Origin of the sequence: Rhizobium sp. TRM96647 (assembly GCF_025780115.1) — a bacterium.
In the GTDB taxonomy this organism is placed as follows: domain Bacteria; phylum Pseudomonadota; class Alphaproteobacteria; order Rhizobiales; family Rhizobiaceae; genus Mycoplana.
In genome coordinates, this window is sequence record NZ_JAOXHF010000015.1 from 55,212 (window position 1) to 111,430 (window position 56,219).

A 56,219-nucleotide genomic window follows, 5' to 3' on the forward strand; every position below is an offset into this window, starting at 1 on the left:
AGGATCAGGCAGGAAATTCGCGGTAATCGGTATTCGCCATCGTACAGCCGGCGGGTAGCTTCACGGCGCATTGCCTCGGGAGCAGTGGGCTCGGTTCGACATCGCGCTTTCTCGACGAGGTGAACGGCGGATCACTCCGCAGGCATGAAGTTTCGGGCGGCGCGAAATCTTTCGCGCCTATCCCACACGCGCCAACCCATCAGAAAGGAAATGCAGGATGCTCAAATCGGTAAGAGGGCCTTTGCTGGCCGCCACGCTCGCCACGGGAATGACAGGTCTCCCGGTTGGAGAGGCTTTCGCACAGGCATCTTCGCCGGATCAGATTGTCGGCGTCTGGGAGTCCGAGGACGGCAATCTTAAGCTTGAGATGTTCGACGCCGGCGAAACCTATGCCGCCCGGGTCCTCTACGGAAAGCTTCTGATGGAGGCCGACGGCAAGACCTTCAAGAAGGACACACTCAATCCGGACCCGAACCTCAGAAGCCGCTCCCTGGAGCGAGCCGTTCTCGTGACCAACCTCAAATGGGATGCCGCTGACGGTCGCTGGGAAGGCGGTAATTTCTACAGCGGCGCAACTGGTCAGACCCACTCTGCTCGAGCAACGCTGGTGAGCGGAAAACTGGAACTTCGCGCATATATGGGCACCGCCATACTCGGTCGGACCATGGTGCTTCGCCGCGCACAATGAGTGCAGGATTTAAGACGATCCCCATGGCGGATAGTTCATCGATCGTTGATCGTGAACCGGCCGAGCCAAATGGCGGCTCTCATGGTGCAGCCCTGCGCTGGAGCGCTCGGCTACTCGTGGCCGCGAGTTGGATCAGCGGTGCCATCTTCGCCACCTACATCCTCGCTTTCTTCGGCGGCGTCGCGTTAGGCGGAGCTGCCGATCGATGGAATGAGTCTCTTCCCGATTTATACGAAGGGAGCGCGCTGCTTTCTACGGCAGCCATCGGCGCGCACTTCATGGCCGGGGGCGTGCTCCTGTTGCTCGGACCTGTTCAGTTGATCGGGAGCGTGCGCGATAATGTGCCCGGCCTCCATCGTTGGCTGGGCCGAATCTACGTCATTTCGGCCGGCTTGGCTGGTCTGGGTGGGCTTGGCTTCATATTGGGAAGAGGCACGATCGGTGGCCCGCTGATGGATACGGGCTTCGGCATCTACGGCGCGTTGATGGTGCTCTGCGCCGCCATGGCCTACGCCCGCGCCCGGGCTGGCAGTTACGACGAGCATCGTGCCTGGGCGATCAGGCTGTTTGCTCTGACGGTCGGCTCCTGGCTGTACCGGATGGAATATGGCGCCTGGTTCCTGGCATCCGGTGGCATTGGAACGGCGAGCGGCTTTACCGGCTGGTTCGACGCGATCATGATGTTCTTCTTCTACGTACCCAATCTCATCGTCGCTGAACTCTTCATTCGGGCGCGCTGGCGGGATCGAGGAGCGGTTGCCAGCTTTGCGGCAGCATCGGTGCTCTTGGCTGCAACCGCCTTCATAATCTTCGCGACCTGGAGCTTCACCGCTCGCAGTTGGGGGCCGAGAATGATCAGCGGCCTCACGGACGCAGCACTGTAGGCCATCCGCCAAGCTGTACTGCCATGCCAGATGATCCTGTTACCGTGCGCACCTGAGCACCATCAGGACATCTGCCGTTACTTGCCCTCCCCGGGCGCGGTGCAAGCTGCACAAACGTAGGATCAGGCATGCCTTTTACTGGTTCCGGCATGGAGGGTTGCCGCGCTTCGGGCAACCTGCCGAACAGGACAAAAAGGCGGGTGCGTAGAAACCATCAACGCTCGAAATCTCCGCCGAGCAGTCGAAAAGGCAAGGATGATTGATGACCAACTGGACGACAAGTAACATTCCACCACAACACGGCCGTTCGGCAGTCGTCACCGGCACCGGAGGGCTGGGTTTCGAGACGGCGCTGGCCCTGGCGCGCGTCGGCACTAACGTTGTGATCGCCGGACGCAATCCCCAGAAGGGTGCTGATGCCGTCGCGGCGATCAGAAATGTCGTCTCTGGCGCGCAGGTTCGGTTCGGCAAGCTGGACCTTGCGAACCTTACTTCGATCGCTGAATTCGCCGCGCAGCTCGCACAGGAGCAAGATGGCCTCGAGCTCTTGATCAACAACGCCGGCGTCATGAGAACGCCGAAGCGTCGCGAGACCAGCGATGGCTTCGAGCTACAATTGGGCACGAACTATCTCGGCCATTTCGCTCTTACCGCGCATCTGCTGCCGCTCATGAAGAGGGGGCAAAAGCCGCGCGTCGTGACTGTGGGCAGCGTGGCGGCGCGGTGGGGAGCGATTAACTTCGACGACCTTCAGGCCGAGGGCGGTTACAAGCCGATGCAGGTTTACAGCCAGTCGAAGCTGGCCTGCATCATGTTTGCCTTTGAACTGAACCGACGGAGCGAGGCGGCCGGATGGGGCGTGCAGAGCCTGGCGGCGCATCCCGGCATCTCGCGCACCGACCTGATACCGAACGGGCCGGGCTGGTCGAGTGTACCGGGGTTCGCGCGGCGCTACTTGTGGTTTCTCTATCAGCCCGCATGGCAGGGCGCCTTGCCCACGCTCTTTGCGGCGACAGAACCGGCGGCGCGGAGCGGCGCTTACTACGGGCCTGACCGGCTTGGCGGGACGCGAGGCCATCCGATCCAGGAGAAACCTCCTCGCCAAGCGCTGGACACAGCCGTCGCGGCTCGCCTCTGGGAGATTTCGCTGGAACTGACCAACGTGGACATACTTGTAGGACGCCCGCAGGCCTTGACCGCGCCAACTTGATGGCCTCGGCCAGTCGGCATCTACTTTCTTTCGATATTCCTCGACAGCCAAATGGATGTAGGAATAGGCATGTTTTTTGCCAATTCAGGCATGGAGGTTTAATGCCGTAGCCGTTCTATTGAGGGAGGTAAAAAGCGGGCGCGTTGAGACAATCCTCACCCGAAGTCTCGCTGAACTTTTGAGAAGGCGTGGACTTCATAATGACCAAATGGACGACAAGCAACATTCCACCGCAACACGGCCGTACAGCGGTCGTCACTGGCACTGGAGGATTGGGCTTCGAGGAAGCGTTGGCCTTGGCGCGAGCCGGTTCAAGTGTCGTGATCGCCGGGCGCAACGCGCGGAAGGGCGCTGAGGCCGTGGCCGCGATCAAGAAAGCTATCCCTGGCGGACAAGTGCGGTTTGGGGAGGTGGATCTTGCCAACCTCGCCTCGATCGCGGCGTTCACCGAGCAACTCGCACAGGAGCAGGACAGCCTCGATCTCCTGATCAACAATGCCGGCGTTATGACGCCACCGACCCGTCGCGAGACCTCCGACGGCTTCGAGCTGCAGTTCGGCACCAACTATCTCGGCCATTTTGCGCTTACGGCGCATCTGATGCCGCTCCTGAAGAAAGGGCAGAACCCACGCGTCGTGACCCTCGGCAGCGTCGCGGCACGCCAAGGAGCGATCAACTTCGACGACTTGCAAGCTGAGCGCGACTACAAGCCGATGCCGGTTTACAGCCAATCGAAGCTCGCCTGCATCATGTTCGCATTCGAATTGAGCCGGCGCAGCAAGGCGGCCGGATGGGGCGTCGAGAGCCTGGCGGCCCACCCCGGTATCTCGCGCACCGATCTGCTCCCGAACGGAGCCGGACAGACGAGCGCGCCCGGAATGGCGCGCCGCTTCCTGCCGTTCCTGTTCCAGCCCGCGTGGCAGGGCGCATTACCCACGCTGTATGCGGCGACCGATCCGGCAGCGCGCGACGGCGCCTACTACGGACCTGACAGGTTGGGCGGGACGCGTGGCTATCCGACCGAAGAAAAGCCTCCCATGCAGGCGCACGATGCCTCAGTGGCGGCGCGCCTCTGGGATGCGTCTCAGGAGCTGACGAGCGTGACGTTCGTGTGAAACGTCCAGGTGGTGGTCACCGTTTTACGTCGGGAGAGCAGTGACACCTTGACCTTAACCCGGCGACGATCAACCGGATGCTCCCGGTCATGCTGATCGCAAACGAGTGCATCGTCGCTGACCCTTCGCAACACTGACATCGCCCAACCATCCAAAATTCCATTACTCGGAAGGATTCCTGAAATGACAGACACGCGCGGAGGGAATGGGCCTGGCAAAGCCAAAGCTTCGGGGTTGTCGCGCCGTTCATTTGTTCGATACGGCGCGGCCGGCCTTGCTGTTGCGGCTGTGGGCGGCGGCGTCGCCGTATGGGCGAACAGGCCACCCGTTTCCCCGCGTCAGCAGGGACTGCCGAGGATCCCCGATTGGACGGCGGCCGACATCCCCTCGCTGCGAGGGCGCTCGGCGCTGGTCACCGGTGGCAATGGCTATCCCGTGGGCGATCGAAGCGGCCTGGGCTTTCATGACGCCCTTGAACTCGCTCGCGCCGGGGCGGACGTAACCATCGCGTCCCGGAAGCAAGAACGGGGCGAGGAAGCGGTCAGACACATCAGGAGCATCGTTCCCGGCGCTTCGATCCGCTTCGAGACGCTCGATCTTTCAGACCTCGCTTCGGTCGCCGGATTTGCGGAGCGTATGCGCGCGTCCCGAGGAAGTCTGGATATTCTCGTCAACAATGCCGGCGTCATGGGGCGGAAAAGCCGCGAAGTGAGCGCCAACGGATTCGAGCGGGTTTTTGCCACGAACACGCTTGGTCATTTTGTGTTGACCGCCCTACTGTTGCCGCTGCTTCGCGAAGGCCAATCCCCGCGCGTCGTCTGGGTTTCCAGCAGCCGCTCGTTCATGGGTGCTATCAACTTTGCCGACCTGCAACTGGTTCAGGACTACGACTATGGGGCGGCCTATGACAACTCCAAGCTCGCCCTCCTCATGGTTGCCTTCGAGATGCAGAGGCGCAGTGCGGTGGAAGGCTGGGGTATCTCGGCTATAGCCGCCCATCCGGGCATCGCCCGCACGAACCTCGTCCCGGACGGCCCAGGCCCCGACAGCCTGGAGGGGCGCAATCATCGATACATGCCGTTCATGTTCCAGACGGCAGCCCAGGGCGCCTTGCCGACCCTGTATGCGGCAACGTCGCCGCAAGCGGCGGCTGGCGGATATTACGGCCCCAACGGGGTGATGGGGCTGGGCGGCTTACCCGGCTGGGCCGGGATTCCTGAAAAAGCCGACGACCAGCAAGTTGCGGCGAGGCTGTGGACCACACTTGAGCAACTTGGCGACGTGACATTCGGGCGAATGGGCTGATGCACAAAGTTCTCGCTCGATGCGCGATCCACTGTGCGCGTTGATGCTTGCGCACAACCTCGACGAACTGCTGATCGCGCTTGGCGGCCCAGACGGCAGCGAAATGGCCGACAGCCCAAAGGCCCAGGCCGACGAGCCAGAGGCGGAGACCCAGCCCGAGCGCGGCGGCGAGCGTGCCGTTGAGAATGGCGATCGACCGCGGAGCGCCGCCGAGCAAGATGTGCTCGGTCAGCGCCTGATGGACCGGGACAGAGAAACCCGGCAGCTCGCCGCCATGATGATCGGCGCCGTCGGCCATCAGAGCGCTCCGCCGCCGAACGAGAAGAACGACAGGAAGAAGCTCGACGCGGCGAAGGCGATCGATAGGCCGAACACGATCTGGATCAGGCGGCGCGCGCCGCCGGATGTGTCGCCGAAGGCGAGCGTCAGGCCGGTGATAATGATGATCATCACGGCGATGATCTTGGCCACCGGCCCTTCGATCGATTCGAGGATGGATTGCAGCGGTGCTTCCCACGGCATCGACGAGCCGGAGGCGTGGGCGGCGGGCGCGAGCGTCAACGTGATGAAGGTGACGGACACCGCCGTGGCGATGTGGCGGCGGATGCGCAAAGCATGCTGGATCATGACGGGTCTCCTGTGAGGGGCTGGGTTGCGGGGGTGACGCGGTAGTCGCCGTCGGGGCCGAGGCCCTCGATGCGGGCGAGTTCGGCGAGGCGGCGCTGTGAGCCGCGACCGGACAGGACGGCGACCAGATCGATCGTTTCGGCGATGAGCGCGCGCGGAACGGTGACGACGGCTTCCTGGATCAGTTGCTCCATCCGGCGCAGGGCGCCGATGGCGGTGCCGGCGTGGATGGTGCCGACGCCGCCGGGGTGGCCGGTGCGCCAGGCCTTCAAGAGATCGAGGGCCTCGGCGCCGCGCACCTCGCCGATCGGGATGCGGTCGGGGCGAAGGCGGAGCGAGGAGCGGACAAGGTCGGAGAGCGAGGCGACGCCGTCCTTGGTCCGCATGGCGACGAGGTTGGGCGCGGCGCATTGGAGCTCGCGGGTGTCCTCGATCAGAACGACGCGGTCCGAAGTCTTCGAGACCTCGGCCAGAAGCGCCGCTCGGCGACAGCGCGGCGCAGCGCCTCGGCCTGGCTCGCCGCCATGATTCCGGCGGCCACGTAATCTTCCAGCGTGAAGACCGCGACAGCGGGCTTGCGGATCGCGAAGGTTGGCGCCTGAACGACGGGCGGCAGCAGGCCCTCGAACCGCTCCCCCGTCTCGGGCAGTTCGGCCGACACGCGCGGCGCGCCGGGATGAACCTCGGCGCCGACATGGTGGGCGACCAGGCGGATGATCCGCTCGCCGTCAGACGGCGACAGCAGCTCTCCCGTGTTGGACAGTCCCTCGGAAAGCCGGTCGACCCAGAGCCGCCCATCGGGGTTGAGCATCACCTCGACGATCGCGGGGTCTTCCAGAAACCGGGTGATCGCCGGCCCGAGGGCGGTGCGCAACATGCGCGCGCCGCGAAGGATTGCCTCCGATTTCTGGTGAGTCGCCGCCACGTCGTCCCCGTTCTCTTGCGGGTCCGCGACATGCGGCCCTGGATCGGGGACGAGTAGAAGAGGCAGAAATCAGGGGATTACAACAACCGAAAAGTGGTCGTCGTACTGTGGCGTATAAAGACAGGGAAACGGCGGAATGAAGCTGCACATGCATCGAGCTTAGTGATGCGAAGTTGATCGCGACGCCACCGCCGGCTGGCTTAACCAGTGTGGTCGACAGGGGAGTATAAACAGCACCGACCTTGATCAGCTGGCACCTTTCATCACGTCGATAAAGGCACGGAGGGAAGCGGGCACATGACGATGGCTTGAATAGTAAAGCCGCAGTCCCCCAACCGGGGGCGACCAGTCTTCCAAGAGTGCGATCAATCGCCCGGCTTCCAGCCATGGTCGCGCCGCCGTCTCGGGCACATAAGCAATACCAAGCCCGTCGGCTGCCGCCTCGATCATGAGCATCGTATGATTGAGCGTCATAGCGCCTGAAACATCGATTGCAATCTCCTGCCCATGCCTCTCAAACTCCCACCGGTATAGCTTGCCGATCGGGAGACGCTGTCGAATGCATTGGTGCTGTCGCAGATCTTCTGGTGTGAGCGGCTGGCCGGCTTTCGCCAGGTAGGTGGGCGCGGCAACAGCCAGAAAGCGAAAATCCTCGCTCAGCGGAACCGCTATCATGTCCTGTGGCACCGCTTCGGCAAGCCGGAGGCCAGCATCGAACCCTTGCTCCACGATGTCGATTAGGCGCCCGTCAGTGACCAGGTCGAGCGAGACTTGCGGATAACGCCTTAAAAAGACAGGCACGACCAGCCTCAGTAGCTGGCGCATGGCTTCCTCGCCGCCATTGATGCGCAGCGTGCTGCTCGGATGCGCCCCATCCTCGGCAACTGCGTCGAGGGCCTGATCAAGATCCTGGAGCACCGGCGTCAGCCGTCGAAGAAGATGCTCTCCCGCTTCCGTTGGCGCGACGCTGCGGGTCGTCCGATGAAGGAGCCAGGCCCCAAGGTTGCGCTCAAGCGCTGCGATCGCGTGGCTGAGCGAAGAGCGCGAGACGCCCAGCATGTCGGCCGCTTTTCGGAAGCTCCGGTGCTCTGCGACCGCCACAAGGGCGGCCAGATCCGTCAGTGTCGGCCTCGCCATTGGTCATCCTTGCTCACCAGCTCATGCAGATTAGAGCGCATTATCGCAACAAAGTGGAGTGGCTACATTGTCCTCAATCAATCGAGGATCATGCCATGACGAAAACTTGGTTTATCACGGGGGCTTCCTCCGGACTTGGGCGCATCATGACGGAGAAGCTGCTCGGCCGCGGCGACCGCGTCATTGGAACCGTACGGCGCACAGACGCGCTGTCACACCTCGCGAGCGCCCATGCCGATCAGTTCCACGTAGTCTTGTTGGACCTGATCGATACCGGGGCGGTCCGCGCAGCTATTGACCAGGCGTTCGAACGTGTCGGTCGGATCGACGTGGTGGTCAGCAACGCTGGCTATGGCTTATTCGGCGCGGGGGAGGAACTCAGCGACGAGCAGATTGATCGTCAGCTCGCGACGAACCTCACCGGTTCGATCCAACTTATTCGTGCCAGCCTACCGCACCTGCGATCTCAGGGCGGCGGACGTGTCGTCCAGGTTTCCTCCGAGGGCGGGCAGATCACATATCCGGGCTTCAGCCTTTATCATGCCAGCAAGTGGGGTATCGAAGGGTTCGTCGAGACCGTTGCCCAGGAGGTTGCACCATTCGGGATCGATTTCATCATTGCCGAGCCAGGCCCCACCGATACGAATTTCGGCGCAGCTCTCGATCCGGCGGAGCCCTTCGGGATTTACGAGGAAACGCCCGCAGGCGAGGTTCGCCGGCTCGTCGCTGGTGGTGAGTTCGTGATCCACGGCGATGCCGGCAACACCGTTGACGCAATAATCGAGGCGGCCGACTCGGATCATCCGCCATTGCGGCTCGCGCTGGGCAGCACTGCCTTTGAAAATATCCGCGCCGCGCTCACGAAGCGACTAGAAGCGCTCGAAGCCCAGCGCGATGTCGCCTTTTCCGCCGATCGAAAGGAAGATTGACATGATCAAGCGCAGAGGAATGCTTGTTGCCGGCGCGGCCGCGATGGTCCTTTCCATCGCCACCCCTGTGGCGGCCCAAACCCCGAACAAGGTCATCGGGACTTGGCAGATGACCGCCGCGACAGTCGAGGTGAATGGGACGACGTCGCTTCCCTATGGCCCCGAGCCACAGGGAAAACTGGTGTTTACTAGCGATATGCATTTCGCGGAGTTCCTGCACGATCCGCGCATTCCCCGCTTCAAGTCGAACGAGCGGGGAGGCGGGTCAAACGAGGAGAATAGGGCGGTCAGCGCCGCCTGCGACATCCCATGTAGCGCAGACTAAAGTGATCTTCTGAGTTGAGCATTACTCGACGATTGGAACCCGTCTGTAATCGCGGACGTAGTCGAGAAAAGCCCGCACGGCCGCGCTCGTATGCCGCCGGCTCGGATAATACAGATACCAGCTCGGCAGCTTTTGCTTCCAGTCTCTGAGCAATTCGATAAGCCTGCCTTGTTCGACATCATCACGGACATAGTCCTCGAACAGGTGGGCGATTCCCGATCCCGCAAGTGTGGCTTGGAGCTCTTGATGCGCTGAGCTCAGCGTCAATCGACCTTTCGGGGTGATTTCCACTTCGTCGCCGTCCCTCTCAAATTTCCACGTCACCATGGTTCCGCCGGGGAAACGACGACGAATACAGTCGTGCTGTAAGAGATCGCGCGGTGTCTCGGGCCGACCGCGCTTGCGAAGATAATCAGGCGAGGCCACGATCGCATATTGCAAGGCGGGGCCCAGGGGCATGGCGATCATGTCTTGAGCGAGCTGGTTCCCGAAGCGCACGCCAGCGTCGAAACCTTGCTCCACGATATCGATGATCGCGGCATCACTGACGATCTCGACGTTGATGTCGGGATAGATTTTCATGAATTCAAAGGCCAGAGGGCAGAGAACGTGGTCGGCGGCCGGACCCGGTGCATTGATCCGCACGGTGCCGGATGGGCGCTCGCGAAGCTGATTGAGATCGTCGATCGCTGTTCTGATGTCGTGCAGGGCGGGCCCCAGTCGCTGGAGAAGCTGCTCGCCCGCTTCAGTCGGCGCGACGCTCCGTGTCGTTCGGTTCAGCAGTCGGATGCCCAGCGCTTCCTCGAGCACGCTGATCGATTGACTGATGGCCGACGACGAAACGCCCCGTCCAAGCGCGGCGGCTCTAAAGCCACCGCAGCGGACGACCTCCTCAAATATCTCTAGGCGGTCCAGGCGTAGTGGTCGCATTGCAAAGTCCTACTTAATAAGCTGATCCATTTTGATTAGCTTATCCGCGCGCCGGCTCTGTGTCATCCTTAGAAAACAGTCGCAAGGCGGCGCCACGGATAGTCGCGCCCCCCACCGCCGATGCTGAAATCAAACGGAACCTGCGATCAGGTATTTGGATGGGATCAAAACTATGGGTGAAATCAGACTGAATCGTCGGAAGATCATGCTGACAGCCGCATCGGCCGTCACGGGGCTGATCCTGCCGACCGGCATGGCCTTTGCGCAAACCGCTTCCGCCACGGCCCAGGCTGGAAATGCCGGCCATTACCGCTTTCGCGTCGGCAACATCACAGCGACCGTGTTGAGCGACGGGCTGATCGGCGGTCCCCCGCGGGTCTACGCCAGCGATGCGCCGGAGGTAGAACTGCAGGAGGTTCTGAGGCACGCCTTCCTGCCGACCGACCGACTGACGCTCAATCTCAACACGCTTCTTATCGAAACGAATGGCAGACGGATCCTCCTCGAAGCCGGAGCCGGGCAGACCATGGGTCCTCAAGGCGGTCGCGTTTTCGAGAACCTGGCCGCCATCGGCTTGCTGCCCGAGGACATCGACGTTGTGGTTGTCTCGCACACGCACCCGGACCATGTCGGCAACCTTCGGACCGCCGACGGCGGTAAGGCATTTCCGCGGGCGACCGTCTTTGCGCCTCGTGCCGATTGGGACTTCTTCGTCCGCAACGATCCGGACCTTTCCTATATGCCAGTGCCCGAGGAATTCCGCCGCAATTTCGCTGCGGCCATCAAGCGGAGTGTTGAGCCCGTCGCGAACGGGATCGAGTTGTATGAGGCCGGCACGGAGATCGTCCCCGGTCTGACCACGCTTCCGGCGCTCGGCCACACCCCCGGCATGGCAAACTTCCTCGTTCAATCCGGGAACGATCAATTGCTGTTGACGGCGGATCTCGCCTACCATCCGATCGTCAATGTCGACCGGCCATGGCTGCCCGGGCCAGACCGCGACAAGGATACCGCTCTCGCCTCCCGACGCCGCATCTTCGACATGGCGGCGACAGACCGGCTCCTCGTACTCGGCTTCCACTATCCGTTCCCGGGCCTTGGTCGGATGCTCAAGACGGACGCAGGCTATTCCTGGGTGCCGGCCAACTGGCAGTTCTAATCCGGTGTGTGATGGAGGCTCCGCAATGACGACATCGAGGCGCACGCTCCTTTCGAGTTTTCTTGCCATGCCGCTCGTGCCGCTGACTGGCGCGATCGCTTTCGGGCAGCAGGCGCCGTCGCTGCCGCTGACGCGCGCCTGCGCCGACGAAGATGAACCCACGCTTGCCCGTGAGGCCGGTCCGTTCTTCAAGCCGAACTCACCATCGAAGCGGGATCTTTATCTTGAGGCGCCGCGCGGCGAGCGCATCACCATCGCCGGCTACGTCCTGGATGATCGCTGCCGCCCTGTGCCGCGTAGCCTCGTTGAAATCTGGCAAGCCGACGAAAACGGCGAGTATGATCGTCAAGGCTTCCGCTTGCGGGGACATCAGTTCGCCGACCAGCAGGGACGCTGGTGGTTCAACACCGTCGTGCCGGCGCTGTATCCGGGGCGCACGCGACACTTCCATTTCAGGGTTCAACGTCCGGGCGGAGATCTTCTCACGACGCAGCTCTTCTTTCCAGGCGAGCCAAGCAATGCGCGCGATCGAATATTTGATGAAACGCTGCTCGTGACGATCAGCCCTGCGGGTGACGGTCAGTTCGCACGCTTCGACTTCGTGGTCTGAGCCTGGGTATTTCAGCCTACCAGATCGCACTCGTCACCGGCTCCTGACAGCGGCGGCTTCGAGAACTGCCGATCCGCATCGAGCATCTTTTCCAGGAGGTTCGATCGCCCAGCCAGAGGCACGCCGAGGTACGCGTATGGGGCAAGCTTTTAATAGAGGAGACTATCGAATGAGCGAACAGCAGGATTCTGGTTTCAGCCGACGTGCCTTTATCGGTGCTCTAGGCACGGGAGCCACCATAGCGGCTACAACGCCTTTCTTTTCTGCTGAAGCCCAAGCCCAAGCAGGAGGGCCAGCGACGGCCTCCATGACACATGCACGAACGCGAACGATTCCGAGAACGGAGCAGACGCTCACCACACTCGGTCTCGGCACGTTCCTAACCTTTGACACCCGCCCGGGCGACGATCGCAGGAATCTCGGCGAGGTCTTTCGGCGCTATGTCGCGGGCGGTGGCCGAGTCATCGACACGTCGCCCCTCTACGGATCGGCGGAAGTCTCCGTTGGCGCGTTCCTTGCGGGCACGCCGGAGGCATCCGAGATTTTCGTCGCCAACAAAATCTGGTCGACCGGCAAATATCTCGGCGATGAAAGCCATGCAGTGGCAAGCTTCGAGCAGTCGAGGCTGCGCATCTGGCGCGACACCATCGACCTCATGCAGTGCCATAGCATCGTCAACGCGCCGGTCGTCATCCCGTTGATGCAGGCCTGGAAGAAGGAAGGTCGCATTCGCCATGTCGGCGTGACCCACCATGAAGCAGGCGCGCAAGATCAGCTCGCCGAACTCGTCGAGCGTGGCGGTGTCGATTTCATCCAGACGAACTACTCAATATTCGACCGCAGCGCCGAGCGGCGCCTGCTTCCGGCGGCGGCAGCCCGCGGGATTGGAGTCCTCATCAACCTTCCGCTCGAAAAGGCGCGCCTAATGAAGGTGGTGGAAGGTCGCTCGCTGCCGGACTTCGCCCGGGAATTCGAAGCGGCGACCTGGGCGCAGTTCTTCCTCAAATGGGTCATGGCGCATCCGGCAGTCACAACGGTGCTGTGTGGCACCTCGAATCCGGAGCATGCCGAGGACAATGTCCAGGCCATGTACGGGCCCTTGCCGGACGAGGCGATGCGCCGGCGCATGGTGCAGCATATGGAGACGATCCCGGGCTTCGCCGATATCGGACGGATGCCATGGTATCCTGGCAAAGACGCCCAATATCAGGGACTGATCCGAGCGGCACAGGCGACAGCTCGTGCTCGTATAGGCCATTGAGCTTTCGAATTCGCGAAGCAGTTGCTCTCGCGAGCTTTCCTTACAATGCGATCTTCGCGGACGGTATCCGTCGCGCAGGAGCTCAGGGGTGCCCAACCGGTCGCTGCTCGACTAGGGAGCGAGCATCCACGGCTTTGGAATAGCGGCGCGGCGACAACCCCATGACACGGGTAAAAGCGGTGTTGAATGCGTTCTCTGATTCGTAGCCAACAGCGCGCGCGATATGCGCCAGCGTCTCACTTCCGCTAGCAAGCCGCTCGGCGGCCAGCATCATCCGCCAGCGTGTGAGATAAGCGACCGGCGTCTCTCCCGTTTTCTCGCGGAAACGTCGCGCAAAGACGGTTCGTGACATGCCGACATGCACGGCAAGTTCTTCGAGCGTCCAGCCGCGGCTCGGATCGGCGTGAATCGCGCCGATGGCGGAGCCGACGTTCGGGTCGGCCAAGCCGGCGAATAATCCGATTTCCGTGCCGGACTGCTGCGTCAGATAAAGGCGGAGCGTCTGCGTCAGCATTATATGTGCAAGATGCTGCGCTACGAGAGACGCGCCCGGCTGCGCTTCCCGCAGTTCCTGCATCATCAACTCGATCGACCAACGGAGCGTCGCCTGGTCCGCGGCAGCCTTCAGGTGCACGACGGGCGGCAGCGTTCGGAGCAGCACGTCGGCATGCCGACCGCTAACTTCGAACCGGCTTCCGGTCAGCAGCACGTCTCCGCCGCCGTTGTAGATGACAGTCTCTCCGTCTCGGTCCGGCGCAAGGGCTTCGCTTGCGAGCGTCGGCGCCAGCGCTGGGTCGCTGGAAATCCGCACCGGGCATCCGCTCGGAAGCACGAAACAGTCGCCGGTGACGATCTGGACCGGCTCTCCCGCGTCCTCAAGCGCCAGCCAGCAACTGCCGCGCATCACCGCGTAGCATTTGATGCGGCCGGCAAGATCGTCCAGCCGCAGCGACCAGTCGCCGCCGGCGTCGAACCCGGCGGTGATGTAGCTGCGCGGCTTCAGGAGCGAGAGAATTTCGGAAAGTGGATCCATGGAACGGTACGATCGCGAAGAAAAATGATATCACCAGCTAGAGAACGTACCGCGGATCCGGGCTATTTGCATCTCCGAACCGACCGGTCATCGGCCGATAAGGAGAAAAAAGATGAAAGCAGCAGTCGTCACAGATTTCGGAAAGGCGCCAGCCTATGGCGATTTCCGGGACCCCGTCGCGGGGGAAGGAGAAACGATCGTGCGGGTTCACGCTGCGCCTTTGAGCCCAATCGTCAAGGCCCTGGCTTCAGGCAGGCATTACACAAGCGGCGCCCAAGCGGGTTTCGTACCAGGCGTGGACGGTGTTGGCACCGACCCGGAGGGCCGACGAGTATATTTCCTGTTCCCCAAAGCCCCCTTCGGCTCGATGGGCGAACTGGCTGGTATCGGATGAAATGATCGTTGCCATACCCGATAAAATATCGGACGTGCGCGCTGCCGCGGTTGCGACCGGTGGCTTGGCGTCCTGGGTCGCCCTGACGCGGAGGGCGCCGCTTCAGCCGGGCGCCACCGTTCTCGTCAATGGCGCGACGGGTGCTGCTGGGGGGATGGCCGTGCAGATCGCGCGGCACTTCGGCGGGCACAGGGTTATCGCAGTTGGTCGCAACAAGACGACGCTGGACCGGCTCGATGTCGAGTCGCGCATCGCTCTCGACGGCGGCGCCGACGAGGCCTTGCGCGCGGAATTCGACCGCGGGGTCGATCTCGTGCTTGATTTCCTATGGGGCGAGCCCGCCGCAAGGGTCATTGGCGCCGCAACGAAAAACCGGGGGGCACGAAACGGCGAGCCGCGTGTGCGCTACGTGCAACTCGGCACAGTGGCGGGCGATGAGATTTCGCTCCGTGGCGATGCTTTGCGCAGTTCGGGGATCGAATTGATGGGCAGCGGCATCGGCAGCGTCGCCATCCGGGAATTGTTGGCCGGCGCGCGCGAGCTTCTGATGGAGACGAACAAGGCCGGATTCGACGCGCCGGTCACTACGCTGCCGCTAACCGCCGTAGGCGAAGCTTGGGCGGGCTCATCTGATGTTCGCTATGTGCTCTGCCCAGCGCTGGCATCAAAGTAGCTTGCATCAATGATGTCGGCCAAAAGTCCGGGGCCTGTGGGGTTCCAGTTGAGGCGGGCTCGTGTCCAATCGCTTGAGGCTGGCTGGCCAATGGAGGCGAAGCCGAAGAACCAGCCGAAATGCTCCTGGGCTTCCTCCACGGATAGCGACACGCACGGAATACCGAGACCTCCGGCAATCGCTTCCGCGATCTCCCGGAACGGAATGCCCTGTTCGGCCACGGCATGATATGTCTCGGCGCTCGCGCCGCCTTCGACAGCAAGCCGAAAGGCGCGGGCGGCATCGTCCACATGCACCGCCGGCCAGGCGTTGTGTCCATCTCCGATATAGGCCGATCGGCCCGTCCGTCGTGCGATATCGATCAGCATTGGGACAAAGCCATGATCACCCTTGCCATGCACGGATGGAGGCAGGCGCATGATGCTCGTCGGGATGCCGCGATCGGAAAGCGCCTTGGCCGCCGCCTCAGACGCCCGGGGATAAGTGCCCGACGGCGGGAAGGCCGGATCGGCCTCGACGGTGAGAGGCCCCGCTGCATCCAGGAAGGCGACGCCCGCCGTGACGATAAATGGCTTTTGCGTGCTCTCGATAGCTGCCCCGAGCGTCTCGATCGCCGTTCGGTCGATCGCGCACGCTTCGGCGAAACGCGAGAAGTCGTGCACGAAGCCTGTATGAATAATCCCATCTGACGTCCGGGCACCCTGCCGAAGCGTTTCAGGCATTTCGAGATCACCGCGGAGGACCTCCGCGCCCATCTTTGCGAGTGCATCCGCACTGCGGTCGGAACGGGCAAGCCCCAGAACCTGGTACCCCTGCGCGAGGAGTTCCCTCACTACGGCAGAGCCGACAAATCCTGTTGCGCCGGTAATAAACATTTTCATGGCCAAATTCCTTCTTGTTCATGAGAAGAATATCGGGCAAAGTTATCCTGTTAAATACGTGACGTTATAGTGGTATAATGACTGACAGGCTGGATGCCATCGATAACGGAAATCGCCTCGGTGCGTTCTTGAAGGACCGCCGACAGCGGCTCGATCCCGTAGCGCTTGGTTTTGGAGGTCGCCGCCGGACGCCGGGCCTGCGGCGCGAGGAAGTTGCTCTACGGGCTCATATCAGTACGACATGGTATACTTGGCTGGAACAAGGGCGCGGTGGCGCGCCATCGCCGCGTGTGCTGGATAGCCTCGCCGACGCGCTCATGATGACCGAAGCGGAGCGGGAACATTTGTTCCTTGTCAGCATTGGCCGTCCACCGAAAGCCCCTGCCTTTGCGCGTGATGGCATATCTTGGCGACTACAGCGGTTCCTCGACGCCATGCCTTTGATCCCCGCAACGGTCGCGACCTCGACTTGGGACATCGTTGGCTGGAATCGCGCGGCGAAACTCGCTCTTACAGACTACGAAGTGCTACCGCCGGGCGAGCGGAACATCTTGCGGCGGATGTTTCTCGACCCGGCAGCGCGTGCCGCGCAGAGCGACTGGGAGTCCGTGGCCCGGTTTCTAGTCGCAACTTTTCGGGCGGAAACCGCTCGCGCTGGCGAGGACAGCCGTGCTGCAGAAATCGTGGCCGAGATATCTGAGAAGAGCAGCGATTTCGCGCGCATGTGGACAGAAAATGACGTGCAGACGACCGGCGAAGGGGCGAAGACGATCCGCCACGCGATTGTTGGCGAGATAACCTTCGAGTTCTCGTCTTTTGCGATCGATGGCCGACCGGACCTCAAGTTGATGATCTATAATCCGGCAGGCGAAGCCGATCTGGAAAAGATGGGCAAGCTCTGCGGCTGAGGTCGAGTTGCTTGCGGCTGGAGTGTATCGGAAGGCCGGCTCAGCCGAGTACGGCGACCTTGAGCGTGTCCTCGCACCACTGGCGAAAGGTTGTCGGCGTTGAGTTTTCCGGCGTCCTCGACACTGCCAGGTCGAGACCCTGACCCTTCGCCCGGGCCATGTCCGTCATGCCCTGTGCCATGGCCTCTGACATGCCGAACTGCACGAAGCGAGCCTTATAGGCCTCGAAGCTGATCTGCTGGTAGGTCACCACCTTGCCGAGCACATCGGATATGATCCCGGCCATGTCGTTGAACGAAATGTCCTCAGGCCCGAGGACCGGCACCTCGCTCTGGCCCGTCCAACTGTCATCAAGCAGCCAGCGGGCCGCGACCGTTGCGATGTCGCGTGTCGCAACGCTGGGAAGCTTGAGATCGCCGGCGATCGGCAGGAAGAACTTACCCTGATTTCTGATCGCAATTGCCTGGCGGACGAGATTGTCCATGAAGGATGGCATGGCCAGGGCACGGAATGGGACCCCCGTACTGGCGATCAAGTCGTCCATCGCCAGCGAGCCGGTGACAAAGCCCGCCTTGTCGGCGACGGGTGAACCGCGCCCGAGCGCCGTGATCGAAACCACGCGCTTGATATCTTGCTCCTTCAGAATCGCTGCCGCGGGACGGGTGAAATCGACGTAGGCCGCCTTGACCGAAACGGCCTTCGGGTCGGGAGGCACGAGCCAGAATACCGCGTCGGCGCCGCTGAACGCTTGATTGACGACGCCAGGATCCCCGTGAGAGCCTTTGAGGACCTCGACGCTATTTCGCACATCTTCGGCCAAGTGTGATGGATCGCGCACAATCACTCGGATTGGCGCGCTCGACATGAGAAGATGTTGAACGACTTGACGGCCAATATCGCCAGTGGGGGCAGTTATAACGATCATGTTTTACTCCAGTGTTTGAAGGTGCAAGTTCGGCCGGCGCGTCCCGCACCGGGCTGACCAAGCAAATGTGCCGTCGCTAGCATTTATGTTCGGCCTCGAAATTATGCCGTTGCCTTAGGACGGTCTATGCTTCATAAGCCTCATTATCTTTGCAATCGTCCGAGACGGCTCATGGATCCACTTTCAGACGTCCTTTCTCTGCTCAAGCCACATGCCTACGTCTCATCCGGCTTCGACGCCGGCGGCGACTGGGCTGTCCAGTTCGGCGACCAGCACAAGCTCATCAAATGTTATGCGGTCGTGTCGGGTGACTGCTGGCTCACCGTGGACGGTATTGCCGACCCGGTGCGCCTTGTGGCGGGGGATTCTTTCGTGCTGCCGACCGGTTGCCCATTCCGGCTTGGCAGCAGCATCGATGGGCCCGCCGTTGGGGCAGGGGAGATATTCCCGGCCGCGCGAAGGGGCGGCGTCGTCACGCTTAACGGCGGCGGGGGATTGTTTCTTGTCGGCAGCCGCTTCGGCGTGAAGGGTAATCACGCCGATATGCTGCTGGGCCTGCTTCCGCCGATCGTGCACATTCACGAGCAACCGGAGCAGGCAGCCCTGCGTTGGTCTGTCGAACAAATGATGAAGGAACTGCGTGAAGAGCAGCCTGGCAATGCCCTTGTCGCGCAGCATTTGGCCCATATGATGCTCGTGCAGGCACTACGTGTGCACCTGGATACGGGCGGCGGCGACCGCGTCGGCTGGTTCTTCTCTCTGGGGGATAAGCAGCTTGGCGCCGCGATCAAGGCAATTCATGCCGAGCCCGCTTATCAATGGACCCTTCAAGAGCTTGGTGAGATTGCCGGCATGTCGCGCTCGACTTTCGCGCTCAGGTTCAAGGAGCGTGTCGGCGAGCCGCCGATGCAGTACGTGGCGCGATGGCGGATGCTGCTTGCCTGCGACAGGCTGGAGAATTCAAGCGATCCCGTCGCGACGGTCGCCGCTTCGCTCGGCTATGAATCGGAAAGTGCATTCAGCACGGCCTTCAAACGCGTCATGGGCTGCTCGCCTCGCCAATACGGGCGCTTTCGGAAGGCGGGGCCGGAGGCGAGTTACGTTGCCGCAAGCTCGCGGTCCCATGAGCGGCGCCCGGATTCAGAGAATGGTAGCCGTCGCGTTCAGCACATTATTGCTGTGGCGGCAGCGGACGGGCGACGTGCGTCGGATCAAAGGCCTGCCCCGGCCAGCCGCTAAGATTGCACGGACACGTCCGTATTGCTGCGCGCGTTTCCATCGAGGAACGGCAGGCGTGATGTTGGCTGCCCAGTCAATGCCAGGATCGCGTTCGCGACTGCCGGTGCAGTTGGCGCTACCCCCGGCTCCCCCATACCGGTCGGCCGGCCCGTGGAGGCGATAACGTGGGTTTCGACGACCGGCATCTCGTTCATACGCACAACCAGGTATCGATCGAAATTGGTTTCCTGAACGATACCGTCCTTTAGCGTGATGGCGCCATACAGGGCAGCAGACAGACCGAAGCCGATGCTCCCCTCCATTTGCGCTGCGATCTGGTCGTGCGCTACGGCGATACCGCAATCGACGACAGCAACAACGCGGTGGACGATGGGCCGGTCGTCGACCAATCGCACCTCGGCGACCTGGCCAACGATCGTGCCGAAGGCTTCATGGATAGCGAGCCCGCGCGCCCAGCCGGGCTCGATCGGACCGCCCCAGCCGGCCCTCAGGCAAAGCTCGTCAAGAACTGCGAGCCGTCGCTTGTCCCCCGCCTTCTCGTAAAACACACGCCGGTACGCTGCCGGGTCGAGACCGGCGCGCCGGGCAAGTTGATCGACAATATGCTCCATTACCAGGGCGGTATAGGAATGACCGACTGAGCGCCACAGGCCGACCACGACCGGAAAAGTTGGGGTGAAGATCTTGCCCTCGACGGTCGAAGCGGTCGAGAAATAGGGCGAGTGGGTGATCCCTTCGGTCGCGAGAGAGTTCGGCCCAACGGGAAGAAGCGATTGGCAGACGCTGTGGATGCGCCAGCGCGTCGGAAACCCGTCCGGACTCAATTGAACCCACACACGGTGATGCGACATCGGCCGGAAATAGCCGGATGCTATCTCGTCCTCGCGGCTCCACATCAGCTTGACAGGGCGGCCATCGGTCCGCTTGGCGATCCGCACACATTCGACGAGATAGTCAGAGCTCAGAACGCCGCGGCGGCCGAACGACCCGCCGGCAGGCACCACTTCGATGTCGACCTTGCCGGGAATGGTGCGGGCGGCAAACGCAGCATAGACCTGGTCAACCGTCGCCAGATGCGCGCCCGATGTGATCGAGACGTCCCAGCCATTCACCTGGGCAACACAGTCGAGTGTCTCCATGGGCGCATGCGCGAGATAGGGAAAGTCGAAGGCGAAATCCGCGACATCACCATCGAACGGGACCTCAGGATCGTCGCCCTTGGAATCGAACTCGGCCGGTTCCACATCGCTGCGTCCTGCCGCGATATCGTGATAGTAGCGGACGAGTTCGTGCGTGGAGCGCGTTTCGGCTTCGCTGTCGTCCCATTCGATGCGAAGCGCATCGCGCCCCTTCCATGCGGCAAAGGTCGTTTCGGCGACCACGGCAACGCCGGTTTCGATCGCGAAGACATCGACGACACCCTTCACCTTGCGCGCGTCGGATGCATCGAACCGCGCCAGCGTGCCGCCGAAGCGGGGGCTATGCGCGACCATCGCGACCAGCATGTCCGGGCGCTGGATGTCCTGCGTGTAGACCTGGGCGCCCGTGCTCTTCGAAAGGCTATCCTTGCGCCGCACCTTGTCGGTGCCGATCAGCCGATAGTCCGCTGGCCGTTTCAGCACGGGCGACTGCTGTGGTTGCAGGCGAGATGCGTCGGCGAGCAGTTCGACGAAGGTTACGGCGCGGTTCGAGCCGGGTTGGGATACAATCCCGTCGCGCACCGTGATCGCGCCGATTGGAACGCTCCAGCGAAGGGCGGCCGCCTCGACGAACATGGCGCGCGCCGCAGCACCGGCATTGCGCATCAGGTCCCAATTGGATGCGATGCCGTTTGACGCTCCTGTCATCTGTGGGCCGTAGGCGCGAAAATTGCTGCGTGAATCGACGACGCGCACTCTGTCCCAATCCGCGTCGAGCTCCTCGGCGACGATCGCAGCGAGACCGGCATGGATTCCCTGGCCCAGTTCTTGCTGCTTGTTGACGATCGTTACCCAGCCGTCATCGGTAATACGGATGAAGGGCCCGAAAGCGCTGGGCTCGGGATCGTCACCGCCTCCCTGAAGGATCGCGCCGGCGACCTGCATCGGGTTGGTGGCGATGTAGCCGACGACCAGCGCGCCGCCGATCAGCGATCCACCCAGGATCAGCCGGCGGCGCGTCAGCCGGAAGCACGATTTCTTTTCAGATGGATCGGTCATGGGCGTCGTCCTATCGGGGTTGGTGCGTTCGGCTCATGGTGGGCAGACGGCATCGGTTTCCAGCCAGGCCTTTATTAGCGCTCCGAATTCCGCCTGCGTGCCGGGCGCAGCTCTCCGGTCTGCCCCCGGGGTCCATGCCCAGCCGACCAGTTCGTCCTCTGTCATGTGGCGGAGCAGTTCTTCCCGCGTCATATGCGAGCGCGCCGGATCCAGAAGCTGCCTGCAGATATCGCCGAGCGTCTTGCCCTGCCAGGCCATCTCGATGGGAGCGAGCTTCCAGTCTATATTGCCTGGAACACCCGACGCTTCGAAATTCTCGGCCTGATGGCAGGTGCTGCAGCGCAGCGTCGGTGCGCCACCACCATCAACGCCGCGTGTGACCCAAGGCGTGTGGGGGCGCAGGCTATCTGTCTGCGTTGGCCGATCGGTTCGCGGATGACAGTTCATGCAGCGCGGGTGCTGGATCACGCGACCCGCTTCCTCGAACAGCGCTATCGATCGCGCCCGTGGATCGGCGATCGCATCAAAGTAGGCAGCCAGACGCAGGCGCTCGATCTCGACAGGCAGCAGCCTGGCCGCGAGCGCCTGTGTCTGCGGCATGGTCCGGGGGTATAGCGCGTAGGCAAGGCCGCCCGCACCCACCACCACCACGATCAGCCCAAGTAAAGACAAGACGCCAACCTTAAGTCGGCGACGCCAGTTCCCGAAGGCGGGTGCATGCCAGCTCATGTCGGTGAACCCAACTTCGACGCCGCGTCGTGGATTGCGGCACGAATACGGTTGTATGTCGCGCATCGACAGAGGTTGCCGCTCATGGCCAGATCGATATCGCGGTCGGTTGGTTTCTCGGTGGCGCGAAGCAACGCGATCGCGCTCATCACCTGCCCTGATTGACAGAAGCCACATTGTGGGACGTCGTGCGCAACCCAGGCGTCCTGTATTGCTCTCACGTCGGCGCCTTCTATCGCCTCGATCGTGATGATCCGCGCGGAGGAAGCGACCTCCAGCGAGAGTGTGCAGGAACGCATCGGCTGGCCATCGACATGCACCGTGCATGCGCCGCATTGCGCAGCACCGCAGCCATACTTAGTGCCGGTCAGCTTCAATGTATCGCGAAGCACCCAGAGGAGGGGAGTTTGTCCGTCATCTTCGACGTGGTGAACCTGGCCATTGACGGAGATCGCATACGACATGAACAACTCTCGGGATTAGCTATTTCACCTGAGAGGCTATTCTTTTCCGGCTCAAACGAACACGCGCGATCCTTTAAATAATTTGCCCATTCCTACAAATGGATAATTGGCCGCCTTGATGGGACGAGGGAATCGCCGCACCCTTCAATTCGAGAAAGTGGGAGAGTCGCTTTCACCGGAAGCCTTTTCAAGCGGTGGGAACGCCCCCGAGACAAGATGATAAAGGCCTGCAGCTAAGGCGGCGCAGAGATTAAAAAGGAGCCCCCCATAGCTGCGATGTCGCGCGGCTATGTGGGCTGGGCCAATCCACCAGGTGGCCGAAGAAGGTCAGGCTTCCAGCGCTGCCTTAACTCGCTCTGGAGTGAACGGATAATGGCGAAGCCGCAGACCCCCGGTGAGGCGCGCGACAGCGTTTGCGATTGCCGGACCCGTGGGAGGGAGGCCAGCCTGACCAATGCCGCCAGAAGGACTCCCGGGTGTCGGCACCACGGCGACCTCGATCTCAGGCGCCTCGGACATGCGGATCACCCGATACGTGTCGAAATTCGACTCCTGAACCTCGCCATTGACGACGTTGATCTGCTCGAACAGGGCATGGCCGGTACCGTTGGTGATGCCGGTCATCATCATGGCTTCGATATGGAGGGGCTGGATAGCCACGCCGGGATCGATCGCGCACCAGACCTTGTGCACCCGGATTTGGCCAGTGTCGCGGTTGAGCGAAACCTCGGCGACCTGGGCGCAATGCGAGCCGAAGGCATCGGAGTAAGCCAAGCCGAGCCCCCTACCGTCCCGGGCGCGATCCCACTCAGCCATCCGGGCAACGGTCTCGATCACCTTGCGCGCGCGCGGCTGGTCCTTGAGAAGTTCTAGGCGCAGCGCGGCGGGATCGATGCCTCTGGCGGCTGCAATCTCGTCGATGACACATTCGATCGCAAACCGCGTATAGCCGACCCCCACCGCGAACCAGAATCCAATGGCGAGACCCTTGTCCTGCCGCAAGTATTCGATCTGGTGGGCCGGCACGGCGTAGTTGAATTTTGCGCCTTCGGTCACGACGTCGTCGTGACCGCCTGCCTCTGCGAAGACGGGCGGCAAAGTGCGTGCAAAGATCGAGTCGGCTACGATGCGATGCCGCCAGCCGACGATGTTCCCCTCGGCATCGAGCCCGACCTTCACGTGCTGTGCCTCGAGTGGTCTGAACGTGTCGTGCCGGACGTCATCTTCACGGCTCCAGATGACCTTAACCGGCCGGCCCTCCACGGCCTTGGCCAGCGACACCGCATCAACGATGAAATCTGCCTCCGCCTTGCGCCCGAAGCCGCCGCCGAGCAGGGTTGTATTCACCTTGACCTTATCGGGCGTGGTGCCCACTATCTCTGCCGCGAACCCCTGTGTGCCTGTCGGACCCTGGGTCGGCGCCCAGATCTCCACCCTGTCGCCGGTGACGAGTGCTGTGGCGTTCATCGGCTCCATGGTTGCGTGGGCGACATGGTCGCTCATGTAGTCGACCTCGATCACCGTCGTGGCCCCGGCGATCGCGGCCTCAGCATCACCATTGGTGTGCGCAGGAACACCTTGCTGGCTAAGGTCGCGGCCGACGGCGCGATACTCGTCGAGCAACCGCTGGCTTGTATAATTTCTGACCCGTGATGTCGTGCTCCAGGTCACCTTGAGCAGATCCTTCGCACGCTTCGTAGCTTCAACTGTTTCTCCGATAATGCCGACGCCGTAGGGCAGCGCGACGATATGGGTGATGCCGGGAACATCGCGCGCTTCGGCGTCGTCGATGGTCTCCGGCCGTTCGTCCTGAACCGGCGCCCGCAGAACCGCTCCAAAGAGCATGTTCGGAAGCTGGACGTCGATACCGAAGACGGCGGTGCCATTGATCTTCGAGGGCACGTCTATGCGCAGGATTGTTCTGCTGCCAATATAGCGCCACCTGTCGCTTGGCTTTAGATCAACTTCAGTCGCCTGCGGCAGTGGATCCGGAAGTACTGCTCTAGCGGCGATCTCACCGTAGTCGAGCGAGCGGCCCGAGGGTGGATGCACGACCTTATGGGGCTCGGTCTCGAGTTCCTTCACTGGCACGTTCAGCATGCCAGCCGCGCCTGCAAGAAGGACCAAGCGGGTCTGGGCGCCGGTTAGCCGGAGCAGTGCATTGTAGCCGCGCGTAGACTCGCTACCACCGGTGAGTTGTATCCCGTAGAAGCCGGGATTACCGTAGGTCTCGGCATCGGAGGGTGCCTGCACGACCCGCACACGGTTCCAATCGGCATCTAGCTCCTCGGCGACGAGCAGCGGCAGTGTTGTTGTGATGCCTTGGCCCATCTCGACCGCAGGCGAGATGATGCTGACTGTGCCGTCCGCCGCGATCGTGACCCAGGCGTTAGGACGGAAGTCACCTTGGGCGGAGGGGGCTATGTCTGCACCGTATGCAAGGCCGGGCGGTCTCCCGAACGCGACTGCGATCCCTAAGCCACCGACAGTGACGAGGAAGCTACGCCGCGACAGTGCGCGGCTCTGAGGCTGCAAGATGTGGGTCATGGCTCAGCCCTCCTGTGCTGCGCGTTGGATCGCGCTGATGATGCGGACATAGGTCCCGCAACGACAAATGTTGCCGTCCATGTGAGCGATGATCTGCTCGCGAGTGGGGGCGGGAGTGTGTTCGAGGAGTGCTGCCGCCTGCATAATCTGGCCGGACTGACAGTAGCCGCATTGCGGCACCTGCTCGGAGATCCAGGCCTTCTGCAGTGGATGGCTTGCGTCCGGCGATAGACCTTCAATGGTGGTCACTTCTCGGCCCGCAACGTCTTCCAGGAAGGTCTGGCATGAGCGTGTCGGTTCTCCGTCGATATGGACAGTGCACGCGCCGCATTGCGCAATCCCACAGCCGAATTTGGTGCCGGTGAGCTTCAGATGCTCGCGGATCACCCAAAGGAGCGACGTATCGGGTTCGGCGGCGACATCAACCGCTCGCCCGTTGATCGTGAAGGTCGTCATGAATGCTTCTCCTCAATCTGGTGATTGGCTTTCGAGATAATTGATAATTGCAGCCCGTTGTGCGCCATCGGGGATGCTGACGGTCATCCGTGTCCCCCGGATCATTTGGCGCGGCGCGGCGAGAAAGGTCTCGAGTGACTGGGGATCCCAGGTGATGCCGGAAGATTGCATGGCCAGGGAATAGTTCGCGCCTTCGACGCTGCCGGCAGTCCGGCCGATAACGCCAAAGAGTGAGGGTCCCATTTTGGTTTGTCTCGGCTCGATGTTGTGGCAGGCGGCGCAACGCTGCCGGAACAAGCGCTCTCCATCTGCCTCCTGAGCGGCAGCTGAAGACGCAAAGAACAGCCCGAAAGGCAAAAGAATTGTAAACAGAGCGCCCGCCGGTCCTTTGATCCGACCTGCTGCAGGAGCGGTTATGGAATGGATCGTGGTGCAAATCATTGTATCGCCTCCATAGTCAGGCGATACGATAGTTATGCCTGTAGAAACGATCTATGCTCGGAAATCCGTGATATCTTTTCGATCGTCCGAACTTGATGTTTGATATCCTGATGGATGCGCTCACTACTGTAGCCGTGTTGGCACCACGTTTCAGCCGATATGCAGGACGTCTCGGCGACTATTTCGCCAATGTTAACGCACTGTGCAGTCTCTCCCGCCAAGCCGAGTCTGCGTGCTCGCCATTACTATTCTGGCAGTTGAGGCCGTTGTCCTAGACGGACACTTTGTCCTGTTAGCGCTTTCGCCGACTCCTCCGCGAGCCACGCGTTGGTCGAAGAGTGAGCCACGCCGCATGAGGATTGCTTGGAGCTGGCTAGCCGTGGTTGCATCGCGCTGAAGGGGCTCGCAACGCCGGCCCAGTGCCCCGGCTAGCCGCACGAGATGTTGTCAATCCTTCGCGTTTCCTGATTGTAGGAGACCCAGATCTGAAGTTCTTGCGCACGCTGAATAGGACAGACGCCATGTCGCATCTGCTGGTTTTGGAAGCGAATCTAGTGGCTGTCAGACGAAGCGCTGAAATTCCGACGCTCGGCACTGGTTGCCAAAGTAGAATTTGCGCGAGCCGTCTGGGGACTCCGCAATCCAGACACCCGGCTGACGTGGATGGTTCCGGATGGTCGAGTTTTCAGGAGCCCAGTACGTGAATGGCGGCCGCGGATCGGCAACCATCACGACGTCCGGTGTGGTAAGCGGAGAGGCCGCAACCGGAGTCACCCCTGCAGACGTGCAGCTGATCATGGCCGGCACGAATGCGACTGCCATGCCGAGGAAATAGAGCGAAGGCCGGATACGCATAACGAACCTCAACGGCAGGTATTCTGGCCGATGCGCGGGCGCTGGGACGAAAAGTGCGTGGCATGGGCCTCGATATCGTCGCCTTCACGCCGGAGCAGTGCATCTATCCAATCAATATCTCGGCGAAGGAAGCGGAGCTGCGCGACCGTTCGGTGCGCTATTTCCTGGAATCCATGGAATTCGCCACCGAATGCGGTGCCCCGGCACTTCTGGTGACGGCAGGCGGCGGTTACCGCGACGAGCCTGCGGAACAGGCGCTGGAGCGCTGCGTCGATTCCATGGGCCTGCTCTGCGACCGCGCGCAAAAACTCGGAATCGATCTCTGGATGGAATCACTGCCGGATTCCTTTGCCAACATCATCCGGTCGGCCAAGGAAATCCGCGACCTGATGGACACGCTGAACAGCCCCGCGCTGCATGCGGTCTATGACGTGGCCGGCGCGGTGATGACGCAGGAGACGCCGCAGGATTATTTCACCCATCTCGCCGGCCGCGTCGCACATGTGCATTTCACCGATTCCGATTCCGGCGGTAGCCATCTCGCCTGGGGCGACGGCATCATCGACCTCGACGGGCTGGTCGCCTATCTGCGCAGCCAGAATTATGAGGGTTCGCTGACGGTCGAGCTGACCAACTGGAAGTACAATGTCGATCCTACCCTGCCGCTGAAGCAATGCGTCGAGGCCATGCGCAAGGCCCTCGAGCCGGTATAGGCGGTGCGGGCATGGAGGAAAAAAATCTAGCCGTTGCGCCGCCAGAGAAGACCGATCCGTTGCTGCGGCCGTTGCAGCTTGGCCGGCTCACGCTGCGCAACCGGATCATGAGCACCAGCCACGAGACCGCCCTCGACGAGGGCGGCCATCCGCTGGAGACCTATCAGCGATATCACGAGGAGAAGGCGAAAGGCGGCTTGCGCTGACGATGTTCGGCGGCTCGGCGCGCGTCTCCGCGGATACGAGTTGGGGCGGCACGCAGCTCGAGGTACGAGCGATGCGATCATCCCGGTGTTCCGCGTCTTCTCCGAACGCATCCATCGCTACGGCGCCGCGCTAGTGTGTCAGATCTCCCGTGTCGGCCTGTGGGCCAACGCCACGGTGGGCGCCTCGCTTCCCGCCCTCGGCCCCACCCATTCGCGCGAGGACTATAATCGCAGCTTCGCACATGAGATGGACCGCGACGATATCGCGCGCATCGTGCGTGACTTCGGCCAAGCGGCGCGGCGAGCGCGCGAGGGTGGGCTCGACGGTATCGAGACGATGACCGGCGGCGGCGTTGTCACGTTGTTGGTGGCTTAACGGTTGGTGGCTAATCGATCACTATGAACACGCCAACCGTCAGCTACAAGAACCACCGCTTTCCACCGCAGATTATCGCTCATGCGGTTTGGCTGTATTTCCGATTTCCCCTGAGCCTGCGTCTGGTGGAGGAAATGCTTCTGGAGGGCGGTATCGTCGTGTCTTACGAAACGATCCGTCGATGGGGCCGCAAGTTCGGCGCGGCCTATGCCAAGCAACTGCGGAGAAAGCAACCGTGTCGAAAGGATATCTGGCATCTGGATGAGGTGGTGATTCCATTGGCGGCCGTAAACACTGGCTGTGGCGTGCTGTCGATCAGGACGGCTACGTTCTCGATGAGATCGTGCAGGGTCGCCGCGATTCCAAGGCGGCCAAACGGCTGCTGGTCAGGCTGTTGAAGAGACAGGGTCTGGCACCGAAGCGCATCGTCACCGACAAACTCCGTCCTACGGCGCGGCCAAACGGACCATGATGCCCGCGATTGAGCATCGATCACACAAGGGTCTCAGAAAAACTTCACGGGCGCCGACCTCGTCAAATTCCCTGACAACAACTCCGCCGTGGCCGCCCTCAACAACGGTACTGGGATGCGCATTTCCTCGATTTCGAGGCGGCGAAGGACTATTCCGGCCGTTATCCTGAGCTGAAGATCGCGGTCAACATCCCAAGCTTCGACGCGCCTGCGGGCTTCGTCGTGCGCAAGGGCAACGATGCGCTGCGTGAAGCGCTCAACAAGGCGCTCCATGAGGCCATGTAGGATGGCACCTGGAAGAAGATCCACGAGAAGTGGTTCCCCGGCACGCCGATGCCGGCCGAATATCTCCCCAAGTCCTGACCTCGTCTCCTGGTCCGGCCGGGCGGCCGGACCAGGCTCTGCCTGAAGGACCGCCTAATGAACTGGCTTGAAAACCTGCGGCGCAGTTTCCTCGACTGGAACGCGATGGCCGAAGTCCTGCCGACCATGATCACGGTCGGCCTCAAGAACACGCTGATCCTTGCGGCGGCCTTGACAGTGCTCGGCGTCGTGATCGGCATGGTGCTGGCCATCATGGGCATTTCCCGTTCGCCCTGGCTGCGCATTCCGGCCCGCATCTGGCGCTCAGCCTCATTGCCGGCGCCTATATTGGGGAGATCTTTCGTTCGGGCATCCAGAGTGTCGATCGCGGTCAGATGGAAGCCTGCCGGGCGCTTTCGATGAGCTATGGCCAGGGTATGAGGCTGATCGTCGTGCCGCAGGGGGTGCGCCGCGTGCTTCCAGCGCTGGTTAACCAATTCATCGGCAACGTCAAGGATTCGAGCCTCGTCTACTTCCTCGGCCTGCTTGCTTCCGAACGCGAGATCTTTCGCGTTGGCCAGGATCAAGCGGTGGTGACCGGCAATCTTTCGCCGCTGCTCCTTGCCGGCGTCTTCTATCTCGTCGTCACCGTACCGCTTACTCATTTGGTGAACGCCATCGACAACCGGCTCCGGATCGGCAAGCAGCGGCCTGCGACCATCTCCAGCGGGCTTGAGGAGGTCAGCGAACTCGACGGAGCGAAAAGACCCTCCGAGGCCGAGTTCACCGGTGGCAGCCTCGACGTCCGCAATCTCGGCATGGCCTATGGCGAACTCGACGTGTTGAAGGGCGTCGACCTTTCGGTCAGGCCCGGCAGCGTCACCTGCATCATCGGGCCGTCGGGTTCCGGAAAGTCGACATTGCTTCGCTGCATCAACCGACTGGTCGAGCCAAAGAGCGGCTACGTCCTTCTCGACGGCGACAGCATCCTTGCCATGAAGCCGGAGCGCCTGCGCCGCCGGGTGGGTATGGTCCTCAATCTATTCCCCGACCACACCGCACTTGAGAGCGTCGTGCGGTCGCTGACCAAAATCAAGGGCCTGCCAAAGGACAAGGCTGAGCATATCGCCAGGGCAAGGCTTACCGAGGTCGGTCTCGCCAGCCGCGCGCATCACCGTCCCGGTGGGCTCTCCGGGGGGCAGCAGCAGCGCGTTGCGATCGCTCGTGCGCTTGCCATGGAACCGGAGGTGATCCTCTTCGACGAGGTGACCAGTGCGCTCGATCCTGAACTGGTCAAAGGCGTCCTAAATCTCATGGCCGATCTCGGCGGGCGCGGCATGACGATGGTCGTTGTCACGCATGAGATGGGCTTTGCCCGGCGGGTAGCTGACAAGGTCGTGTTCACGGACGAGGGCCGAGTCGTCGAGGCGGGCGCGCCGGAGGCGATCTTCGACTATCCACAGAGCCCGCTCCTGCAACGCTTCCTTGCGGAAGTTCTCTGATCCGCTCGGAGACGAGCCGACGCTGACATTTCCTTCACCATCTCGACTGTCCCAAGAATTGAAAGATAACGACTATGACAGACAAAGGCATCACTTCGGCGGTCATCATCGGCGCCGGTATTTTCGGCGTTTCCACAGGCCTGCAGCTTGCTCGGCGCGGTATTGCCGTAACCATTCTCAACGACGGTCCGCCAGCCAATGGAGCATCTGGCCGCTCGCTCTCCTGGTTGAATTCAGCGCGCATGCGCTCGGAGCCTTATCACCGCTTACGCATGGCCGGCATCGATCGATAACGCACACTTTCAGCACGCTTTCCCGATGCGGATTGGCTTAGCTTCGAAGGAGGGCTGACCTGGGATGCCGATGACAAGAACAACGAGATTGACGCCGCATACCGCCACGAGGTCTCGCTTGGCTACGACGCCCAGCATCTTTCGGCCGTTGATGTCGCGGCGGCGACGCCAGGGCTAGATGCGCGTGCAATCACGCCGCAAGGGGCGATCTTCAACCCGGGGGAGGGGTGGGTTGACCTGCCAATCCTGATCGACGTGCTCCTCGAGGAATTTGCTGCTCTCGACGGCAAACTCATCACCGACAAGGGCGCTGCTAAGATCATTGTCGAAGCCGGCCGGGCCGTCGGCGCCGAGACGGCAACGGGTGGCCGCTTCCTGGCTGATGCTGTCGTCCTTGCCACCGGTCCGGCCGTACCGAAAATGGCGGCGGACGCGGGACAGGCAATCGGTGACGGAACGCCGATCGCGCTGCTGGTACAGACCAAGCCGCTGGCCCATCCTTTGCGCGCCGTCCTCAACACCCCGCGCGTTGCCGTTCGTCCAGCGCCGGGTGGCGCCTTTTCGGTGGATGCCGACTGGGCTGCGGATGAGGGGGTGAAGCTTCGAGGGGACGGCAGCTACGATATCGACGATGCCGTGGTCACTGCCCTGCTGGCTGAGGCCTCCAGTGTGCTGGAAGGCAACCCAAAGCTTGAAATCGCCTCCGTCGGCGTTGGTGGCAAGCCTATACCGCGTGACGGCGAGCCGGTTGTCGGCGCCCTCAAGGCCATACCCGGCGCCTGTGCCGTCTTCAGCCACAGCGGCGCGACGCTCGGTCTAATTCTGGGCGAGCTATTGGGCTACGAGGTTGCGACGGGAGCGGAGCATCCGATGCTCGCAACTTTCCGGCCTGAGCGTTTCGCATCGCAGTAAGGCAATAGTCCTTTCGGACCAGGCCACCGGCGCTCGGCCGGCGCTGCGGTACACCGGTGGGCTGCTTTCCGTCGCGGCGTGCCTATGCGAACCGTCGACCCGACGCTACAAGAAGGATCGTAGTAGATTCTGCCTGCGATGGCGAAGGGTGAAATGGTTCGGAAACCGGCGACTTTGAAGGATGTGGCGGCACTGGCGAGTGTGTCGCGTGCAACGGCTGCCCGTGCCCTGAACAGTTATGGTTATGTCGGCGACGTAACCGCGCAGAAGGTTCAGGCCGCTGCGGAAAAGCTCGGCTATCGCGGCAACCGCCTGGCACAGGCGTTGCGAAACGGGCAGTTGCCGATCGTCGGCTGCATCCTTGGCGATATACAGAACCCCTTCTTCGCCCGCATCGCGCACGACATCGAGGTCCTCGCCCGCGAATGCGGCCACAATCTCATCATTGGCAGCAGCGAGGAGGAACTCGGGCAGGAAGTTTCCTTGCTGGCGAGTCTCCAGTCGCTCAGCATTCGCGGCTTCATCGTCGCGCCGACATCCGCCGAGAACAACGCCCATCTGCAGCGCCTGATTGGCGAAAGCGTGCCGCTGGTGCTGATCGACCGTGTCGCGCAGGACGTCGATTGCGACAGCGTCGTCGTTGACAACGAGGGCGGGGCACGCAAGGCAGTCGAGTACCTGATCGCGATGGGCCATCGCCGGATCGGCCTGCTGCAGGACGACATGCGCATCTTCACCTCGCGCGAGCGCATGAGCGGCTACCGGGCGGCACTTGCCGCAAGCGACATTGCTCCGGACGACCGAATGGTTTCCGTCTCGCAATCCACGGTGGAACACGCCGTAGATGCGACCATACGGCTCTTCAGCCAGAAGAACCCGCCGACCGCCCTTTTCACGGTCGACAGCTTGATGACGCAGGGCGCGCTTCTGGCCTTCCGTTCCATGGGTACTTCGATTCCTCATGACGTCTCACTGATCGGTTTCGACGACTTCAATCTCGCGACGTTCACCGATCCGCAGATCACGGTCGTGTCGCAGCCGGTTGCCGAAATCGGGCGCGCGGCCGCCCGGTTGCTGTTCGACCGGCTCTCCGGAAGAAGCGGTCTTCCACAGAAAATTCGCTTTGAAACCAAGCTGATAGTTCGTGGCTCAGTCAGCCGTCGAAGAGACGCCTGAGGGGGCAGCCACGCCCGTCCCGAATTTTTTGAGTTCCCTACTTGCCAGCGCAATACTCTTGTGCGCTAAATACGTGTGAGATCGATCTCACACGGTCTCAAAGATCATAGGCGCAAGACGCGGTCTCGCTAGGAAGGCGATCTTGCGAGGCGCAAAACGGGAAGGTTCTAATGCTCAATTTCGATAGAGATCGCTTTGTTAAGATTCAAAGCGGCGCAGTTGCAATCGCGCAGGACGTGCGTCAACTGATGCGCGGACTGCTGAACGACGGTCTGGAACGCATATTCTTCATGGGGACCGGCGGCGTGCAGTTTCTCACCCAGCCGGCGATCGAGCTTGCGCGGAACTCGACGCTTTTCCCGGTTTCGGCCGCCTACTCCGCGCAGGTCGTTCTGGAGCCGCCGGCCGGCTTGAACGAGAAGGCGCTGGTCATCCTGCCTTCGCTGTCGGGCACGACCAAGGAAAGCGTGCAGTTGTTGTCCTTTCTCAAGGAACGCGGCGTGAAGACGTTGTCCTTGACGGGACACAAGGACACGCCTCTCGGTCGCGATGCAGACTACAACTTCACGAACTTCGCCGAGGACGACACCTCCTCGGAATCGTTCTACCTGCAGACCCTGATCATCGTTCTCGCCCTTCTCGCAGAACGCGGCGAATATGCTGACTTCGACGCGACGGTGGCCGAGCTCAAGTTGCTGCCGGAACTGTTGGTCTCGGTGAAGGAAAGCTACGAGGCGAACGCCGCAGCCCTTGCCAAGGAAATCAAGGACGAGACCTATCACATCTTCACCGGTGCAGGCTCCGTCTGGCCTGAGGCCCATTATTACGGCATGTGCATTCTCGAGGAGATGCAGTGGATCCGCACCCGTCCGGTGCAGGCATCCGATTTCTTCCACGGCACGCTGGAACTGGTGGAGCCGGGTGTTAGCCTCTTCATCTTCAAGGGAGAAGATGCCAGCCGGCCGCTGACCGACCGGGTGGAAAACTTCGCCCAGCGCTACACCGACAAGGTGCGCGTCCTCGATGCGGCTTCTGCCAGCCTACCGGGCATCTCCGCCAAGACCCGAAGCCTCATTTCGCCTGTCGTCCTGGCAACGATGCTGGAGCGCCTGAGTGCACATCTGGAAGTGCTGCGCGATCATCCGCTGACCACGCGCCGCTACTACAAGCGCGTCGAGTACTAAGCGTTTACCGGTCCGGCGTTCGCGCCGGACCGGATCCCGGACCTTAGCATGCCCTAAAGAACCAACGACAACAGAGAGGAACTGCGAAATGAAAGCCGACACGTTCTTGAGCACGACAAGCCTCGGATCGCTCGTTGTAGCCGCATTTTTCATCGGCGGCGCCAGCACCGTGGCTGCGGCGGACCCGGTCGTGGCCGATCCCGCTGCTACTGTCGAACATTCGGGCACGATCAGTGTGCTGACGAAATTCGGCCTGCAGCAACTCTCCCCCTTCTTCGTCGATGCGGCAAAGGCCTACGAGAAACTTCACCCCGACGTGAAGGTCGAGCTCATCCAGGAAAGCGACGACAGCGTGAAGGGCAAGACGAAGGCCCTGGTCGCCTCCAATTCGCTGCCTGACATCTATTTCACCTGGACGGGCAGCTGGGGCGAGAATTTCGTGCGCGGCAATCGCGCCGTCGACCTGAGCCCGGTCATCGGCCCAGAGACCGAATGGGGCAAGACGCTTGCGACCGCCGCAGTCTCGGCCTTCCAGTATAATGGCAAGCTCTTTGGTATTCCGCTTTATCTCGATGCGAAGTTCATGGGCTACAACAAGAGCCTGTTCGAAAAGGCGGGCGTTGCCGAACCGACGAGCTTCGAGGAGCTTCTGGGTGCCTGCGCGGCCTTGCGCAAATCCGGCGTCACGCCGATTTCCTTCGGCAACAAGGAAGGCTGGCCGGGCGTTCACTATGCGGGCCAGTTGCTTGCCTACAACGTGCCGCAGGCGACTCTTGAGAAGGACTTCGTGCCGGCCACGGCCGAATTCAGCGATCCCGGCTACGTCGTCAGCCTGACGCAGTTCAAGCAATTGATCGACGAATGCTCTGACGGCGCCGGCACCAATGGCTCCTCGTACGCATCGGCCTTGCAGCAGTTCAGCAATGGCAAGTCCGCAATGTACTACCAGGAGATCATTGAATTCGACCAGGCCACAGCCGAAGGCGCGTTGAAGCGCGAGGATTTCGGCTTCTTCAAGCTGCCGGCTCCGAAGGATGCCAAGGGCGACGTCAAGGCTATCGAGGGCGCGCCGGAAGGTTACATGATCAGTTCAGCCTCGAAGAACATTCCGCTCGCGATCGATTTCATGCGGTTCGTCACCTCGGCTGAAAACGGCAAGGTCTTGTCGGCTCCGCCTTACGGTCAGCCGAGCGCAACAGTCGGCGGCTATTCGGCGGAAACCATGAACCCCGCCGTCGTCGATGGCCTGAAGATGATTGCGGATTCGTCCTATCTCATGCCCTGGCTCGATACCGCCAACCCCCCGCGTGTGGCGGCCGCCTGGCTCTCGGGCCTCCAGGCGCTGATCGGCGGCACCATGACACCTGAAGAGGTGGTGGAGCGCGCGAAGGAAGCGGCGGCTTCGTCCAAATAGGGATAGGGCCAGTGATGACTGCCATGAAGCATGACTACAAGGGTGAAGCCGTCAAAATCGGCTTCACCGGGTCGGGCCGGCCTGAAAGGGCCCGGCTCGGCCCGATAGCCGGGATCCTGTCGTTCCGTTGGATCGTGATCGCCTTCGTGCTGATCCTCTGGTTCGTCTACTATCCGATCATCGACAATTTCCTCGTCAGTACGAAGAACCAGGACATCTTCACGGGCGAAACCGCCTTTATCGGTCTGGACAACTACCGGCGCCTGCAAAACGATCCCGTGGTTGGAACGGCGATCGTCAACAACACGCTCTATGCCGTCATCTCTGTCGTCTTCCAGGTTTTCGGGGCCTTCGTGCTGGCTGCGCTGATCGAGGGGCTCAGCGATGAGAAATGGCGCCGGTTCTGGCGCGCCATCTACTTCATACCCTCGGCCATCTCGATCACTGTGACCGGCCTGCTGTTTTACTTCATCTATCAACCCGATATCGGTCTCCTCGACTCGGCCCTGACGCAGATCGGCCTTGCGAATTGGTCGCGCGCCTGGCTTGGCGAAGAGGGGACCGCGATCTACGCCATCATCGCCATGAGCCAGTGGCAGGGCTTTGGCTACTCGACGCTGCTGTTCGCCATCGCCATTCAGAAGATCCCGCGTGAACTTTATGACGCAGCGATCATGGACGGGGCCGGGACCTGGCGGCGCCTTTGGAACATCACATTTCCGCTGACCCGCGAAATGACGGGGCTAATGGTGATCGTCACGATCACCGGTGCTTTTCAGGTCTTCAACGAGGTCATGGTCATGACCGGCGGCGGACCCAACAACAGCAGCCAGGTGCTCGGGACATGGCTCTATCAGCAGGGCTTCATCGAAAATGATTTCGGTTATGGCGCGGCCATCGCATCGGTCATCTTCGTCATCACGCTTTTGACCGGCTTTGCGCAGCTCTGGTACACGAAGAGACGGAGGGTCGACCTGTGAGCGTCTCCATTCAACCCCGGGAAACGGAGCGTATCGACTTCGTCGCCGTCCTGGCGAAGGTCTGCCTCGTCACGTTCCTGATTAGTCTCGGCATTGTCGTCATCTATCCGCTTTTCTGGATGGCACTGAACGGCTTCAAGAGCAATGCCGAAATCTTCGGAAACCCGTTTGCGCTGCCGAGCGGCTTCAGCTTTGCCAATTACGTATCGGCCTGGAACCAGGGCATCCGGAACTACATCGCAACCAGCGTCATCGTCACGTTGGGATCGGCCGTGTGCACCGTGCTGCTCAGTGCCTGGACCGCCTACGGCCTCACCCGGTCGAAACTACCGGGCAAGCCGTTCTTCGTCGGCATCGTGCTCGGTGGACTCATGCTGAGCCCGACTGTCGCTGTCATCCCGCTGGTGCGAATGATGCAAGACTTGGGCCTCTACAACACCTATTGGGCCCTGATTATCCTCTACACCGCCTTTCGCATTCCCTTCACGACCTTTCTCATCCGTGCCTACATGCTCGGCTTGCCGCGGGACCTGGATGAGGCGGCCATCATGGATGGTGCCAGTGAGGGACAGATCTTCTGGCGGGTGACTTTGCCGCTGTGCAAACCGATCCTGGTGTCCTGCGTGATCCTGCACGTCCTGTTTGCCTGGAATGAGTATCTGTTCGCGATGATCTTCACCAGCGGGGCGGACCTCCAGACGCTGCCGGTCGGCCTTACCTCCATCATGGCCAAGCACGGAACGAACTATGCCGTCGTCTTCGCTGCAATGACGCTCTCAGCACTCCCCATCGTCGTCACATTCTTTGCGGCCCAACGCTTCTTCATCCGCGGGCTTGCCGAAGGCATCGGGAAATAGGGGGCGGGCGCATGTTGAAACGCGAACAACTCATCGGTGCGGATTTTTCCTCTCAGCGCCATCCGTTCCGCGGGGCCAGGCATTTGGACGGCATCTGCGTTCGGCGGACGGAACTTTGGGGTATCACACCCAATTTCGATCAAGTGGAAGAAGCATGAAGAACGTCAATCCCAATCTGATTGCCGTCGGCGACAACTGCCTCGACGCTTACCTGACAAAGGGTTTTGTCACCGTGGGCGGCAACGCGCTCAATGTCGCCGTGCAGTGGCGGCGGCTGGACCTCAATGCGCGATACTTCGGTGCCCTGGGACCGGACGAGGAAGCGGAAATCATGTTCGCCGCCATCAAGGAGGCTGGACTTGATCCTGAGGATGTCGAGATACGCCCGGGCGCTTCAGCCGTGACGCTGCTTGCAGACGATGCGGGCGAGCGGCGCTTTCTTCTTGAATCCCTGGGCGTCGGGGAGGACTATGTCCCGAACGCCGAGCGCTATCAGGCGCTGCTACGGGCCGATTGGGTCCATCTCGGCACGAATTCCAGCGAAGCATTGGTCCGCCGTCTCGTTGCAGATGGGGTGCCGTTCAGCATCGACGTGTCCACACGGCACTTCGACCTTTCGCTCGACGGCGTACCACTGGTCTTTGCCTCCGGCCCGGACGATCCGGCCGAGCCTGTCGAGCCGCTGATCGCTCGGCTCAAGGCGGACGGCGCACGTCAGGTCGTGGTGACCTGTGGCCGGCGCGGTTCCTTCTTCGACAATGGCAGAGAGGTATTTTCCGCAGGCTCGGTGCCGGTGACGGTGGTCGATACCTGCGGCGCGGGGGACAGCTTCATCGCGACCTTCCTCGCTTCGCGCTTCCTCGAAAATCAGTCAGAGCAGGTCGCCTTGGAGCAATCTGCCGTCAACGCCGCGGAAACCTGCACCCACCTCGGTGGATTTCCCCAGCCGATCCGGGCGATCCCCCAGTGGCTGCTGGATAAATACGACGGCGTCATCCGCACGACACAGAGGGCCTGAGCATGAACACCATCAAGATGAGGCCGCCTGTGGCAGCAGCAAAGGGGGACCGCTCCTTCTGGCTGCAGAGCATCAATGCAGACGCCGTTACCGCTCCGTTGCAGGGCAGCGAGGACTGCGAGGTGGCGATCGTCGGCGGCGGATATGCCGGCCTCTGGACGGCAATCCGGATAAAGGAGCAGTCTCCGCACACGCGCGTGACCGTTCTCGAGGCAGATTTCTGCGGGTCGGGGGCCTCGGGCCGCAATGGCGGCCAGGTCCATAGCTGGTTTGCGGAAATCGACATGCTGCGCGCGCTTGTCGGTGACAATGACGCGCTCATGCTCTGCCGGGCGACGGCTGATGCCATCGAGGAACTGAACGGCCTGCAGGCCGCCGGCACCATCGACATGGATCTGCGGCTTGACGGCTGGCTGTGGACGGCAAGCTCGGCTGCGCAAGAAGGCGCCTGGGCGCAGGCGCTCGACCTGTGCCGTGCGCTCGGCGAAGAGCGCTTCCGGCCGCTCCAGCGCGCAGACATCCTTGCCCGCACAGGCTCTGCCGCCTCCTATGTCGGTATCATGGAGGAGAGGGCCGGGACGGTACAGCCCGCCAAGCTCGCCCTCGGCCTGCGCCAGCTCGCCCTTTCTAGAGGTATCGTCATTCACGAGCACAGCCCGGTTCTCGAAATCGCGCCAGGCGACCGCCCGCAACTGCGCACAGCGAAAGGCACCCTGTCGGCCGGCAAGGTGGTTCTTGCCGCAAACGCCTGGCTGTCGGCCATTCCGGAGCTGCACCCCTATCTCTATGTGGTCAGCAGCCAGGTCATCGCCACCGCACCTGCGTCCGATCTACTGAACGAGATCGGCTGGACAAATGGCGCCTCGATCTGCGATGCGCAGCATCACGTGCTCTACTACCAGCGAACACCGGGCGGAGAGGTCATTTTCGGGCGCGGCACGGGCGGCATTGCCTTTGGCGACCGCATTGACGACCGCTTCAACCGCAGCGGGGATGCGGGTGCCGACAATATCCGCGAAATGCATCGGGTCTATCCGCAGCTCAAGGGCGTTCCCGTTCATTATGATTGGACCGGGCCTATAGACTGCACGGCGCAGCACCTGCCGGTTTTTGACCACCTCAGGGATCACCCGAATATCTTCTATGCCATGGGTTTCAACGGCACGGGTATCGCGCAAGCTCCCGTCGCGGGCCGCGTCATGGCAAGCCTTGTCCTCGGACGCGACGATGCGTGGAGCCGCTGCGGGCTGGTCGGCATCGACAAGAGGACGCGGCTGCCGCCGGAGCCCCTGCGCTACGCCGGCGCCAGGGTCGTCCGCCGTGCCATTCGCCGGAAGAATGACCTCGAAATCCAGAACAGGAAACCGGATCGGATAACGCGCTTCCTGGCCGGACTCGCGCCCTGACGGCGCGGTCTCATCACGGATGAAATCAAGAAAAAGGAGCGGGAACGATGGCTGATCTGTCGCTGAAAAACATACGTAAGACTTACGCCGATCTCGAAGTCCTGCACGGGATCGATCTCGATATCAAATCGGGGGAGTTCATTGTCTTCGTCGGGCCCTCCGGCTGCGGAAAGTCGACACTGCTGCGCTCGATCGCTGGCCTTGAGACGATCACCTCCGGCGATCTCGTCATCGACGGAGAGCGGATGAACACGGTGGCGCCTTCCAAGCGCGGCATCTCCATGGTCTTCCAGTCCTACGCGCTCTACCCGCATATGACGGTCTATGAAAACATGGCGTTCGGATTGCGCATTGCCGGCGTGCCGAAGGCCGAGATCGACGAGCGGGTTCAAAAGGCCGGAGAAATCCTGCAACTCAGCAAGTATCTCCAAAGGTTGCCGAAAGCGCTATCTGGCGGACAGCGGCAACGCGTCGCCATCGGCCGCGCCATCGTACGCAATCCACGGGTTTTCCTCTTCGACGAACCTCTTTCCAATCTCGATGCGGCGTTGCGCGTGGCGACGCGGATCGAGATCGCCAAGCTGAAGCAAAGCATGCCGGATGTGACCATGATCTATGTGACCCACGATCAGATCGAGGCCATGACCTTGGCCGATCGCATCGTCGTGTTCAAGGACGGGAACATCGAGCAGGTGGGAACGCCCCTCGAACTCTACAAGCGGCCGGCGAACCTTTTCGTCGCCCAATTCATCGGCTCGCCCGCAATGAACATTCTCGAAGGCACCGTCGTCGGGAAGTCGGAGGGCGTCACGCATCTCATGCTCGAGTGCGGCGCAGCGCTGGACGTGTCTGCCGATCGCGGGGCGCTGTCAGTGGGCGAAAGGATCAGTGTCGGAATTCGCCCTGAAAACACGCAAATCACCGCGTCAGTGGAAAGCGGTCCGGTGCTCACCGGCACGGTCGATTTTGTCGAGCATCTGGGCGAAGTTCAGATTCTTTACGTCGATGTGGCCGGTTCTGCTCAAAAATACCTGATCAAGACAGCGGACGACAAAACGTACGCAAGGACGGACATCATCCGTTTCACTGCCCGAGCGCACGACATCCACATATTCGACGCGAAAGGTCGCTCGATCGCCGGGCGTGTTCTGGAGGCGGGGGCGCTCACGCAATAGTGCCTTCCACGAATTGTCTGTGTCCGAAGAACGTGTTCGGTTGCGTACGGCTTTAGATGGCGTTGTCTCGCGCAGCCAGCGTGGACGCATATGCTCACCTCAAACGAAAAGGACCGCCCGCGGACATCGCGCCGCCGGGAGCAAAGGCGATGCCGCTGGCACGCAAACACCGTTCTCCGGGCCAGCGCAAATCTGCGGAGGACCGGTTGCCGGAGCCATCACAAAACAGCATAGGCTCATCATATCCTTTCATGGTTCGGCAGGGGGGCTGCGCTTGACTCAAACCCGACCATCTTCTCTAAATTTAGTTGTCAGACGACTTACAAAAGCAAGAACCTTTCGCTGACCCATCAACCAGGAGGATCTCGTGAGAAAACTGCTAACACAGCTTGCCATCGGCGTTGCAACACTGGCGTTCGTCACCGCCGCACAGGCAGGCGAGACGCTTGACCGGGTCACCGGCAAGAAGGCCATGGTGGTCGCCACCAACAGTGGCTGGCCACCTCAGAGCTACCTTGACGACAGCAACGAGATGGTCGGCTTCGACATCGATGTCGCCAGGGAAGTCGCAAAACGCCTTGGTGTCGAGGTCAGCTTCGAAACGCCGGACTGGGCAACGCTTACGGGCGGTCGCTGGCAGGGGCGCTATGACCTCGGCGTCGGCTCGGTCACGCCCACCAAAGCGCGCGCCCAGGTGATCGATTTTGTCGGCATCTATTACTACAGCCCCTACGTCTACGTGGTTCACAAGGATAGCGAAGCGAAGTCGGTTGACGACCTCAAGGGCAAAATCATCGGTGTAGAGACTGCGACGACCTCCGAGGATTTCGTCAATCGCCGCCTTGAAATCGATGCGCCTGGCCTCCCGCCGATCGAATACAAGCTGGAACCAGGCGAAGTCCGCACTTTCGCCGACTCCATGCTTCCCTTCGATGATCTGCGTCTTGGAAGCGGAGTTCGCCTTGACGCCGTCATAGCGCCCGAGCAGACCGCGCTGAACGCGATCAAGAACGGCTATCCGCTGCGCGTCGTTGAAGGCGACTACGCATTCAGGGAGCCGTTGGTTGTGATTGCCGAAAAGGCCGACCCCGAATGGACGAAGAAGGTCGGCGACATCATCGCCGAGATGAAAAAGGACGGCACCCTCGCGAGCCTCACCACCAAATGGTACGGCAAGGACTATAGCGCCGACTAAACTGGAAACCGTGCGGGTGGCGTCCATCGCCGCCCGCAATCTGGTCAACCGTTATTCATTCGAGTGCAAATGTCGTATCCAGAGACCTATTACAAACAGACAATGAACGACCGCAAGGTCAGGCCAGTTCTTTCTGGAAGCATCGAGTGCGACACCGTTGTTGTCGGCGGTGGCCTCGCTGGTCTGACAACTGCACTCCAGCTCGCGCGGGCGGGCCAATCGGTTGTAGTGCTGGAGGCGGAAAGCGTTGGCTTCGGAGCCTCGGGCCGTAACGGCGGTTTCGTCAGTCCCGGATTTGCGACTGGCGGCGAGAACATTGCCAGAGCGGCGGGATCGGAGGCGGCGGCGAAAATCCATCGCCTTTCTATCGAGGGCGTCGATTTTGTACGCGAGACGATCAATGCTCTCGAGATAGAAGGTGCGACCGCGCAGTCGGGCATCACCAGCTTGTTGCGCTATGACGACGGCGAGGCTCTCAAGGCCTACGTTGATGCAATGCACACAAAATACGGTTACGAACTTGAGTATCTCGGTACCGAGCAGGTCCGATCCGTGTTGAAGTCAAGGCGCTACTTCCAGGGCGTTCGTGATCCGAATGCGTTTCATATGCACCCGCTCAATTATCTGCGCGGCGTCGCCGACGAGATCGAGCGGCTCGGCGGGCGGATCTACGAGGGGTCGTCTGCCGCGAAGGCAGTAGTCGATGGGGCCGAGAAAACCATCAATACGGCGGGTGGCCGTGTGAATGCGCGTCGTGTAGTGTTCACCACGGGTGGCTATACCGGATCGCTGAATGGTCGGCTCAAGCGCTCCTTCTTGCCGATCGCCACATACGTCATGCTGAGCGAGGTGGCGCCGGACCTGCTGGCCACGGCGATATCGACGAAGGATGCTATCGGCGACAATCGTCGCGCCGGCGATTACTATCGCCTCGTCGATGGCGGCAAGCGCTTGCTCTGGGGCGGGCGGATCACCACGCGCGCGGCCTCACCTTCGGCACTCGCAGCTGAGTTGCGCCGCGAAATGACCGGCACTTATCCGCAGCTGAAGTCGCTGAAGACCGAACTCGCCTGGTCCGGGTTGATGTCCTATGCACGTCACCTGATGCCACAGATCGGCGAAATGCAGCCAGGCGTGTGGCATTGCACGGCGTTTGGCGGGCATGGGCTAAACACCACGGCAATCGGCGGCAAACTGGTGGCTGAAGGCATTCTCGGACAATCGGACCGATACAAACTCTTCAAGCCTTTCGGGTTGGTGTGGGCGGGCGGTTATGCCGGTCTCGCCGTCGCCCAACTCACCTATTGGAAACTGCAGGCACAGGATTGGTGGCGCGAGCGCGCGGCTTGACCCCGGAGACAATGACATGATTGGCCGTCTGATACTGACCTATCCGGATGCTGCGCGACGTTCGGGGATGTTTCTCTTGCTGGCGCTCGTTACGCTGGCGATATACGGGCTCGGCGTCAGTCCGGCCTGGATTGGCCATCTGCTGCCGACATCGTCGGCATGGCTCGAGGCGAATCCGATGCTTAGCCGGCTGGTCGGCGCATTGATGATAGCCCTCATTGCGGCGTTGAACTGGAAGGCATTAAGGCAACTGCCGCGCACCTGGCAGGTCATCGGCGTCTGGATCGAGCTCTTTGCGCTTCTGATGCTGTTCTTCTACTCTTTCGACCTCTCCTTTGCCTTCATTGCGAAGAAGATCGGCTTTCTGATCTCCCAGGGTGTCGTCACAACGCTCTACATCTCCGTCGTCTCCATCGCCATCGCCACGGTCATCGCCCTTGCGGGCGCGCTCGCGAAACTGTCCAAGAACGGGGTGATCTACGGTCTTGTCACGTTCTACACCTCGCTGTTTCGCGGCCTGCCGCTGCTGATGCAGATCTACATCATCTACCTCGGCCTGCCGCAGGTGGGGTATGTCATTGGGGCCATACCGGCCGGCATTCTCGCGCTGTCGCTCTGTTACGGTGCCTACATGACGGAAATCTTCCGGGCAGGCATCGAGAGTATCCCGCGCGGCCAGAGCGAGGGCGCTACAGCCCTCGGCCTCAGCCCGAGCCAGACGATGGGCCTCGTAATCCTGCCCCAGGCTATGCGGGTCATCATTCCCCCGACGGGGAACCAGTTCATCGCGATGCTGAAGGACTCCTCGCTGGTCTCGGTCGTAGGCGTCTGGGAGCTGATGTACCTCGCCCGCACGCAGGGTCAGACGGAGTTCCGCCACATCGAGATGCTGATCACCGCCTCGATGATCTACTGGATCCTCTCGATAGGGCTCGAGTTCATTCAATCGCGCGTTGAAGCCCGGTTCGGACGCTTCAATGTCCGTTGACGGAAATGTTGTGCCGGCGACAGCCGGCACGCACGCCAACTTGCGCGCAGCGGCATTCGGTTTTGCTGCCTTTGCCGTCTTCTCTGGGGCTGATGCGTCGGTCAAGCTTCTGGCGGAGCGCTTCGCCGTACCGCAGGTGACGTTCATGCTGACGATGGCGGCATTGGTCATGCTCTGCGTGCTGGCAGGCGCGAAAGGCTCGCTGAATTCGCTGTTTCCACGTTATCCGGGCCTTGCCCTGCTCCGTGCTTTGCTGCTCGCGATCGATACGATCCTGATCCACTATGCATTTTCAATGCTACCGCTTTCCGAAGCTTACCTGCTTGCATTCATGACCCCGGTCCTTGTCGCGCTGCTGGCATTGGTCCTGCTTGGAGAGCGATTGTCGCTGCTTGCGTGGTGCGGGGTCCTGGTCGGCTTTTTCGGCGTCACCGTTGCGTTGCGACCCGGGTTCGTGACCCTCAATCTGGGGCATGCGGCGGCGGCGGGATCGGCGCTTGTCTTCGCGCTTTCGCTCGTTCTCCTGCGGCGCGCCAAGTCGGCGGAATCGGACGTCGCCCTTGTGTCGACACTCCTTGTGGTTCTCGCCGCGGTCGCCTTGGTTGTTGCCATTCCATCTGGCGGCCTCGTTTCGGTCGGCCCCCTGGATCTCCTCTACGTATTTGCCGGCGGTCTTTTCCTGCTCGGCGGACACATGCTGCTCGTGCGTGCCTTTCGCACCGGCGATGCCTCGGTCGTAGCCCCGCTGCAATACAGCCAGATCATCTGGGGTTGCCTTTACGGGGCGTTGTTCTTTGCCGCCCCCGTCGAGCTTCACACGCTGGGCGGGGCCGTCATTATCATTCTGTCGGGCTGGTTGGTCCTCAAATAAATCCTGGAGAATAGCGAATGCCCACCTCGATCGACATGGTCTCCTCGGACATCACCATCAGCGGCGTGCATAAATGGTACGGGCACTACCACGCGCTGGACGACATCAATCTTTCGATCGCTCCGCAGGAGAAGGTTGTGATCTGCGGTCCGTCGGGCTCGGGAAAGTCGACCTTGATCCGCTGCGTCAATCGCCTTGAAGAACACCAGCAGGGACGAATCGTCGTCGGCGGGATCGAGCTCGGCGAGGACGAGCGCAAAGCAGATGCGGTGCGCCGCGAAGTTGGCATGGTATTCCAGCAGTTCAACCTGTTCCCGCACCTTACCATCCTCGAGAACTGCGTTCTGGCGCCGATGTGGGTCAAGAAGATGCCGCGCAAGCAGGCAGTCGAAATCGCAATGCATTACCTCAACCGCGTCCGAATTCCTGAACAGGCCGACAAGTTTCCGGGCCAGCTATCGGGCGGGCAACAGCAGCGTGTAGCGATTGCACGAGCGCTTTGCATGAACCCGAAGGTCATGCTGTTCGACGAGCCAACCTCGGCGCTCGATCCTGAAATGGTGAAGGAAGTGCTGGACACGATGGTGGCGCTGGCGAGCGAGGGCATGACGATGGTTTGCGTCACTCACGAGATGGGGTTTGCCCGCCGGGTCGCAGATCGTGTCATATTCATGGATCGCGGTCGGATCGTCGAGGAGGGCGCGCCCGATGAATTCTTCGCCAGTCCGACGACGGACCGCGCCTGCCAGTTCCTGAGTCAGCTCCTGCACTGAGCATAAGGGCTGCGGCTTTGCTGCGATGCCCCGTCCAATGGGTGGCTGTGATTGAGGGTGATGGTGCCGAAGTTAAGTTATAAGACAACAGACAACCACCCGACTTTCGCAAGGCGTATCTCGAGAGGATCGGGCGGTTCGAACATCGATAGGGCTGCCCTGTCGGGTCAAGGCACTGAGCTTGGCCTCGCCAAATTCGTCAGACAAGAACATCGAACTGCTATTCACTTGGAGTGAGAGGATTGGACGAACCCCTTCGCGACACGCGCACCCTGGTCATCCAGCTTCGCGACCGCATCGCAGACCTTGTCCGCGAGGAGGGGCTCAATCCCGGTGACAAGTTGCCCACTGAGGCACAACTGACGCAACGCTTCAAGATCTCCCGCCCAGCCTTGCGCGAGGCGCTGAAACTGCTCGAGCAGGACGGAATCATCTATGTTGAGCACGGGCGCGGCCGTTACGTCTCGGCCATGTCTGCCGTCCAGGTGGACAGGCCGATAACGGTATTCGAAAGCGTCACCGACATGGCGCGTCACTATGGCTATGCGACGACCAACAAGGTGCTGTCGATTTCTGAGGAGCTGCCCGATGCGGTCATCGCGGAGCAACTGCGGCTAGCGAAGGGGGAAAGGGTCATACGGCTCGAGCGGCTACGGCTGCATGAGGAGGAGCCGATCCTCTACTGCATTGACTATCTTCCGCGCCATATTGTGCCGGTTCGCCTCTACGATATCGACTGGAGCGGTTCGCTGCTCGAACTGCTTGACCACTATAGGAACAGGCCGCGGATGTCGGCCGCAAACGTTTCCGCGGTGATGCTCCCGGAGGAGGTGGTTCAACGCAACGATCTGCGGGACTTTGGACCGGCGCTGCTTATCCGTGAGACCTGCTTCAACGCGGCTGCGATACCCGTGATATACGCCCTCGACTATCACCGCGGCAGTCACTTCGCATTCCGCCTGGCACGCAAGTAGCCCCCATCGGAGAAAAGATATGCTGGAGAAAGACGCTGTAGCGCGCGCAGACCTGCCAAGGCCTGATGTGTCGGTGGCGGACGCGCAGGCGATCTTTCGCAACCACTATGGTCTGGTCGGCAAAATCGTGGAGCTCGGCAGCCAACAGGACCGGAACTTCCGCGTTGATGCCGGCGGCAAGCGGTATGTCCTGAAGATATGTCACGCCGAGTATCGGCGCATCGAACTCGAGGCCCAGAATGCGGCGATGCTACATCTGGCTGCCTCTGCCTCCATGCTCCGCTTGCCGCGGGCAATCTTCGCCAGCTCAGGCGAGGCGATCCTGTCAATCGACATCAACGATCAACCCTGCCAGGTGCGTCTGCTCGACTACCTCGATGGTGAACCGCTGACGCGGCGCAAATTTCTGCCGGCGATCACCGTCGCCGCACTCGGCCAGGTCTGCGGCCAGGTGGCGAGGGGACTCGAAACTTTCACTCACGGCGGGCTCGACCGACAGATCCAGTGGGACCTTCAGCAGGCACAGCCGGTCGCCATGGCGCTTTTGATCTCCGTGCCGGACAAACGGGCGGCTACGCGCATTGCCACTGCGCTCGATGAGGCCGAACGCCATATCGCACCGCTTCGCAGCGCGCTGCGCAGTCAGGCGATCCATAACGACATTACCGATGACAATACCGTCGCCACGCCAGATGCCGACGGCAATCCGATCCCACGAGGGGTGATCGATTTCGGCGACCTGACGCACGGATGGCTGGCAGCGGAGCTTGCCGTCTGCTGTTCCGCATTGCTGCACCACTCGGGAGGCGACCCATTCGTCATCCTGCCCGCCGTCCGGGCCTTCCATGCCGAGCATCCGCTTAACGAGGTGGAGCTCAGGGTGCTCTGGCCGCTTATCGTGCAGCGGGCCTGTGTCCTGGTGGCAAGCGGCGAATATCAACTGGCGTTGGAACCGGGCAACGAATACGCCGCCGGCAACATCGAGCATGAACGCGTGATTTTCGCGGTCGCGACCAGCCTGCCGATCGAGGTCATGCAAGCAGCGGTGCTGGAATCGGTCGGCATGGCCGACGCCGGCCCCAGGCCGCTGCCGGCGATGCGGCGCCTATTGCCGAACATCGAACCTGTTTCTTTTAGAACGGTGCGCCTGGATACGTTGAGCCCGCTCTTCGAAAGTGGCAATTGGCTCGACGAGGGCATCGAGCAGAAATTGCTGCAGGAGGGAGCGGCGGCAACAGGCGCTGCCATCACTCGCTACGGCGAGTTCCGGCTGCCGCGCGCCCGACACCACGCCGCGACCGCCGCGGAAACCCATGCACTTTGCATCGAGGTGCAGGTTCCCGCCGGTTCCAGGCTGGTTGCGCCCTTCGCCGGTGTCGTCTCCGGTCAATCGGGTCACCTCCGCGTCGATGGCGACCACGTATCACTGTTGATCGACGGTGTCGGGGAGGCAGACGTCGAAGGCCGGATTGTGGGGGCTGGTGACGCGATCGGCCGGGTTGATGCTTCCGGCCAATTGCGGGTGCAGTTCTGCCGGGCAAGGGATTTGACTCCGCCGCCATTCGTCATGCCGCATCAGGCAAGCGCCTGGTCGCATCTTTGCCCGTCGCCATCAGCCCTCTTTGGCAGCAATTTCGATGCGCCCGGGCTGGAGAGCGAAGCATTGCTTGAAATCCGGCAAGCGCATTTCGCCAGACCGCAGAAGAATTATTACCAGCGGCCCCCGCAAATCGAGCGCGGCTATCGCGAATACATGTATGCCATGGATGGCCGGGCCTACCTCGACATGGTCAACAACGTCGCGATCCTCGGTCACGGTCACGAGAAGCTCGCCACAGCCGTTGGCCGGCAATGGTCGCTTCTGAACACCAATTCGCGCTTTCACTACGCCGGGATTGCGCAATTCTCCAAGCGCCTCGCCGATCTCGCCCCCGAGGGGCTGGACACGGTGTTTTTGGTCAACTCCGGCTCCGAGGCCAACGACCTGGCTCTGCGGCTTGCTTGGGCCTATTCCGGCGCCCGCAATATCATAAGCCTGCTCGAAGCCTATCATGGGTGGACGGTGGCGAGCGACGCCGTCTCGACCTCGATCGCCGACAATCCGCGCGCCGTCACCACGCGCCCGGCCTGGGTGCATGCCGTAACATCGCCCAACACCTACAGGGGTGCCCATCGCGGCCCGGATTCGGCGGCCGGCTACATCGCCGATTTCGAGACGGCGATCGAGGCGATCGAGGCCAGGAGCGAAAGGATCGCTGGCTTCATCGCCGAGAGCGTCTATGGCAACGCCGGCGGGATCCCGCTGCCACATGGATACCTCAAGGAAGTTTACCGGTTGGTGCGCGAGCGCGGTGGAGTGACTATCGCGGACGAGGTGCAGGTCGGCTATGGCCGGCTCGGCCACTATTTCTGGGGTTTTGAACAGCAGGATGTAGTGCCCGACATCATCACCATCGCCAAAGGCATGGGCAACGGTCATCCGCTCGGCGCCGTCATTACATCACGAGCGATCGCTGAGGCGCTGGAGAAGGAGGGGTATTTCTTCTCTTCCGCCGGCGGTAGCCCGGTTTCCTGCACCGTCGGCATGACCGTGCTCGACGCGATGCGGGACGAGAAGTTGCAGGAAAACGCGCGCGCTGTAGGCGATCACCTCAGGAGCCGCCTGGGGGCGCTTGCCTCGCGCTTCTCGATCGTCGGAGCCGTGCATGGTATGGGCCTTTATCTCGGCCTCGAATTTGTCCGTAACAGGGCAACGCTAGAGCCGGCCTCGCAGGAAACAGCCGCCATTTGTAACCGGCTTCTCGACCTCGGCGTCATTATGCAGCCGACCGGCGACTATCTGAACGTGCTGAAGATCAAGCCCCCGCTCTGCCTGTCCCGACAAAGCGCCGATTTCTTCGTGGAAATGCTGGCAAGAGTCTTGGAGGAGGGGTGGTAGATGTGACGTGTATCGCAGCGCTCCCTCGGGCGGGATCTGTCGCTGTCATGCACGACAGGGGAGGGGAGCCTTTGCAGCACGACCGGTACAGCAGAAGCTTGTCGAGATCGTCATAAATAGGTTGACGTTGCCAGGTCCGCGAAGGAGGAGTGTTCTCAGGCTCGTGCCACGATTGGGGTGGCCAGCGGGATATGACCTTCGGACTGCCGATCCCCAGCCGGTCACCCAGATAGTGCCAGAACCACAGACCCAGTTTCTGGCACATCTTCATCTGGCTGGAGTGCCCTCCGTTTGACCGGACATGTCGGCTAGTTTGATTTAGCCCTGATGAACTGCCGAGGGGAAGCCATCTTGAGCGCGGAATGTGGATGGATTTCGTTGTAGTCCTCGATCCATCCGTCGATGAGCCGGAGTGCCGTTTCGGCATCCGGTAGTGCAGAGATGCGGACGTAATCCCGCTTCAGTGTTTTGACGAACGCCTCGGACATGCCGTTCGACTGCGGACTGGCGACCGGCGTGAAGCAGGGCGTCAGATTGAGTGCCTGAGCAAACAGCCTTGTATCCCTCGCAGTGTAAGCCGAGCCATTGTCTGAGAGATGCTCGATTGCGTGCGGGGCTCGCGTTGCCGCAAACCGCTTCTCGACCGCCTCCAGCATCATGTCGCGCACGTCAGAGCCGGAGATGCCTGCATTGGCGACCGCCGTCCAGGCGATGATCTCGCGGTCGAAGGCGTCGATGATAAAGGCGAGACGAATGACCTCGCCATTCCAACAGGTGAACTCCAGACCGTCCGAGCACCAGCGCAGGTTAGAGCGCATGACCATGACTTTGCCGTCGTGAAGGCGACCTTTGCGAACGGCCGTATGCTTCTCCAGCAGCATGGCGTGGTTGCCCATGATGCGATGAACCCGCTTGGCGTTGACGACAGGCCTATCGGCGGCTCGCCTTTCGCGATTGAGGAGCGCGGCGATCCGCCGATAGCCATAGGTTGGTCTTTGATCCACCAGCCTGCGGATGATCGGCAGCAACTCCGCATCCTCGGCCTTCCGATAGGGCCCGCGCGGCTTTGATCTGCCTTTCAGCCGCTCGATGAGGTTGGAACGGGAGACGCCCAGCGTGTCGGCGACGGCCTTCATCGGGAACCGCCCTTCGGCAACAAGATCGGCCGCGATATCCGTTTTTTTGAGTCCGCTTTGGACAATGCTTCGCGGAGGATTTCGACCTCCATCGTCTTGCGGCCGAGCATGCGCTCCAACTCGCGGACGCGATCCTCCAGCTTCTTCACTTCCGAATTACCGACAACCGGCTCATCCGAATCCACGGCTGCAGCACCTCCCTCGCTCAACAGCCTGCGCCATCGGTAAAGCAGATTGGGCGCAACGCCATGGCGGCGAGCGGCCGAAGAGACCGTCTCGCCAGGTTCGAAACTCTGCTCGATGACGTCAGCTTCTGCTCGGTTGTCCACCGCCTACGGCGGACAACACCCATCAGCAATTCAACATGTCGATACTCGTTAGACATAAGCCTGATGGAGTGGACGCCTCCTTCGCCAGCCTTGTGGCAGAATTGAAGGTGCCCAGCACCAGGAGGTTGACCCAATGAGCAAGATCGTTCTTATCGGCTTGGATGTCGCCAAGCATGTTTTCCAGCTGCATGCCGTAGCTGCAGACGGACGTGTCGTTTTCCGTCGACAGGTCCGGCGCCCGCAACTCACCACGCTGTTGATGTCAATTCCCTCCTGCAGGATAGCGATGGAGGCTTGTGGCACCGCACATTATTGGGGGCGGCAGCTGGAAGAACTGGGCCATGAAGTGCTTCTGATACCCCCAGATTACGTCAGGCCATTTGTGAAGAGGCAGAAGAACGACGCTGCTGACGCTGAGGCCATCGCGGAGGCGGCGCAGCGGCCGGACATGCGCTTCGTTCGTGTGAAGAGTGAGGTGTCGCAGGCCGCGAGTATTGTCTTTCGCGCACGAGATCTGGTGGTGCGCCAGAAGCCCCAGCTTCTCAATGCGATACGAAGCCATCTGGCGGAATTTGGTTACATCTTCCCGCAGGGTGCAGCCGCTTCTGCAAAGATGCAGGAGGTCATCGAGAGTGATGATGATCTGCCGCCCGCAGCTCAAGGCATCCTGCGTTCGTTGTGGCAGCATCTCTCATCGTGTGAAGCTCAGCTAGGAGAGTTCGACAAGGAAATCCAAAAGCGGGCGCGTGACGACCTTGATGCGCGTCGGTTGACTTCTGTGCCGGGGATCGGCCCCGTGACAGCGGCGGCAATCGCTGCCCTTGCTCCCGATCCCGCGACCTTCCGCAAGGGACGTGACTTCGCGGCATGGGTTGGCTTGACCCCGCTTGAGCGATCCACCGGAGGAAAGCAGCGGTTCGGACGAATATCCAAAATGGGCGAACGGACGCTCAGACGTCTGCTGATCATGGGCGCCAGTGCCGTCGTCTCCTGGGTGAGGCGTGGAAAGATCAATCCAAGCGCTTGGCCGGCAAGCATTCTGCACAGAAAGCCACCGATGCTAGCGATCGTGGCGCTGGCGAACAAGATGGCTCGCGTCGCCTGGGCAATACTGAAGCACGGAGGGTCCTACATGCAGCCAGCCTAGTGAATACCCGCGCAGCAATGAAGGTCTGAGGATCGCATGGCCGAAGTTTGAACGAGGCTCGGAGAACCAGATTGAGGATAAGTGCTGGCAGCACGTAAGCCTGAAGTGGACCGAGCTCGCGTAATCCATACTGGCTGGCGGCAGTGTTTCGCCGCAAAAGAAGCCGAACACATGTCCGCACCAAACTTCTACGCCATCACACAAAGATTCTTCTTGCGCACCCGGAGGCGTCCACACATGTCCTCAAGCCTGTGCTTGAGCCTTTCTGCTTATGCCGACTGTCCGGTCGAAATGGGGGGCAGTTCACTGGCCGAGCAGCATGTTCGCGGGCAACGCGCCGTCACGGCTCATCGTGCCACCAGCGAGTTCGCTTGAGGACGAAGCTGCGGAGGTCGTTTTTCCGACGCATTGGTGTGAAGCGGGATTTCCGGACGCACCCAGCACCACGACCTTCTTGAGCACGGGGAGTCCTTCTGTCGAGGAGAGCCCTACCGCAAAATACGGGAGAATGTTCCGGCCCCGGCCGACTCGATTTTCGGGACAGCCGGCTGGCCATCGATAACGGCCGACCTCCGACCCCGCACCAGGCGGTAGAAGTTCCGCCCCCGGGGATTGGAAAAGTCGGACGTCTCCCATGCCTTCTGCCGCTTGGGCACCGGATGCGTTCGCTGGCGCCGAACAGCGCGCGACGGTCGCCGGCCGGTCGTTCTGATTACGAAGGCACGCGCTCTTCCGCTAGGCAGTAGCGACCAGCATGACCGAACCGATGGCGATCATGACCACGCCCAGCCAGTTTCTGCTCAGCCCAAAAAACGCGAGCCGCTGGCCGCGGGGTTCGAGCGTGGGATGCCCTCCCCGGGAGCGGTGGGCGTCGCTTAGCGGCCGGCCACCGAGGGCTTCGTTCGCCAACACGACCATTCCGGCAACCACAAGGGCCGCGCCGATCAGGACTCCATACATGGCAGCCTCCCTTTTCAGCTCCTGTAGGGCCAAAACTGGACAAGGCAGGTTTTGTTCCTTCGCCATCCACCGCCGCTTCGGCCGGGGAGACACAGGATTGAGGGATGGACCGGGCCGGAACCAGAGCTTCGTCTTCGACGGGCGGCGGCGCCCCCGGCTCTCCTGATCCTCTTCGGCGACCGCGATCTTCCAATCCCACTGCCGTGCCGATGCCGGGGCGCCCGAGGGCTGCCGCGGTCGCGGTTCCCCGACGCTATTCCTGACCACCAGGGTCGCACCGCCGCCGATGAACCGCATCCCCGTGATCAACCACTCCACGACGCGCGCGATCGCCTCCGCGCTGCCGACGGTCATGGCCTCTGCAGCCTCCACGAAACCGGTGTTTGCGATGAGCCACGAGCGGGAAGGTGCGCAGTCCGGTGCTCTCCTCGTGTTCGCGGTCCCACTCGTTGGGAGCGCCAGCTCATAAGCCGCCACAAGAGCTGCGAGATGCGGTATGATTTGGAAATTGGATGCGACCGACGTCAACAATTCAGAAATTTCAGCTCCCGATCCAGCAATGGCGTTAGCGACAATGCAGCGTGCGCGGGGTTCCACCACGTCTGGAACAATCGGGGCCGGGTCGCAGTTCGTGGCAGCGAACCTTTTTCGACAGCGCCCCGCGAGGGGCACGAACCGGATCATGAAAGGAGATTTCGATGACCTATGTTCCCTTTCCTGGCCACTCGGACGATCCGCAGGCGCGCGACAGCGACCTTCGACAATGTCTCGAGACGGCCCGGCGCCGTCTGAACGAGACGTCGGATGCCGCCGAGACCGAAAAGACGGAGATGCTGGTCGCCTCGGCCGTCGAAGCGGGCTGGGGCGAAGGCGAGGTCCGCCGCGCGCTGATGGCACAGGGATCCGGATAGCCTCTTGCTGACGGCGGTTCTGTGAATTGACTTGGCCGGGCGGCCCTGCCGTCGACCGATAACGCGATCAGGAGAACGAACATGGCCAAGCAGACATCCCACGCAACAGCAGGACCTCGCGCCCTCCCGCCCTTGCCCGATCCCGAAATGCACGGGCCCGACGAGCAGGCCGACAGGACGGATCGCATCCGCAGGCGCGCATTCGAACTGTGGGAAGAAAACGGCATGCCCGAGGGCAAGCATGACCAGCAGTGAGCAGCAGGCCGAGCGCGAGCTCAACGACACGACCGCCGTCGAGCTCGCGCAGGACGATGCCGAATCAACCGTGACGCTTCCGGTAGGAGCGGTCGTTCGACCTAGAGATCAAGAGGGAGGTTCAAATGGCCGACAACGAAAAGGCTTCTCCGGCTGTGAAGTCGATGAGAAAGGAACAGGCGGAGCAGAAGCGGCGACCACCCGGTGAACTTGAACAGGGACTTGAGCACACCTTTCCCGCATCCGACCCGGTGTCGGTCACGCGGTCGTCCATCCCGACCGGACAGGTGGACCCCGCCAAGGCAGCCGAAATCGACGCCGCCGAAAGCGAACAGCCGGCGAAATCGGATCCTTATCCACATACACCTCCATAAGCCTATGCGGCTAGATCAGCTTGGAAACGGCCTTCTGTCGACAGATCAACGATCTGAAACCGGCGTGGTGTCGCTTTGCAAATCGGGAAAGGCAGTGCTGGTCGTGACGAAACTGGCCCATGCGAGGGCGGGAAGGAAGGCAAGGCTCAAGCCGATCTCAGCAAGTTCGTTCCAAAGGTACAGCCCGTTTTGTGAGACGGCTTCCCGCACCGGACGCGGTACTATGGGCTGCGTGCGCTATCGCCCCGCGAGGGATGGGCTCACCGATGGGATTGAGGGTCATTGCCTGATCTCCATTTCCATGATCGCAACGAAAACCAAGTCTGGGACCGGATGTTCCCCGTCATGCGAATTTTGCAGGGCGATGATGGTTGCGCGCAGATGAGTATTGCGCTTACCCCTTGCGCTTGGGCGATGAGACTGCCGGCCAGTAGATGCCATCTGAGTGAGACGTGTCGAATGGAGCGGTCCTCGATGTTGTAAGTCGATCCTGCGCTATCTATCTCTCGGCGTGTATTTCAGAGGGCACGACATTGGCGAAACGCGCAGGAAGCGCCGATCTTCCCCTTCATGGTGGAAAGGTTCCGAGATGGCTCGGGGACCGTATGACGCGGCTCGGCGCGGTCATCACCGAGGCGATCGTTTATCACTATGGGCGTGACGAATATCTGCGGCGGCTGGCCAATCCCTTCTGGTTCCAGTCCTTCGGCGCAGTCATGGGAATGGACTGGCATTCCTCGGGCATCACGACCAGCGTTCTCGGCGCTCTGAAACGTGGTCTGGTGCCGCTCTCCGGCGAGTTGGGCCTGCATGTCTGCGGCGGGCGCGGCGCCCAGTCGCGCAAGACGCCAGGCGAACTGATGAGCATCGGCGATCGCGTCGGCCTCGACGGCGCGGGGCTTTCGACGACGAGCCGATTGGTCGCGAAGGTTGACAGTGCTGCCGTGCAGGACGGGTTCGACCTCTATCTGCACGGATTTGTGGTTGCCGATGACGGCAAATGGGTTGTTGTGCAGCAGGGCATGAACGGTGACCGGCGGCAGGCTCGGCGGTATCACTGGCTATCCGAGGGGTTGACCGGTTTCCTTGACTCGCCGCATGCCGCCATCGAGGGGAGAGACCAGGGAGCAATCGTCAATCTCGCTGACACGCGCGCCAAGCTGTCGCGTGAGGGTCAGCTCGA

The 56,219-nt window shown here is 61.5% G+C and carries 52 protein-coding genes and 7 pseudogenes (1 of these 59 only partly in view); 42 read left to right on the forward strand and 17 right to left on the reverse strand.

What is annotated here, in order from left to right; translation table 11 throughout:
* Window positions 1-217: 217 nt before the first annotated feature.
* The 5 genes from OCK02_RS22265 to OCK02_RS22285 all read left to right on the forward strand — a co-directional run bounded on the left by OCK02_RS22265 (window position 218) and on the right by OCK02_RS22285 (window position 5,202).
* Entirely contained in the window at window positions 218-688 is a 471-nt protein-coding gene (locus OCK02_RS22265) for a DUF2147 domain-containing protein (RefSeq protein WP_114440422.1), read from the forward strand.
* A gap of 23 nt (window positions 689-711) precedes the next feature.
* On the forward strand, window positions 712-1,572 hold the full coding sequence (locus OCK02_RS22270; RefSeq protein WP_183808123.1) for a DUF2306 domain-containing protein: 861 nt from the start codon (window positions 712-714) through the stop codon (window positions 1,570-1,572).
* Window positions 1,573-1,834: 262 nt separating this feature from the next.
* The gene (locus OCK02_RS22275) at window positions 1,835-2,782 is read left to right on the forward strand and encodes an SDR family oxidoreductase (protein ID WP_183808122.1); all 948 of its coding nucleotides are present in this window, start codon (window positions 1,835-1,837) and stop codon (window positions 2,780-2,782) included.
* Between the two features lie 200 nt (window positions 2,783-2,982).
* Window positions 2,983-3,897: an SDR family oxidoreductase gene (locus OCK02_RS22280; RefSeq protein WP_183808121.1), complete on the forward strand. Its 915-nt coding sequence runs from the start codon at window positions 2,983-2,985 to the stop codon at window positions 3,895-3,897.
* A 183-nt stretch (window positions 3,898-4,080) separates the two neighbouring features.
* The gene (locus tag OCK02_RS22285) at window positions 4,081-5,202 is read left to right on the forward strand and encodes an SDR family oxidoreductase (RefSeq protein ID WP_183808120.1); all 1,122 of its coding nucleotides are present in this window, start codon (window positions 4,081-4,083) and stop codon (window positions 5,200-5,202) included.
* Between the two features lie 37 nt (window positions 5,203-5,239).
* On the opposite strand, the pseudogene OCK02_RS22290 reads toward OCK02_RS22285, so the two are convergent.
* The 4 genes and pseudogenes from OCK02_RS22290 to OCK02_RS22305 form a co-directional block, all read right to left on the reverse strand.
* A pseudogene (locus OCK02_RS22290) lies at window positions 5,240-5,500 on the reverse strand (VirB3 family type IV secretion system protein); the annotation flags it as partial.
* A complete protein-coding gene (locus tag OCK02_RS22295) occupies window positions 5,500-5,829 on the reverse strand; it encodes a TrbC/VirB2 family protein (protein WP_183808119.1) in 330 nt (109 codons plus the stop codon). The gene OCK02_RS22295 and the pseudogene OCK02_RS22290, both read right to left, overlap by 1 nt.
* A pseudogene (locus tag OCK02_RS22300) lies at window positions 5,826-6,754 on the reverse strand (ATPase, T2SS/T4P/T4SS family). Before OCK02_RS22300 ends, OCK02_RS22295 begins: the two are co-directional and overlap by 4 nt.
* Before the next feature lie 246 nt (window positions 6,755-7,000).
* Window positions 7,001-7,891 (reverse strand): LysR family transcriptional regulator, encoded by an 891-nt coding sequence (locus OCK02_RS22305; protein ID WP_263814920.1) that lies wholly within the window; start codon window positions 7,889-7,891, stop codon window positions 7,001-7,003.
* Window positions 7,892-7,986: 95 nt separating this feature from the next.
* On the opposite strand from OCK02_RS22305, the gene OCK02_RS22310 reads away from it, so the two are divergent.
* Together OCK02_RS22310 and OCK02_RS22315 are read left to right on the forward strand one after the other, a co-directional pair.
* Entirely contained in the window at window positions 7,987-8,820 is an 834-nt protein-coding gene (locus OCK02_RS22310; RefSeq protein ID WP_263814921.1) for an SDR family oxidoreductase, read from the forward strand.
* Window position 8,821: 1 nt separating this feature from the next.
* A complete protein-coding gene (locus tag OCK02_RS22315) occupies window positions 8,822-9,145 on the forward strand; it encodes a lipocalin-like domain-containing protein (RefSeq protein WP_183808116.1) in 324 nt (107 codons plus the stop codon).
* 21 nt (window positions 9,146-9,166) lie between these two features.
* On the opposite strand, the gene OCK02_RS22320 is transcribed toward OCK02_RS22315, so the two are convergent.
* The gene (locus OCK02_RS22320; protein WP_263814922.1) at window positions 9,167-10,075 is read right to left on the reverse strand and encodes a LysR family transcriptional regulator; all 909 of its coding nucleotides are present in this window, start codon (window positions 10,073-10,075) and stop codon (window positions 9,167-9,169) included.
* A 205-nt stretch (window positions 10,076-10,280) separates the two neighbouring features.
* Between OCK02_RS22320 and OCK02_RS22325 the strand changes: the two genes are divergently transcribed.
* From OCK02_RS22325 to OCK02_RS22335, 3 genes are all read left to right on the forward strand, one after another.
* Window positions 10,281-11,234, forward strand: coding sequence for an MBL fold metallo-hydrolase (locus tag OCK02_RS22325; RefSeq protein WP_183808114.1), 954 nt, complete (start codon window positions 10,281-10,283; stop codon window positions 11,232-11,234).
* A gap of 25 nt (window positions 11,235-11,259) precedes the next feature.
* Window positions 11,260-11,844 carry an intradiol ring-cleavage dioxygenase gene (locus tag OCK02_RS22330; RefSeq protein WP_183808113.1) on the forward strand — a complete coding sequence of 195 codons (585 nt, stop codon included), beginning with the start codon at window positions 11,260-11,262 and terminating at the stop codon, window positions 11,842-11,844.
* A gap of 169 nt (window positions 11,845-12,013) precedes the next feature.
* Window positions 12,014-13,105 carry an aldo/keto reductase gene (locus OCK02_RS22335; RefSeq protein WP_183808112.1) on the forward strand — a complete coding sequence of 364 codons (1,092 nt, stop codon included), beginning with the start codon at window positions 12,014-12,016 and terminating at the stop codon, window positions 13,103-13,105.
* 82 nt (window positions 13,106-13,187) lie between these two features.
* Here OCK02_RS22335 and OCK02_RS22340 read toward each other — a convergent pair whose 3' ends face one another.
* On the reverse strand, window positions 13,188-14,138 hold the full coding sequence (locus OCK02_RS22340; protein WP_263814923.1) for an AraC family transcriptional regulator: 951 nt from the start codon (window positions 14,136-14,138) through the stop codon (window positions 13,188-13,190).
* Window positions 14,139-14,250: 112 nt separating this feature from the next.
* On the opposite strand from OCK02_RS22340, the gene OCK02_RS22345 reads away from it, so the two are divergent.
* Window positions 14,251-14,532, forward strand: a complete 282-nt coding sequence (locus OCK02_RS22345; protein ID WP_263814924.1) for a hypothetical protein — start codon at window positions 14,251-14,253, stop codon at window positions 14,530-14,532.
* A gap of 1 nt (window position 14,533) precedes the next feature.
* A complete protein-coding gene (locus OCK02_RS22350; RefSeq protein WP_263814925.1) occupies window positions 14,534-15,205 on the forward strand; it encodes a hypothetical protein in 672 nt (223 codons plus the stop codon).
* Here the strand turns inward: OCK02_RS22350 and OCK02_RS22355 are convergent.
* Entirely contained in the window at window positions 15,172-16,086 is a 915-nt protein-coding gene (locus OCK02_RS22355; RefSeq protein ID WP_183808109.1) for an SDR family oxidoreductase, read from the reverse strand. The genes OCK02_RS22350 and OCK02_RS22355 overlap by 34 nt on opposite strands.
* A gap of 77 nt (window positions 16,087-16,163) precedes the next feature.
* On the opposite strand from OCK02_RS22355, the gene OCK02_RS22360 reads away from it, so the two are divergent.
* Window positions 16,164-16,994: a helix-turn-helix transcriptional regulator gene (locus tag OCK02_RS22360; RefSeq protein ID WP_183808108.1), complete on the forward strand. Its 831-nt coding sequence runs from the start codon at window positions 16,164-16,166 to the stop codon at window positions 16,992-16,994.
* Between the two features lie 40 nt (window positions 16,995-17,034).
* On the opposite strand, the gene OCK02_RS22365 is transcribed toward OCK02_RS22360, so the two are convergent.
* A complete protein-coding gene (locus OCK02_RS22365; protein WP_263814926.1) occupies window positions 17,035-17,919 on the reverse strand; it encodes an NAD(P)H-binding protein in 885 nt (294 codons plus the stop codon).
* Window positions 17,920-18,090: 171 nt separating this feature from the next.
* Between OCK02_RS22365 and OCK02_RS22370 the strand changes: the two genes are divergently transcribed.
* Window positions 18,091-19,158 (forward strand): AraC family transcriptional regulator, encoded by a 1,068-nt coding sequence (locus OCK02_RS22370; protein ID WP_183808106.1) that lies wholly within the window; start codon window positions 18,091-18,093, stop codon window positions 19,156-19,158.
* Here the strand turns inward: OCK02_RS22370 and OCK02_RS22375 are convergent.
* From OCK02_RS22375 to OCK02_RS22400, 6 genes are all read right to left on the reverse strand, one after another.
* A complete protein-coding gene (locus tag OCK02_RS22375; RefSeq protein WP_263814927.1) occupies window positions 19,155-21,356 on the reverse strand; it encodes a xanthine dehydrogenase family protein molybdopterin-binding subunit in 2,202 nt (733 codons plus the stop codon). The genes OCK02_RS22370 and OCK02_RS22375 overlap by 4 nt on opposite strands.
* Before the next feature lie 33 nt (window positions 21,357-21,389).
* Window positions 21,390-22,085: an Isoquinoline 1-oxidoreductase subunit gene (locus OCK02_RS22380; RefSeq protein WP_263814928.1), complete on the reverse strand. Its 696-nt coding sequence runs from the start codon at window positions 22,083-22,085 to the stop codon at window positions 21,390-21,392.
* Window positions 22,082-22,549 (reverse strand): (2Fe-2S)-binding protein, encoded by a 468-nt coding sequence (locus tag OCK02_RS22385; RefSeq protein WP_263814929.1) that lies wholly within the window; start codon window positions 22,547-22,549, stop codon window positions 22,082-22,084. Before OCK02_RS22385 ends, OCK02_RS22380 begins: the two co-directional genes overlap by 4 nt.
* Before the next feature lie 327 nt (window positions 22,550-22,876).
* Window positions 22,877-25,096: a xanthine dehydrogenase family protein molybdopterin-binding subunit gene (locus tag OCK02_RS22390; protein WP_263814930.1), complete on the reverse strand. Its 2,220-nt coding sequence runs from the start codon at window positions 25,094-25,096 to the stop codon at window positions 22,877-22,879.
* Window positions 25,097-25,099: 3 nt separating this feature from the next.
* Window positions 25,100-25,552, reverse strand: coding sequence for a (2Fe-2S)-binding protein (locus tag OCK02_RS22395; protein WP_263814931.1), 453 nt, complete (start codon window positions 25,550-25,552; stop codon window positions 25,100-25,102).
* A 12-nt stretch (window positions 25,553-25,564) separates the two neighbouring features.
* A complete protein-coding gene (locus OCK02_RS22400) occupies window positions 25,565-25,993 on the reverse strand; it encodes a c-type cytochrome (RefSeq protein ID WP_263814932.1) in 429 nt (142 codons plus the stop codon).
* An 896-nt stretch (window positions 25,994-26,889) separates the two neighbouring features.
* Between OCK02_RS22400 and OCK02_RS22405 the strand changes: the two genes are divergently transcribed.
* The 23 genes and pseudogenes from OCK02_RS22405 (at window position 26,890) to OCK02_RS22525 (ending at window position 49,924) form a co-directional block, all read left to right on the forward strand.
* The gene (locus OCK02_RS22405; protein ID WP_263814963.1) at window positions 26,890-27,561 is read left to right on the forward strand and encodes a sugar phosphate isomerase/epimerase family protein; all 672 of its coding nucleotides are present in this window, start codon (window positions 26,890-26,892) and stop codon (window positions 27,559-27,561) included.
* Between the two features lie 11 nt (window positions 27,562-27,572).
* Window positions 27,573-27,767 carry a hypothetical protein gene (locus tag OCK02_RS22410; RefSeq protein WP_263814933.1) on the forward strand — a complete coding sequence of 65 codons (195 nt, stop codon included), beginning with the start codon at window positions 27,573-27,575 and terminating at the stop codon, window positions 27,765-27,767.
* 85 nt (window positions 27,768-27,852) lie between these two features.
* Window positions 27,853-28,143, forward strand: coding sequence for a hypothetical protein (locus OCK02_RS22415; protein WP_263814934.1), 291 nt, complete (start codon window positions 27,853-27,855; stop codon window positions 28,141-28,143).
* A pseudogene (locus tag OCK02_RS22420) lies at window positions 28,121-28,650 on the forward strand (IS6 family transposase); the annotation flags it as partial. The gene OCK02_RS22415 and the pseudogene OCK02_RS22420, both read left to right, overlap by 23 nt.
* A 2-nt stretch (window positions 28,651-28,652) precedes the next feature.
* Window positions 28,653-28,978 (forward strand): annotated as a pseudogene (locus OCK02_RS22425) (transporter substrate-binding domain-containing protein); the annotation flags it as partial.
* A gap of 57 nt (window positions 28,979-29,035) precedes the next feature.
* Window positions 29,036-30,420: pseudogene (locus OCK02_RS26175) on the forward strand (amino acid ABC transporter permease/ATP-binding protein).
* 74 nt (window positions 30,421-30,494) lie between these two features.
* Window positions 30,495-31,625: pseudogene (locus OCK02_RS22445) on the forward strand (NAD(P)/FAD-dependent oxidoreductase).
* A gap of 138 nt (window positions 31,626-31,763) precedes the next feature.
* Window positions 31,764-32,801, forward strand: coding sequence for a LacI family DNA-binding transcriptional regulator (locus OCK02_RS22450; RefSeq protein ID WP_263814936.1), 1,038 nt, complete (start codon window positions 31,764-31,766; stop codon window positions 32,799-32,801).
* 170 nt (window positions 32,802-32,971) lie between these two features.
* The gene (locus OCK02_RS22455; RefSeq protein WP_263814937.1) at window positions 32,972-33,985 is read left to right on the forward strand and encodes an SIS domain-containing protein; all 1,014 of its coding nucleotides are present in this window, start codon (window positions 32,972-32,974) and stop codon (window positions 33,983-33,985) included.
* Window positions 33,986-34,073: 88 nt separating this feature from the next.
* Window positions 34,074-35,399 (forward strand): ABC transporter substrate-binding protein, encoded by a 1,326-nt coding sequence (locus OCK02_RS22460; RefSeq protein ID WP_263814938.1) that lies wholly within the window; start codon window positions 34,074-34,076, stop codon window positions 35,397-35,399.
* A gap of 14 nt (window positions 35,400-35,413) precedes the next feature.
* On the forward strand, window positions 35,414-36,379 hold the full coding sequence (locus OCK02_RS22465) for a carbohydrate ABC transporter permease (RefSeq protein ID WP_263814939.1): 966 nt from the start codon (window positions 35,414-35,416) through the stop codon (window positions 36,377-36,379).
* Window positions 36,376-37,236, forward strand: a complete 861-nt coding sequence (locus tag OCK02_RS22470) for a carbohydrate ABC transporter permease (protein WP_263814940.1) — start codon at window positions 36,376-36,378, stop codon at window positions 37,234-37,236. The genes OCK02_RS22465 and OCK02_RS22470 overlap by 4 nt, the downstream gene beginning before the upstream one ends.
* A gap of 11 nt (window positions 37,237-37,247) precedes the next feature.
* Window positions 37,248-37,394 carry a hypothetical protein gene (locus tag OCK02_RS22475; RefSeq protein ID WP_263814941.1) on the forward strand — a complete coding sequence of 49 codons (147 nt, stop codon included), beginning with the start codon at window positions 37,248-37,250 and terminating at the stop codon, window positions 37,392-37,394.
* Window positions 37,391-38,254 carry a PfkB family carbohydrate kinase gene (locus OCK02_RS22480; RefSeq protein WP_263814942.1) on the forward strand — a complete coding sequence of 288 codons (864 nt, stop codon included), beginning with the start codon at window positions 37,391-37,393 and terminating at the stop codon, window positions 38,252-38,254. The genes OCK02_RS22475 and OCK02_RS22480 overlap by 4 nt, the downstream gene beginning before the upstream one ends.
* Before the next feature lie 122 nt (window positions 38,255-38,376).
* Window positions 38,377-39,660, forward strand: a complete 1,284-nt coding sequence (locus tag OCK02_RS22485) for an NAD(P)/FAD-dependent oxidoreductase (RefSeq protein ID WP_263814943.1) — start codon at window positions 38,377-38,379, stop codon at window positions 39,658-39,660.
* A gap of 47 nt (window positions 39,661-39,707) precedes the next feature.
* A complete protein-coding gene (locus OCK02_RS22490; RefSeq protein WP_263814944.1) occupies window positions 39,708-40,835 on the forward strand; it encodes an ABC transporter ATP-binding protein in 1,128 nt (375 codons plus the stop codon).
* 367 nt (window positions 40,836-41,202) lie between these two features.
* Window positions 41,203-42,030, forward strand: a complete 828-nt coding sequence (locus OCK02_RS22495; RefSeq protein ID WP_263814945.1) for a transporter substrate-binding domain-containing protein — start codon at window positions 41,203-41,205, stop codon at window positions 42,028-42,030.
* 69 nt (window positions 42,031-42,099) lie between these two features.
* Complete coding sequence (locus tag OCK02_RS22500; protein WP_263814946.1) at window positions 42,100-43,380, forward strand: NAD(P)/FAD-dependent oxidoreductase; 1,281 nt, start codon at window positions 42,100-42,102, stop codon at window positions 43,378-43,380.
* A gap of 16 nt (window positions 43,381-43,396) precedes the next feature.
* Window positions 43,397-44,368 (forward strand): amino acid ABC transporter permease, encoded by a 972-nt coding sequence (locus OCK02_RS22505; RefSeq protein WP_263814947.1) that lies wholly within the window; start codon window positions 43,397-43,399, stop codon window positions 44,366-44,368.
* The gene (locus OCK02_RS22510) at window positions 44,358-45,239 is read left to right on the forward strand and encodes a DMT family transporter (RefSeq protein WP_263814948.1); all 882 of its coding nucleotides are present in this window, start codon (window positions 44,358-44,360) and stop codon (window positions 45,237-45,239) included. Before OCK02_RS22505 ends, OCK02_RS22510 begins: the two co-directional genes overlap by 11 nt.
* A 17-nt stretch (window positions 45,240-45,256) precedes the next feature.
* Window positions 45,257-46,012 (forward strand): amino acid ABC transporter ATP-binding protein, encoded by a 756-nt coding sequence (locus tag OCK02_RS22515; RefSeq protein WP_263814949.1) that lies wholly within the window; start codon window positions 45,257-45,259, stop codon window positions 46,010-46,012.
* 242 nt (window positions 46,013-46,254) lie between these two features.
* Window positions 46,255-46,986 (forward strand): GntR family transcriptional regulator, encoded by a 732-nt coding sequence (locus tag OCK02_RS22520; RefSeq protein ID WP_263814950.1) that lies wholly within the window; start codon window positions 46,255-46,257, stop codon window positions 46,984-46,986.
* Between the two features lie 19 nt (window positions 46,987-47,005).
* Window positions 47,006-49,924, forward strand: coding sequence for an aminotransferase (locus OCK02_RS22525; RefSeq protein ID WP_263814951.1), 2,919 nt, complete (start codon window positions 47,006-47,008; stop codon window positions 49,922-49,924).
* 308 nt (window positions 49,925-50,232) lie between these two features.
* On the opposite strand, the pseudogene OCK02_RS22530 reads toward OCK02_RS22525, so the two are convergent.
* A pseudogene (locus OCK02_RS22530) lies at window positions 50,233-51,445 on the reverse strand (IS3 family transposase).
* Between the two features lie 77 nt (window positions 51,446-51,522).
* Here OCK02_RS22530 and OCK02_RS22535 point away from each other — a divergent pair.
* A complete protein-coding gene (locus tag OCK02_RS22535; RefSeq protein WP_263814952.1) occupies window positions 51,523-52,536 on the forward strand; it encodes an IS110 family transposase in 1,014 nt (337 codons plus the stop codon).
* A 303-nt stretch (window positions 52,537-52,839) separates the two neighbouring features.
* Here the strand turns inward: OCK02_RS22535 and OCK02_RS22540 are convergent, their stop codons facing one another.
* Together OCK02_RS22540 and OCK02_RS22545 are read right to left on the reverse strand one after the other, a co-directional pair.
* Window positions 52,840-52,998 carry a hypothetical protein gene (locus OCK02_RS22540; protein ID WP_263814953.1) on the reverse strand — a complete coding sequence of 53 codons (159 nt, stop codon included), beginning with the start codon at window positions 52,996-52,998 and terminating at the stop codon, window positions 52,840-52,842.
* A gap of 273 nt (window positions 52,999-53,271) precedes the next feature.
* Window positions 53,272-53,850, reverse strand: coding sequence for a hypothetical protein (locus OCK02_RS22545; RefSeq protein WP_263814954.1), 579 nt, complete (start codon window positions 53,848-53,850; stop codon window positions 53,272-53,274).
* A 344-nt stretch (window positions 53,851-54,194) separates the two neighbouring features.
* Here OCK02_RS22545 and OCK02_RS22550 point away from each other — a divergent pair, with 344 nt between their 5' ends.
* The 4 genes from OCK02_RS22550 to OCK02_RS22565 all read left to right on the forward strand — a co-directional run.
* Window positions 54,195-54,407 carry a hypothetical protein gene (locus OCK02_RS22550; RefSeq protein ID WP_263814955.1) on the forward strand — a complete coding sequence of 71 codons (213 nt, stop codon included), beginning with the start codon at window positions 54,195-54,197 and terminating at the stop codon, window positions 54,405-54,407.
* An 81-nt stretch (window positions 54,408-54,488) separates the two neighbouring features.
* On the forward strand, window positions 54,489-54,662 hold the full coding sequence (locus OCK02_RS22555) for a DUF2934 domain-containing protein (protein ID WP_263814956.1): 174 nt from the start codon (window positions 54,489-54,491) through the stop codon (window positions 54,660-54,662).
* A gap of 125 nt (window positions 54,663-54,787) precedes the next feature.
* On the forward strand, window positions 54,788-55,036 hold the full coding sequence (locus OCK02_RS22560; protein ID WP_412178897.1) for a hypothetical protein: 249 nt from the start codon (window positions 54,788-54,790) through the stop codon (window positions 55,034-55,036).
* A gap of 533 nt (window positions 55,037-55,569) precedes the next feature.
* A protein-coding gene (locus OCK02_RS22565) for a DUF763 domain-containing protein (protein ID WP_263814957.1) crosses the window boundary here: on the forward strand, window positions 55,570-56,219 show its 5' portion. Its footprint extends 604 nt past the window's final position; the window shows 650 of its 1,254 coding nt (coding positions 1-650); its start codon is at window positions 55,570-55,572; its stop codon lies beyond the right edge, outside the window.

What these genes read in the sequence shown, in the direction of transcription:
- OCK02_RS22375 (WP_263814927.1), bottom strand. Translation starts at nt 21,356, where the DNA reads ATGACCGATCCATCTGAAAAGAAATCGTGCTTCCGGCTGACGCGCCGC.
- OCK02_RS22370 (WP_183808106.1), top strand. Translation starts at nt 18,091, where the DNA reads ATGGATCCACTTTCAGACGTCCTTTCTCTGCTCAAGCCACATGCCTAC.
- OCK02_RS22385 (WP_263814929.1), bottom strand. Translation starts at nt 22,549, where the DNA reads ATGTCGTATGCGATCTCCGTCAATGGCCAGGTTCACCACGTCGAAGAT.
- OCK02_RS22550 (WP_263814955.1), top strand. Translation starts at nt 54,195, where the DNA reads ATGACCTATGTTCCCTTTCCTGGCCACTCGGACGATCCGCAGGCGCGC.
- OCK02_RS22340 (WP_263814923.1), bottom strand. Translation starts at nt 14,138, where the DNA reads ATGGATCCACTTTCCGAAATTCTCTCGCTCCTGAAGCCGCGCAGCTAC.
- OCK02_RS22275 (WP_183808122.1), top strand. Translation starts at nt 1,835, where the DNA reads ATGACCAACTGGACGACAAGTAACATTCCACCACAACACGGCCGTTCG.
- OCK02_RS22310 (WP_263814921.1), top strand. Translation starts at nt 7,987, where the DNA reads ATGACGAAAACTTGGTTTATCACGGGGGCTTCCTCCGGACTTGGGCGC.
- OCK02_RS22490 (WP_263814944.1), top strand. Translation starts at nt 39,708, where the DNA reads ATGGCTGATCTGTCGCTGAAAAACATACGTAAGACTTACGCCGATCTC.
- OCK02_RS22315 (WP_183808116.1), top strand. Translation starts at nt 8,822, where the DNA reads ATGATCAAGCGCAGAGGAATGCTTGTTGCCGGCGCGGCCGCGATGGTC.
- OCK02_RS22465 (WP_263814939.1), top strand. Translation starts at nt 35,414, where the DNA reads ATGACTGCCATGAAGCATGACTACAAGGGTGAAGCCGTCAAAATCGGC.
- OCK02_RS22460 (WP_263814938.1), top strand. Translation starts at nt 34,074, where the DNA reads ATGAAAGCCGACACGTTCTTGAGCACGACAAGCCTCGGATCGCTCGTT.
- OCK02_RS22325 (WP_183808114.1), top strand. Translation starts at nt 10,281, where the DNA reads ATGCTGACAGCCGCATCGGCCGTCACGGGGCTGATCCTGCCGACCGGC.
- OCK02_RS22500 (WP_263814946.1), top strand. Translation starts at nt 42,100, where the DNA reads ATGTCGTATCCAGAGACCTATTACAAACAGACAATGAACGACCGCAAG.
- OCK02_RS22515 (WP_263814949.1), top strand. Translation starts at nt 45,257, where the DNA reads ATGCCCACCTCGATCGACATGGTCTCCTCGGACATCACCATCAGCGGC.
- OCK02_RS22545 (WP_263814954.1), bottom strand. Translation starts at nt 53,850, where the DNA reads ATGACCGTCGGCAGCGCGGAGGCGATCGCGCGCGTCGTGGAGTGGTTG.
- OCK02_RS22305 (WP_263814920.1), bottom strand. Translation starts at nt 7,891, where the DNA reads ATGGCGAGGCCGACACTGACGGATCTGGCCGCCCTTGTGGCGGTCGCA.
- OCK02_RS22505 (WP_263814947.1), top strand. Translation starts at nt 43,397, where the DNA reads ATGATTGGCCGTCTGATACTGACCTATCCGGATGCTGCGCGACGTTCG.
- OCK02_RS22270 (WP_183808123.1), top strand. Translation starts at nt 712, where the DNA reads ATGGCGGATAGTTCATCGATCGTTGATCGTGAACCGGCCGAGCCAAAT.
- OCK02_RS22510 (WP_263814948.1), top strand. Translation starts at nt 44,358, where the DNA reads ATGTCCGTTGACGGAAATGTTGTGCCGGCGACAGCCGGCACGCACGCC.
- OCK02_RS22285 (WP_183808120.1), top strand. Translation starts at nt 4,081, where the DNA reads ATGACAGACACGCGCGGAGGGAATGGGCCTGGCAAAGCCAAAGCTTCG.
- OCK02_RS22335 (WP_183808112.1), top strand. Translation starts at nt 12,014, where the DNA reads ATGAGCGAACAGCAGGATTCTGGTTTCAGCCGACGTGCCTTTATCGGT.
- OCK02_RS22560 (WP_412178897.1), top strand. Translation starts at nt 54,788, where the DNA reads ATGGCCGACAACGAAAAGGCTTCTCCGGCTGTGAAGTCGATGAGAAAG.
- OCK02_RS22525 (WP_263814951.1), top strand. Translation starts at nt 47,006, where the DNA reads ATGCTGGAGAAAGACGCTGTAGCGCGCGCAGACCTGCCAAGGCCTGAT.
- OCK02_RS22450 (WP_263814936.1), top strand. Translation starts at nt 31,764, where the DNA reads ATGGCGAAGGGTGAAATGGTTCGGAAACCGGCGACTTTGAAGGATGTG.
- OCK02_RS22400 (WP_263814932.1), bottom strand. Translation starts at nt 25,993, where the DNA reads ATGATTTGCACCACGATCCATTCCATAACCGCTCCTGCAGCAGGTCGG.
- OCK02_RS22455 (WP_263814937.1), top strand. Translation starts at nt 32,972, where the DNA reads ATGCTCAATTTCGATAGAGATCGCTTTGTTAAGATTCAAAGCGGCGCA.
- OCK02_RS22365 (WP_263814926.1), bottom strand. Translation starts at nt 17,919, where the DNA reads ATGATCGTTATAACTGCCCCCACTGGCGATATTGGCCGTCAAGTCGTT.
- OCK02_RS22280 (WP_183808121.1), top strand. Translation starts at nt 2,983, where the DNA reads ATGACCAAATGGACGACAAGCAACATTCCACCGCAACACGGCCGTACA.
- OCK02_RS22345 (WP_263814924.1), top strand. Translation starts at nt 14,251, where the DNA reads ATGAAAGCAGCAGTCGTCACAGATTTCGGAAAGGCGCCAGCCTATGGC.
- OCK02_RS22480 (WP_263814942.1), top strand. Translation starts at nt 37,391, where the DNA reads ATGAAGAACGTCAATCCCAATCTGATTGCCGTCGGCGACAACTGCCTC.
- OCK02_RS22395 (WP_263814931.1), bottom strand. Translation starts at nt 25,552, where the DNA reads ATGACGACCTTCACGATCAACGGGCGAGCGGTTGATGTCGCCGCCGAA.
- OCK02_RS22360 (WP_183808108.1), top strand. Translation starts at nt 16,164, where the DNA reads ATGACTGACAGGCTGGATGCCATCGATAACGGAAATCGCCTCGGTGCG.
- OCK02_RS22265 (WP_114440422.1), top strand. Translation starts at nt 218, where the DNA reads ATGCTCAAATCGGTAAGAGGGCCTTTGCTGGCCGCCACGCTCGCCACG.
- OCK02_RS22320 (WP_263814922.1), bottom strand. Translation starts at nt 10,075, where the DNA reads ATGCGACCACTACGCCTGGACCGCCTAGAGATATTTGAGGAGGTCGTC.
- OCK02_RS22475 (WP_263814941.1), top strand. Translation starts at nt 37,248, where the DNA reads ATGTTGAAACGCGAACAACTCATCGGTGCGGATTTTTCCTCTCAGCGC.
- OCK02_RS22555 (WP_263814956.1), top strand. Translation starts at nt 54,489, where the DNA reads ATGGCCAAGCAGACATCCCACGCAACAGCAGGACCTCGCGCCCTCCCG.
- OCK02_RS22350 (WP_263814925.1), top strand. Translation starts at nt 14,534, where the DNA reads ATGATCGTTGCCATACCCGATAAAATATCGGACGTGCGCGCTGCCGCG.
- OCK02_RS22535 (WP_263814952.1), top strand. Translation starts at nt 51,523, where the DNA reads ATGAGCAAGATCGTTCTTATCGGCTTGGATGTCGCCAAGCATGTTTTC.
- OCK02_RS22330 (WP_183808113.1), top strand. Translation starts at nt 11,260, where the DNA reads ATGACGACATCGAGGCGCACGCTCCTTTCGAGTTTTCTTGCCATGCCG.
- OCK02_RS22355 (WP_183808109.1), bottom strand. Translation starts at nt 16,086, where the DNA reads ATGAAAATGTTTATTACCGGCGCAACAGGATTTGTCGGCTCTGCCGTA.
- OCK02_RS22295 (WP_183808119.1), bottom strand. Translation starts at nt 5,829, where the DNA reads ATGATCCAGCATGCTTTGCGCATCCGCCGCCACATCGCCACGGCGGTG.
- OCK02_RS22390 (WP_263814930.1), bottom strand. Translation starts at nt 25,096, where the DNA reads ATGACCCACATCTTGCAGCCTCAGAGCCGCGCACTGTCGCGGCGTAGC.
- OCK02_RS22380 (WP_263814928.1), bottom strand. Translation starts at nt 22,085, where the DNA reads ATGAGCTGGCATGCACCCGCCTTCGGGAACTGGCGTCGCCGACTTAAG.
- OCK02_RS22410 (WP_263814933.1), top strand. Translation starts at nt 27,573, where the DNA reads ATGGAGGAAAAAAATCTAGCCGTTGCGCCGCCAGAGAAGACCGATCCG.